General features: G+C 69.0%; 56 protein-coding genes (2 of these 56 cut by a window edge). 38 read left to right on the top strand and 18 right to left on the bottom strand.

Annotation, left to right across the window (positions count from 1 at the left end):
- The 9 genes from SK571_RS32915 to SK571_RS32875 form a co-directional block, all read left to right on the top strand.
- Positions 1–594: the 3' end of an AMP-binding protein gene (locus tag SK571_RS32915; RefSeq protein WP_319987990.1), read on the top strand. It extends 834 nt beyond the left edge of the window; the window shows 594 of its 1428 coding nt (coding positions 835–1428); its start codon lies beyond the left edge, outside the window; its stop codon occupies positions 592–594.
- The gene (locus SK571_RS32910; protein ID WP_319987989.1) at positions 591–1316 is read left to right on the top strand and encodes an SDR family NAD(P)-dependent oxidoreductase; all 726 of its coding nucleotides are present in this window, start codon (positions 591–593) and stop codon (positions 1314–1316) included. Before SK571_RS32915 ends, SK571_RS32910 begins: the two co-directional genes overlap by 4 nt.
- Positions 1317–1412: 96 nt before the next feature.
- Positions 1413–2921 (top strand): HAL/PAL/TAL family ammonia-lyase, encoded by a 1509-nt coding sequence (locus SK571_RS32905; RefSeq protein WP_319987988.1) that lies wholly within the window; start codon positions 1413–1415, stop codon positions 2919–2921.
- The gene (locus SK571_RS32900) at positions 2921–3679 is read left to right on the top strand and encodes an L-tyrosine 3-hydroxylase (protein ID WP_319987987.1); all 759 of its coding nucleotides are present in this window, start codon (positions 2921–2923) and stop codon (positions 3677–3679) included. The genes SK571_RS32905 and SK571_RS32900 overlap by 1 nt, the downstream gene beginning before the upstream one ends.
- Before the next feature lie 13 nt (positions 3680–3692).
- A complete protein-coding gene (locus SK571_RS32895; RefSeq protein WP_319987986.1) occupies positions 3693–4349 on the top strand; it encodes an O-methyltransferase in 657 nt (218 codons plus the stop codon).
- Positions 4350–4486: 137 nt separating this feature from the next.
- Positions 4487–5437, top strand: a complete 951-nt coding sequence (locus tag SK571_RS32890; RefSeq protein ID WP_319987985.1) for an LLM class F420-dependent oxidoreductase — start codon at positions 4487–4489, stop codon at positions 5435–5437.
- Between the two features lie 3 nt (positions 5438–5440).
- Positions 5441–6010 (top strand): TetR/AcrR family transcriptional regulator, encoded by a 570-nt coding sequence (locus tag SK571_RS32885; protein WP_319987984.1) that lies wholly within the window; start codon positions 5441–5443, stop codon positions 6008–6010.
- 41 nt (positions 6011–6051) lie between these two features.
- Entirely contained in the window at positions 6052–7329 is a 1278-nt protein-coding gene (locus SK571_RS32880; protein ID WP_319987983.1) for a nucleotide disphospho-sugar-binding domain-containing protein, read from the top strand.
- A gap of 102 nt (positions 7330–7431) precedes the next feature.
- Positions 7432–7950 (top strand): hypothetical protein, encoded by a 519-nt coding sequence (locus SK571_RS32875; protein ID WP_319987982.1) that lies wholly within the window; start codon positions 7432–7434, stop codon positions 7948–7950.
- Here the strand turns inward: SK571_RS32875 and SK571_RS32870 are convergent.
- On the bottom strand, positions 7937–8386 hold the full coding sequence (locus SK571_RS32870) for a peroxiredoxin (protein WP_319987981.1): 450 nt from the start codon (positions 8384–8386) through the stop codon (positions 7937–7939). The genes SK571_RS32875 and SK571_RS32870 overlap by 14 nt on opposite strands.
- A gap of 31 nt (positions 8387–8417) precedes the next feature.
- On the opposite strand from SK571_RS32870, the gene SK571_RS32865 reads away from it, so the two are divergent.
- The 7 genes from SK571_RS32865 to treZ all read left to right on the top strand — a co-directional run bounded on the left by SK571_RS32865 (position 8418) and on the right by treZ (position 18534).
- On the top strand, positions 8418–9329 hold the full coding sequence (locus SK571_RS32865) for a LacI family DNA-binding transcriptional regulator (protein WP_319988009.1): 912 nt from the start codon (positions 8418–8420) through the stop codon (positions 9327–9329).
- 14 nt (positions 9330–9343) lie between these two features.
- Positions 9344–9769 (top strand): RidA family protein, encoded by a 426-nt coding sequence (locus SK571_RS32860; RefSeq protein WP_319987980.1) that lies wholly within the window; start codon positions 9344–9346, stop codon positions 9767–9769.
- Between the two features lie 105 nt (positions 9770–9874).
- The gene (locus SK571_RS32855; protein ID WP_319987979.1) at positions 9875–11689 is read left to right on the top strand and encodes a 4-alpha-glucanotransferase; all 1815 of its coding nucleotides are present in this window, start codon (positions 9875–9877) and stop codon (positions 11687–11689) included.
- Between the two features lie 94 nt (positions 11690–11783).
- Positions 11784–12086 (top strand): hypothetical protein, encoded by a 303-nt coding sequence (locus SK571_RS32850; RefSeq protein WP_319987978.1) that lies wholly within the window; start codon positions 11784–11786, stop codon positions 12084–12086.
- Positions 12087–12671: 585 nt separating this feature from the next.
- Positions 12672–14777 (top strand): glycogen debranching protein GlgX, encoded by a 2106-nt coding sequence (glgX, locus tag SK571_RS32845; RefSeq protein WP_319987977.1) that lies wholly within the window; start codon positions 12672–12674, stop codon positions 14775–14777.
- Positions 14777–16855: a malto-oligosyltrehalose synthase gene (treY, locus tag SK571_RS32840; RefSeq protein WP_319987976.1), complete on the top strand. Its 2079-nt coding sequence runs from the start codon at positions 14777–14779 to the stop codon at positions 16853–16855. Before glgX ends, treY begins: the two co-directional genes overlap by 1 nt.
- A complete protein-coding gene (gene treZ / locus SK571_RS32835; RefSeq protein WP_319987975.1) occupies positions 16852–18534 on the top strand; it encodes a malto-oligosyltrehalose trehalohydrolase in 1683 nt (560 codons plus the stop codon). Before treY ends, treZ begins: the two co-directional genes overlap by 4 nt.
- On the opposite strand, the gene SK571_RS32830 is transcribed toward treZ, so the two are convergent.
- Positions 18453–18797, bottom strand: coding sequence for an ANTAR domain-containing protein (locus SK571_RS32830; protein WP_245983899.1), 345 nt, complete (start codon positions 18795–18797; stop codon positions 18453–18455). The genes treZ and SK571_RS32830 overlap by 82 nt on opposite strands.
- A gap of 186 nt (positions 18798–18983) precedes the next feature.
- Between SK571_RS32830 and SK571_RS32825 the strand changes: the two genes are divergently transcribed.
- From SK571_RS32825 to SK571_RS32810, 4 genes are all read left to right on the top strand, one after another.
- Complete coding sequence (locus SK571_RS32825; protein WP_090065142.1) at positions 18984–19163, top strand: CsbD family protein; 180 nt, start codon at positions 18984–18986, stop codon at positions 19161–19163.
- The gene (locus tag SK571_RS32820; protein ID WP_319987974.1) at positions 19141–19776 is read left to right on the top strand and encodes a UdgX family uracil-DNA binding protein; all 636 of its coding nucleotides are present in this window, start codon (positions 19141–19143) and stop codon (positions 19774–19776) included. The genes SK571_RS32825 and SK571_RS32820 overlap by 23 nt, the downstream gene beginning before the upstream one ends.
- A gap of 267 nt (positions 19777–20043) precedes the next feature.
- Positions 20044–20301, top strand: coding sequence for a helix-turn-helix domain-containing protein (locus SK571_RS32815; RefSeq protein WP_030479084.1), 258 nt, complete (start codon positions 20044–20046; stop codon positions 20299–20301).
- Between the two features lie 137 nt (positions 20302–20438).
- Positions 20439–20963 carry an NlpC/P60 family protein gene (locus SK571_RS32810; RefSeq protein WP_319987973.1) on the top strand — a complete coding sequence of 175 codons (525 nt, stop codon included), beginning with the start codon at positions 20439–20441 and terminating at the stop codon, positions 20961–20963.
- Between the two features lie 3 nt (positions 20964–20966).
- Here the strand turns inward: SK571_RS32810 and SK571_RS32805 are convergent, their stop codons facing one another.
- The gene (locus SK571_RS32805) at positions 20967–22259 is read right to left on the bottom strand and encodes an amino acid permease (protein WP_319987972.1); all 1293 of its coding nucleotides are present in this window, start codon (positions 22257–22259) and stop codon (positions 20967–20969) included.
- Between the two features lie 146 nt (positions 22260–22405).
- Here SK571_RS32805 and SK571_RS32800 point away from each other — a divergent pair, with 146 nt between their 5' ends.
- The gene (locus tag SK571_RS32800; protein WP_319987971.1) at positions 22406–22909 is read left to right on the top strand and encodes a hypothetical protein; all 504 of its coding nucleotides are present in this window, start codon (positions 22406–22408) and stop codon (positions 22907–22909) included.
- Between the two features lie 451 nt (positions 22910–23360).
- Here the strand turns inward: SK571_RS32800 and SK571_RS32795 are convergent, their stop codons facing one another.
- From SK571_RS32795 to gabT, 3 genes are read right to left on the bottom strand one after another with little or no spacing between them, the layout of a single operon-like run.
- On the bottom strand, positions 23361–24320 hold the full coding sequence (locus tag SK571_RS32795; RefSeq protein WP_319987970.1) for a LacI family DNA-binding transcriptional regulator: 960 nt from the start codon (positions 24318–24320) through the stop codon (positions 23361–23363).
- A gap of 55 nt (positions 24321–24375) precedes the next feature.
- A complete protein-coding gene (locus SK571_RS32790; protein ID WP_406602069.1) occupies positions 24376–25788 on the bottom strand; it encodes an aldehyde dehydrogenase family protein in 1413 nt (470 codons plus the stop codon).
- On the bottom strand, positions 25683–26984 hold the full coding sequence (gene gabT, locus SK571_RS32785; protein WP_319987969.1) for a 4-aminobutyrate--2-oxoglutarate transaminase: 1302 nt from the start codon (positions 26982–26984) through the stop codon (positions 25683–25685). The genes SK571_RS32790 and gabT overlap by 106 nt, the downstream gene beginning before the upstream one ends.
- An 81-nt stretch (positions 26985–27065) precedes the next feature.
- On the opposite strand from gabT, the gene SK571_RS32780 reads away from it, so the two are divergent.
- The gene (locus SK571_RS32780; RefSeq protein WP_319987968.1) at positions 27066–28328 is read left to right on the top strand and encodes a PucR family transcriptional regulator; all 1263 of its coding nucleotides are present in this window, start codon (positions 27066–27068) and stop codon (positions 28326–28328) included.
- Here the strand turns inward: SK571_RS32780 and SK571_RS32775 are convergent.
- Together SK571_RS32775 and SK571_RS32770 are read right to left on the bottom strand one after the other, a co-directional pair.
- Complete coding sequence (locus tag SK571_RS32775) at positions 28302–29102, bottom strand: intradiol ring-cleavage dioxygenase (protein WP_319987967.1); 801 nt, start codon at positions 29100–29102, stop codon at positions 28302–28304. The two genes, SK571_RS32780 and SK571_RS32775, sit on opposite strands and share 27 nt — an antisense overlap.
- A gap of 105 nt (positions 29103–29207) precedes the next feature.
- A complete protein-coding gene (locus SK571_RS32770) occupies positions 29208–30365 on the bottom strand; it encodes an FAD-dependent monooxygenase (RefSeq protein ID WP_319987966.1) in 1158 nt (385 codons plus the stop codon).
- Positions 30366–30474: 109 nt separating this feature from the next.
- Here SK571_RS32770 and SK571_RS32765 point away from each other — a divergent pair, with 109 nt between their 5' ends.
- A complete protein-coding gene (locus SK571_RS32765) occupies positions 30475–30939 on the top strand; it encodes a MarR family winged helix-turn-helix transcriptional regulator (protein WP_319987965.1) in 465 nt (154 codons plus the stop codon).
- A 271-nt stretch (positions 30940–31210) separates the two neighbouring features.
- On the opposite strand, the gene SK571_RS32760 is transcribed toward SK571_RS32765, so the two are convergent.
- The gene (locus SK571_RS32760; RefSeq protein WP_319987964.1) at positions 31211–32608 is read right to left on the bottom strand and encodes a glycoside hydrolase family 28 protein; all 1398 of its coding nucleotides are present in this window, start codon (positions 32606–32608) and stop codon (positions 31211–31213) included.
- A 139-nt stretch (positions 32609–32747) separates the two neighbouring features.
- Between SK571_RS32760 and SK571_RS32755 the strand changes: the two genes are divergently transcribed.
- On the top strand, positions 32748–33719 hold the full coding sequence (locus tag SK571_RS32755) for a helix-turn-helix domain-containing protein (RefSeq protein WP_319987963.1): 972 nt from the start codon (positions 32748–32750) through the stop codon (positions 33717–33719).
- Here the strand turns inward: SK571_RS32755 and SK571_RS32750 are convergent.
- The 4 genes from SK571_RS32750 to SK571_RS32735 all read right to left on the bottom strand — a co-directional run bounded on the left by SK571_RS32750 (position 33704) and on the right by SK571_RS32735 (position 39382).
- On the bottom strand, positions 33704–37447 hold the full coding sequence (locus SK571_RS32750; protein WP_319987962.1) for a S8 family peptidase: 3744 nt from the start codon (positions 37445–37447) through the stop codon (positions 33704–33706). The two genes, SK571_RS32755 and SK571_RS32750, sit on opposite strands and share 16 nt — an antisense overlap.
- Positions 37448–37632: 185 nt before the next feature.
- Complete coding sequence (locus SK571_RS32745; protein ID WP_319987961.1) at positions 37633–38268, bottom strand: lamin tail domain-containing protein; 636 nt, start codon at positions 38266–38268, stop codon at positions 37633–37635.
- Between the two features lie 136 nt (positions 38269–38404).
- Positions 38405–38893 (bottom strand): lamin tail domain-containing protein, encoded by a 489-nt coding sequence (locus tag SK571_RS32740; RefSeq protein ID WP_319987960.1) that lies wholly within the window; start codon positions 38891–38893, stop codon positions 38405–38407.
- Between the two features lie 180 nt (positions 38894–39073).
- Positions 39074–39382, bottom strand: coding sequence for a helix-turn-helix transcriptional regulator (locus SK571_RS32735; protein WP_319987959.1), 309 nt, complete (start codon positions 39380–39382; stop codon positions 39074–39076).
- Between the two features lie 253 nt (positions 39383–39635).
- On the opposite strand from SK571_RS32735, the gene SK571_RS32730 reads away from it, so the two are divergent.
- From SK571_RS32730 to SK571_RS32715, 4 genes are all read left to right on the top strand, one after another.
- A complete protein-coding gene (locus SK571_RS32730) occupies positions 39636–40043 on the top strand; it encodes a nuclear transport factor 2 family protein (RefSeq protein ID WP_319987958.1) in 408 nt (135 codons plus the stop codon).
- Positions 40043–40660 carry a ScbR family autoregulator-binding transcription factor gene (locus tag SK571_RS32725; RefSeq protein ID WP_319987957.1) on the top strand — a complete coding sequence of 206 codons (618 nt, stop codon included), beginning with the start codon at positions 40043–40045 and terminating at the stop codon, positions 40658–40660. Before SK571_RS32730 ends, SK571_RS32725 begins: the two co-directional genes overlap by 1 nt.
- Before the next feature lie 104 nt (positions 40661–40764).
- Entirely contained in the window at positions 40765–40890 is a 126-nt protein-coding gene (locus SK571_RS32720) for a hypothetical protein (protein ID WP_319987956.1), read from the top strand.
- 68 nt (positions 40891–40958) lie between these two features.
- A complete protein-coding gene (locus SK571_RS32715) occupies positions 40959–42242 on the top strand; it encodes a serine/threonine-protein kinase (protein WP_319987955.1) in 1284 nt (427 codons plus the stop codon).
- A gap of 10 nt (positions 42243–42252) precedes the next feature.
- Here SK571_RS32715 and SK571_RS32710 read toward each other — a convergent pair whose 3' ends face one another.
- The 3 genes from SK571_RS32710 to SK571_RS32700 form a co-directional block, all read right to left on the bottom strand.
- Positions 42253–42918 carry an HAD family hydrolase gene (locus tag SK571_RS32710; protein WP_319987954.1) on the bottom strand — a complete coding sequence of 222 codons (666 nt, stop codon included), beginning with the start codon at positions 42916–42918 and terminating at the stop codon, positions 42253–42255.
- 22 nt (positions 42919–42940) lie between these two features.
- Positions 42941–44239: a wax ester/triacylglycerol synthase family O-acyltransferase gene (locus SK571_RS32705; RefSeq protein ID WP_319987953.1), complete on the bottom strand. Its 1299-nt coding sequence runs from the start codon at positions 44237–44239 to the stop codon at positions 42941–42943.
- Between the two features lie 61 nt (positions 44240–44300).
- Positions 44301–45200 (bottom strand): anti-sigma factor RsbA family regulatory protein, encoded by a 900-nt coding sequence (locus SK571_RS32700; RefSeq protein ID WP_319987952.1) that lies wholly within the window; start codon positions 45198–45200, stop codon positions 44301–44303.
- A 182-nt stretch (positions 45201–45382) separates the two neighbouring features.
- Between SK571_RS32700 and SK571_RS32695 the strand changes: the two genes are divergently transcribed.
- The gene (locus SK571_RS32695) at positions 45383–46117 is read left to right on the top strand and encodes an alpha/beta fold hydrolase (RefSeq protein WP_319987951.1); all 735 of its coding nucleotides are present in this window, start codon (positions 45383–45385) and stop codon (positions 46115–46117) included.
- A 327-nt stretch (positions 46118–46444) separates the two neighbouring features.
- Here the strand turns inward: SK571_RS32695 and SK571_RS32690 are convergent, their stop codons facing one another.
- On the bottom strand, positions 46445–46984 hold the full coding sequence (locus SK571_RS32690; protein ID WP_319987950.1) for an MOSC domain-containing protein: 540 nt from the start codon (positions 46982–46984) through the stop codon (positions 46445–46447).
- Positions 46985–47248: 264 nt separating this feature from the next.
- Between SK571_RS32690 and SK571_RS32685 the strand changes: the two genes are divergently transcribed.
- From SK571_RS32685 to SK571_RS32640, 9 genes are all read left to right on the top strand, one after another.
- Positions 47249–48244 (top strand): LacI family DNA-binding transcriptional regulator, encoded by a 996-nt coding sequence (locus tag SK571_RS32685; protein ID WP_090065120.1) that lies wholly within the window; start codon positions 47249–47251, stop codon positions 48242–48244.
- 280 nt (positions 48245–48524) lie between these two features.
- The gene (locus SK571_RS32680; protein ID WP_319987949.1) at positions 48525–50168 is read left to right on the top strand and encodes an ABC transporter substrate-binding protein; all 1644 of its coding nucleotides are present in this window, start codon (positions 48525–48527) and stop codon (positions 50166–50168) included.
- Positions 50169–51074 carry an ABC transporter ATP-binding protein gene (locus tag SK571_RS46465; RefSeq protein ID WP_406602068.1) on the top strand — a complete coding sequence of 302 codons (906 nt, stop codon included), beginning with the start codon at positions 50169–50171 and terminating at the stop codon, positions 51072–51074.
- Entirely contained in the window at positions 51071–52051 is a 981-nt protein-coding gene (locus tag SK571_RS32665) for an ABC transporter permease (protein ID WP_319987948.1), read from the top strand. The genes SK571_RS46465 and SK571_RS32665 overlap by 4 nt, the downstream gene beginning before the upstream one ends.
- Positions 52052–52057: 6 nt before the next feature.
- Positions 52058–52876, top strand: coding sequence for an ABC transporter permease (locus tag SK571_RS32660; protein WP_319987947.1), 819 nt, complete (start codon positions 52058–52060; stop codon positions 52874–52876).
- On the top strand, positions 52873–53829 hold the full coding sequence (locus SK571_RS32655) for an ABC transporter ATP-binding protein (protein ID WP_319987946.1): 957 nt from the start codon (positions 52873–52875) through the stop codon (positions 53827–53829). The genes SK571_RS32660 and SK571_RS32655 overlap by 4 nt, the downstream gene beginning before the upstream one ends.
- Positions 53822–55156, top strand: a complete 1335-nt coding sequence (locus tag SK571_RS32650) for a GH1 family beta-glucosidase (RefSeq protein ID WP_319987945.1) — start codon at positions 53822–53824, stop codon at positions 55154–55156. The genes SK571_RS32655 and SK571_RS32650 overlap by 8 nt, the downstream gene beginning before the upstream one ends.
- A gap of 224 nt (positions 55157–55380) precedes the next feature.
- Positions 55381–56631 (top strand): lysine N(6)-hydroxylase/L-ornithine N(5)-oxygenase family protein, encoded by a 1251-nt coding sequence (locus SK571_RS32645; protein WP_319987944.1) that lies wholly within the window; start codon positions 55381–55383, stop codon positions 56629–56631.
- Positions 56632–56653: 22 nt separating this feature from the next.
- Entirely contained in the window at positions 56654–56851 is a 198-nt protein-coding gene (locus SK571_RS32640; RefSeq protein ID WP_319987943.1) for an MbtH family protein, read from the top strand.
- 79 nt (positions 56852–56930) lie between these two features.
- On the opposite strand, the gene SK571_RS32635 is transcribed toward SK571_RS32640, so the two are convergent.
- A protein-coding gene (locus SK571_RS32635) for an SDR family oxidoreductase (RefSeq protein WP_319987942.1) crosses the window boundary here: on the bottom strand, positions 56931–57064 show its 3' end. The gene runs 574 nt beyond the window's last position; only the last 134 of its 708 coding nucleotides appear in the window; the start codon falls outside the window, past its right edge — the gene reads right to left on this strand; it ends in the stop codon at positions 56931–56933.

Raw genomic sequence — 57064 nt, 5'->3', positions numbered from 1 at the left:
CGCCAGGGTTACGGCCTCACGGAAGCCGGTGGCACACACCAGACATTCGACGGTGACGTGGAATCCGACCCCGCGAGCGTCGGTGTGCTCTGTCCCGGCACGGAAGCGCGGATCGTCGAGCCGGGGACCACGACGGACGCGGCGGAGGGTGAGATGCTCATCCGCGGTCCGCAGGTGATGGACGGCTACCTCGGTGACGAACGGGCCACGCGCGAAGCCTTCGTGGACGGCTGGCTGCGCACCGGTGATCTGGTGCGCGTCCACAACGGCCGGTTCCACGTCGTGGACCGCATCAAGGAAATGATCAAGTACAAGGGTTACCAGGTCGCGCCTGCCGAGTTGGAGGCGGTGCTGGGGCGCCATCCCGCAGTTCAGGACGCGGCGGTGATCGGTGCGCCCGATCGGGTTAACGGCGAGATCCCGAAAGCCTTCGTGGTCACGCAAGGCGACGTCACCGCGGACGAACTGATGGCCTTCGTGGCGGCGGAGGTGGCGCCGTACAAGAAGATCCGCCAGGTTGAGTTCGTGCGAGAGATACCGAGATCCGTGTCAGGCAAGGTCCTTCGCCGTCTGCTGAAGGACGTCTCGCAGTGAAGGTGCTGATCACCGGCGGCGCCAAGGAGCTCGGCAGGGCGTTCAGCGGCGTCCTTGCCGCGCAAGGACATCAGCTCGTCCTCACCGGTCGCGACGAGGAGGCGCTCGCCATCGCCGAGGCCGAGCTGAAGGCCCAGGGCGCCGCCGTCGAGGCGCACGTCGCGGACCTGGGTGATCCGCACGCGACGGCCAAGCTGATCGAGAGCCTCGGCGGGATCGACGTGCTGGTCAACAACGGTGCGCTCGGCGGGCCGGTCGGTCCGACGTGGCAGGTCGACGAGAACGACTGGTGGCACACGTTCGAGGTGAACCTGCGCGGCACCGCGTTCGCCGCGAACGCGGCCATCCGCACGATGACGAGCGGGCGGATCATCAACGTGGTCAGCAACGCCGGTGTGCACCGATGGCCTTACGTCACCGCGTATTCGGTGTCCAAAGCGGCCGTGGTCAAGCTGACCGAGAACCTCGCGGTCGAACTGAAGCACCGGCCGATCGCCGTGCTGAGCTACGACCCCGGCATGGTCGACATCGGCCTGATGCGCCGCGGCGCCGAGATGGACTCCGGCGATCCGCACCAGCGGAAGATCTCGGAGTGGGCGAGGTCTCAGCGCGCTGCGGGCAGGTTCACCCCGGTGGAGCAGTCGGCCGATCTTTTGGCCCGAATCGTGCGCGGAGAGTTCGATCACCTCTCCGGCGGCTTGATCACGCCGAAGGACAGCTGAGAAATTTTCCTCGTTTGATGCGTACATAAGGCCCTTCCTCGCCGACGGGTCAACGGGGATCGTCGCGAGTGGCTCCCCAAGTCCTCAGGAGGCGTCGTGCCTGTCGGAACATCCCCTGCTGCCCTGAATCTGGCCGCGCACCTCGAACCGGCTCACCTCGAACTCGCCCGCGACCCGTTGCACGTCGAACTGCCGGCGGACGTGCGCGACCGGATCGCGCGCTGCCGCGGGTTCGTGCTCGAAGTCAGCGCGTCCGGACGCGCGATCTACGGCGTCACAACGGGTTTCGGCCCGCTCGTCGAGTTCGCGGGCCGTCCGGACAGTGCCGGTCAATGTGACAACACCATCTTCCACCTCATCGTCGGCCACGGTGAACTGCTGCCACCCGCCGTCGCCCGCGCGGCCGTGCTCGCGCGGCTCTTCTCGTTGGCGCAAGGGCGATCCGGAGTGTCCGAGCAGGTCGTGGACTCGCTGACTGCCATGCTGGACACCGAATTCGCCCCAGCCGTACCACGTTTGGGCTCAGTCGGTGCGAGTGGTGATCTCCAGCCACTCGCTTATGTGGCACATGCTTTGCGCGGTAACGGGAACGCCTTCTTCCAAGGGCGACTGATGCCCGCCGTGGAAGCGCTTGCACTGGCCGGACTCGAGAAACTGGTGCTGGACGGGCGTGACGCGCTCGCTCTGGTGAACGGCATTTCGGTGACCGCCGCAGCACTCGGACTCGCTGTCGCGCAGGCGGTTCGCGCGCGGCGGACGGCGGAGTTGTTGTCCGCCTTGATGACCGACGTCCTCGGCTGCGGCACCGAGTTCACGTCGGTTGGACTGCTGGCCGCGTTCGGGCATCCGGACGTCGCTGAATCGGGCGCGTCCATCAGGACCTGGCTCGAAGGCAGCACGCCGTCCGGTGCGCGCCCGTTGCAGGAGCCGTACAGCATCCGGTGCACACCACAGCTGATCGGCGCGGCCGGCACGAGCGTGCGGCACGCCGACGAGGTGGTGCGCCGCGACCTCAACGGCGTGAGCGACAACCCGTTGTTCTTCCCGGAGACCGGGGAGGTCGTGCACGGCGGCAACTTCTTCGGCCAGCCCAGTGCTTTCGCGGCCGACCAGCTCAACGTCGCCCTGGTGCAGCTGGGCAACCTGGCCGAACGTCAGCTCGACCTGATGGTGGATCCCCACCGCAGCAACGGGTTGCCGCCGATGCTCAGCCCGCTGCCCGGTCACCACCACGCGCTGCAGGGAGTCCAGCTCTGCGCGACCGCCACCGTGGCCGCGATGCGCAGGGCCGCCACACCGGCCTCGACGCAGAGCCTGCCGACGAACCTGCACAACCAGGACGTCGTCCCGTTCGGCACTCAGGCCGCGCTGACGGCGCTCGACCAGGCGCGCCTGCTGCGGTATCTGCACGCCGGTCTCGCGATCGCGCTGCGCCAGGCCGTGCACGTCGGCGCACGCCGCCCGCAGGGGGCGCGGCTCGCGGCGGTGTTCGACCGGCTCGCGGACGAGGTGCCACCGATCGCGGAGGACCGGCCACTCGACATCGCGCTGGGCCGGGTGGCGGACGTCCTCGACAGTCTCGTGTCCGAAGTGGAGTGTGCTTGATGAGTGCTCCCGTCTGCCTCCCCCGGTGGGGGCACACCTGGGTGGACCTGCCCGTCCTGCGGCTGCCGATGCCGGACGCGGAACTGATCCCGTGCGCGACCGGCTGCTTCCAGACGCCGATCGCCATCCGCACGCCGGAAGATCCGGTCGAGCGCGCCGTGCACCGGTGGTTTCTCGGCCATCACGGCGCATTTCTGGTCTGGAGGTTTCTTTCGGCTTCACTCGATCGGCTGATACGTGAGCCTGATTCGCGGCTAGTCCGCCTCGCTGCGCTTGGATACGACGCGTACTCGGTGATGCTCGCCTATTCGGGCAGTTGTTCCCGTGAGGTGTACGAGGACGTCATCCGGCCGATGATGGTGACGTTCGACCCGGCGTTCAGCGGGCGATGGGCACGTGACTACGAGCCACTGCCCGGCCTGCTGCGCCGGGCGCGTGCCGCTCTGGGGTCCGTGGCGGCCGAACCGCTCACCTCTGCGAGCAAGGCGAACCTGGTGGCGCACATGGAGGTCATGCGCAGGCTCGTGCCCGGCGGTCCGTCGCTGCTGCGCGAGTCCGGCCGTGCGCGCATGTCCACCACCGACACCGAACGGGCCCGGTTCGACGAGTTCTTCCTCGTCAGCCGGGAGAACGTGTGCGTGAGCCGTTACGACGCGCATCGCGCCGCCGTTTTGTCCGCGATCGGTCATGACCTCGCGAAACACCCGCTGAGCCCCGAGTACGGAGAGACACTCAGGACGTTCGCCACCCGACTATGAGAGAAGGCCGCGCGTGAACGACTTCAAGGCCGTGGTCATGACCCCGCAGATCTACCGCTACGTGCGCGAGCAGGCAGGCCGGCCCAGCGCGGTGCAGGAGAAGCTGATCGCCCGCACGCTGGAGCTCGGCGACTCGGCGGAGATGCAGATCCCGCACGAGCAGGCGGTGCTGCTGTCGCTGCTGGTCAAGATCACCGGCGCGCAGACCGTGGTCGAGGTCGGCACCTACACCGGCTACTCCACGCTGGCGTTCGCGCAGGCACTTCCCCCGTCCGGCAAGGTCATCACCTGCGACGTCTCCGCCGAGTGGACCTCGATCGCGGAGGAGGCGTGGCAGGCGGCGGGCGTGCGCGACCGGATCGACCTGCGGCTCGGCGCGGCGGCCCAGACGCTGGCCGAGCTGCCGGAGGAGCCGGTCATCGACCTGGTGTTCATCGACGCGGACAAGGTCGGGTACGTCCACTACTGGGACCTGCTGGTGCCGCGCGTGCGGCAGGGCGGCCTGCTGCTCGCCGACAACACCCTCTACTACGGCGAGGCGGCCGACGAGCAGCCGGAGGGCAACGCCGCCGCGATCGACGCCTTCAACAGGTTCGTGCTCGCCGACACGCGGGTCGAGTCGGTGCTGGTGCCGATCGCGGACGGGCTGACCATGGCCCGCAAGAGGTGAGGTTGTGGGCATACCGACCGGTCGGTAGGGTGGCGTGAAGTCATTGACATTTTTGAAAGCTTTGGGCTCGTGACGTTGTCGACACGCGAGAAAAGCGCTCGCGTGTCGACAACGTCACGAGCGACATGGAGGCGTTCATGGCTCGTTGGGGAATCACGCTGCCGCTGATCGGTGTGCCGGTGCTGGAGCACCGCGCGCTGGTCTCCGAGCTCGCCGGGCTCGGCTACACGGACGTGTGGTCGGCCGAGACGACCGGCACCGACGCGTTCACGCCGCTCGCCCTGGCCGCGCAGTGGTCCTCCGAGCTGCGCTTCGGCACGGCGATCGCGCCCGTCTACACCCGCGGCCCGGCCACGCTGGCGATGACCGCGGCGACGCTCGCGGAGGTGAGCGGTGGCCGGTTCGTGCTGGGCATCGGCTCGTCGTCGCCCGCCATCGTGCAGCGCTGGAACGCGATCCCGTTCGAGGAGCCGTTCAAGCGCACCCGCGACACGCTGCGCTTCCTGAAGGCCGCGCTGGCGGGCGAGAAGGTCTCCGCCGACTACGACACGTTCTCGGTGAAGGGCTTCAAGCTGGAGCGCCCGCCCGCCGAGAAGGTGCCGATCATGCTCGCGGCGCTGCGCCCGAACATGCTGCGCCTGGCCGGTCGCGAGGCCGACGGCGCGATCACGAACTGGCTCGCCGCCTCCGACGTGCCGCAGGTGCGTTCCGAACTCGGCGACGCCGAGCTCGCGGCACGGATCTTCGTCTGCCCGACCGAGGACGCCGACGCCGCGCGGGCGCTGGGCCGCATGCTGATCAGCACGTACCTGACCGTGCCGGCCTACGCGGCGTTCCACGACTGGCTCGGCCGCGGCGAGGCGTTGCGCCCGATGCACGAGGCGTGGGCGGCGGGCGACCGCAAGGCCGCGTCGAAGGCGATCCCGGACGAGGTCGTGGACGCGCTGGTCGTGCACGGGTCGCTCGGCCACTGCCGTGACCGCGTGGCCGAGTACCAGGCCAACGGGGTCGACACCCCGATCATCGCGCTGCTCCCGACCGGGGGCGACCAGGCCGAGCAGGTACGCGCGCTCGCACCCCAGGGGTAACCCGTGCCCAGCGCGACCGAGCAGAAGATCATCGACGCGGCTGTGCGCCTGTTCGCGTCGCAGGGCTACGACGCGACCTCGGTGCAGGAGATCGTCAAGGCCGCCGAGGTCACCAAGGGAGCGCTGTACCACTACTTCCGCTCGAAGGACGACCTGCTCTTCGAGATCTACCGGCTGCTGATCACGGCCCAGTCCGCCGACATGGACCGGATCATCGGCCTCGGCCTGTCCGCCGCCGAGACGGTGCGCGAGATCCTGGCTTCGCTCGTCATCTCGACGGCCGAACGGGTCGACGAGACGGCGGTGTTCGTCCGGGAGCTGCACCGGCTCGGCGAGGACCGGATGACGGACTTCCGCGCCGAACGCCGCCGCTACCACGAGACGTTCCTCGCGGTCGTGGAGAAGGGGCAGGCGGACGGCGAGTTCAGCTCCGTCGTGCCCGCGGACACCGTCGTGCGGATCGCGCTGGGCGTCGTGAACCAGCTGCCCATGTGGTTCCGGCCGGACGGCCAGAAGACGCCCGCCCAGCTGGCCGGGGAGATCGCCGACTTCGTGCTGGCCGGATTGAGATGACGAATTAGTGCGCGTTAAGCGCGGTCTGGTCGACTACGTCCGTGCTGAACCTGTTGTTCGCGACCATGCCCATCCCCGGCCACGTCGCGCCGTTGCTGCCCATCGCCCGTGCGCTGACCGGGCGGGGCCACCACGTGCGTTGGTGCACCGGCCGTGTGTTCGCGGACAGGATCACCGCCACCGGTGTGGAGTTCGTCGCGATGGACCCGTCGATCGACCACCAGGGCCGCAACGTCGACGAGTTGTTCCCCGAGCGCGCCAGGCTCAAGGGCATCGCCAAACTGCGCTACGACATGACCGCGGTCTTCCTCGACCCGGTCCCCGCGCAGGTCGGTGACCTGCGGCGGGTGCTGGCCGAACGGCCGGCCGACCTCGTGCTGAACGACGCCGCGTACCTCGGCGCGAGCGTGTTCGAACAGCTCGGTGGCCCGCGCGCCGTCAGCGTCGGCGTCACGCCGATGATGCTGCCCGCACCGGACGTGCCGCCGTTCGGGCCCGGCCTGAGGCACCGGACCGGCCCGCTCGCCCGGTTGCGGTACGCGGTCGTGCGCGCGCTGCTGGACAACGTGGTGTTCAAGCCCGTGTACGGGCACCGCGACCGGATCTTCACCGGCCTGGGGCTGCCCAAGGGCGAGCGCGGCCTCGCGACCGTGTCACCGCACCTGCACCTGCAGAACGGCATCGCCGGCCTGGAACACCCGCGCTCGTTCATGCCGCCGCAGGTGCGGTTCGTCGGCGCGCTGGTCGACCCGGCACCGGCGGCCGTGCTGCCGGACTGGTGGGACCGCATGATCACCGCCGGCCGCCCGATCGTGCACGTCACCCAGGGGACGGTCGCGGACATGGACCTGGGCCAGCTCGTGCTGCCCGTCATCCGCGCACTCGCGGACGAGGACGTCACCGTCGTCGCCAGCACCGGCGCGCACGACGTGGGACCGTTGCCCGCCAACGCCTTCACCGCACCGTTCCTGCCCTACGACCGGCTGCTGCCGGAACTGTCCGCCATGGTCACCAACGGCGGCCTGGGCGGAGTGCAACTCGCACTCGCCCAGGGCGTCCCGCTGGTCGTGGCGGGTGCGACGGAGGACAAGCCCGAGGTCGCCGCCCGCGTCGAACGGTCCGGCGCCGGGCTGAACCTGCGCACGTCGACGCCGTCGGAGAAGGCGATCAAGGCCGCGGTGCGCGAGGTGCTGCACGGCGGGACGTTCCGGCTGCGGGCGCGCGAGCTCGCGGCGGAGTACCGGCTGCACGACGCCGGCTCGCTCAGCGCCGACCACGTCGAACGGCTCGCCCGGACCAGCCCGGTGCGGACCGCCTGATCCCCGATCATCCCGGCAGGGATCCTCTTCGTGCCGCTCCGCGTCCCAGCTCCCGGGTAACGGCGGGAGTCGCGAGATCGACTCCCACAGCAGGGGGTCTTCATGTCGCATCTGCCGCAGCACCAGCCACCGGAGTACGGCGTCGCGCCGCCGTTGCACGACGAGGTGCGCAGGACGCGGAAGGGCCCGTGGATCTTCCTGCTGGTCATCGCGCTGCTGGCTGTGGGCGGCGTGATGTACGGGCCTCGCGCGGTGGACGCGGTGCGCGACGCCGTTCAGCGGGCTGAACCGGAGCCAGGGCCGCCACCGCCGGTGCTGCTGCCGGAACCGCCTGCGGCACCGGCGAAGCGGGTCGTCGTGTTCGAGGTGACCGGCACCGGCAAGGCGTTCAACGTCACCGCGACCGTCGGTGCGTCCATCCACAACGAGGCGAGCGTGACGTTGCCGTGGACGCGCACCGTCGAGGTGCCCGCCGATCCCGCGTCCGAGTCCGTGATGCTCGTGGTGGTGGCGGGCCCGGACGGTGCCGAGGTGCACGGCAAGTACACGATCGACGGTGCGACTGTCCGCGAGGGCAAGGCTTCCGGGCCCTACGGCGTGCTGACGATCACCGACTCCTGAGTGCCGCCAGCGCCTTGTCCGCGTGCGCGTTCATGGAGAACTCGCTCTTGATCACCGCGATGATCTCGCGGTCGGTGCCGATGACGAACGTGTGCCGCTTGACCGGGATCGGCCCGAACCGGCGCCGCACGTCGTACTGCTCCGCGACGTCGCCGCCGGTGTCGGAGAGCAGCGGGTAGTCGAAGTCGTTCAGCTCGGCGAACTGCTTCTGCTTCGCCACGTCGTCCATCGAGATCCCGACGCGCTGGGCGCCTGCCTCCTCGAACTCCTTCGCGAGGTCGCGGAAGTGGCAGCTCTGCGCGGTGCACCCGGACGTCATGGCGCCGGGGTAGAAGAACAGCACGACCGGGCCGGCCTCGAGCAGCGCCGACAGCTTGCGGTCGGTGCCGTCCTGGTCGGGCAGTGTGAAGTCGGGGGCGAGGTCGCCGGGCTTCATGGATCTCCAATACGCTCGGGCCGTGACCAGCATGTCCGACGTGGCCAAGGCCGCAGGGGTGTCCGCTGCGACCGTATCGCGTGCGCTGCGGGGCGAACCGGGCGTGTCCGAGGCGACCAGGCAGCACGTGAGCGAGATCGCGCGGCGCATGAAGTACGCGATCGCGCGGGACGCCTCCTCTTTGGCCGGTGGCCGCCGGTACGCGATCGCGGTGCTGACGTCCGAGGTCAGCCCGGTGCTGGCGGGCGCGGAGGGCGCGTTGCGGCAGGCCGGGTACGACGTGCTGCTCTACGTGCTGGGTGACGCGGACGCGCGTGCGAAGTTCTTCGGTGAGCTGCCGCTGGGGCGTCGTGTGGACGGTGTGCTGCTGCTGTCGATGTCGCTGTCCCCGGTGGAGCAGGTGGCGCTGGAGTCGCTGGAGGTCCCGCACGTCACGGTCGACGACACCGACCTCCGGCACGCGCTGCGGACCGCCGTGTCCCACCTGCAGGGACTGGGGCACCGCGACGTGGCCCTGGTGCTGGCCGACGGCGTCGACGAGTCGTACGACGAGATCCTGGTCGCCGCCGGGCTCACCGTGCGTCCCGAGTGGACGGTCTGGTGCTCGCCGACGGTCGACGGCGGCGAGCAGGTGGTCGACGTGCTGCTCGACGGCGAACGGCTGCCGACGGCGGTGATCAGCTCGAACGGCGCCGCGGCGGTGGGGATCTTCCTGCGGATGCAGCGCGACGGGCGCGCGGTGCCGGACGAGGTGTCCATCGTGTCGCTGGACGGGCAGGAACTCACCCGCGTCGTCGGGCTGACCGCCGTCGAGGGGGCGGCGAAGGCGCAGGGGGAGCGGGCCGTCGCCGACCTGTTCACGCTGATCAGGGGCGGGGAGATCGAACCGGCGGAGCACCAGGTGCGGCTGGTCGTGCGCAACTCCAGCGGGCCCGTCGCCTGAGTAGGGTGGCGGCCATGCCCGCCGAAGAACGCCTGACCGAGCTCGCCGCGCTGCCGACCACCCCCGGCTACGCCCACGCCGTGACGGTCACCGGGAAGCTCGCGTTCATCTCCGGTCAGGTGGCGGTCGACGCGGCCGGGTGCGTGGTCGGGGTCGACGACCTGGCGGCGCAGACGCGGCAGGCGCTGAGCAATCTTCATCACGTCATCCGGAGGTTTGGCGCCGACTGGTCGGATGTCGTGAAGTTCACCTGGTTCGTGCTGGACGCGTCAGAGGTGCAGACGATTCGCGACGTGCGTGACGAAATCCTGCGTCCCGCGCTGGGCGAGGTGCACAACCCGGCCAGCACGTTGGTTCAGGTGGCGGCGTTGTTCGGACCCGATTTCCTGGTCGAGGTCGAGGCCGTCGTCGCCATTCCGGATGAAGCATCGGATGTCTAAGTAAAAGCACCTCTGCGTGTGCGTCCCGACCGGCCTGCACCCATCGGGTGACCAGGGACCATTTGCTCTGGTAATGCGGACCGAGCTGTGACATAGCTTGTAGGTGTGGAGCAGTTGCTGACGCGGCTGGCGGACGCTTGGGGCGTAGCCACTCGGTACGAAAACGCGGACCAGCAAGAGGTCTCGGTCGATCGTGACGTCGTGGTGAAGATCCTCGCCCGGTTCGGAGTCGACGCGTCCACTGAGGACTCGGTCGTCCGCGAGCTCGCCGAGGTCGAGCGGCGCAGGGCCGAGCAGAAGCTCCCTCCCACGATCGTCATCCGCGAGTACGAGACGTACGACCTCCGGGGTCCCGCGACCATCGAGCTCGAGGACGGTACCTCGTTCGCCGTCGAACGGCACGTGCCCGACTCGGTGCCGCTCGGCTGGCACCGCGTGGTGACCGAGGACCAGACCGTCACGCTCGCCGTCGCGCCCAGGACGCTGCCGGAGGTGCCCCGCACCTGGGGCTGGATGCTGCAGCTCTACGCGGCGCGCTCGAAGGAGTCGTGGGGGATGGGCGACTTCGCCGACCTCGCCACGATCGCCCGCAGGTCGTCCCTCGAACTCGACGCCGGCGTCGTGCTGGTGAACCCGGTGCAGGCCCCGAGCCCGACGCACCCCGTCGAGCGCTCGCCGTACTCGCCGACGACCCGCCGGTTCGCGAACCCGCTGTACCTGCGCGTCACCGACACGGCCGAGTTCCTGCAGGCCTGCCCGCGCACCCGGCAGCTCATCCGCGACCTCAAGCCCGCGAACGAGGACCTGATCGACTACGACGCCGTGTGGGAGGCGAAGAAGCAGGCACTGGAACTGCTCTTCCCCGGCGGCGAGGTCGAGATGGACGCCGAGCTGGAGAAGTTCGCGACCTACTGCGCGCTCGCCGAGACCCACGGCAAGGACTGGCGCGAATGGCCGGAGGACCGCGCCGACCCGCCGGCCGAACGGGTCGGGTTCTACGCCTGGCTACAGCACCTCTGCACCCGCCAGCTCCAGGACGTCCGGCTCGCCGCGCACGAGGCCGGCATGGCCGTCGGCGTCATCCACGACCTGCCGGTGGGCGTCGACCCCGGTGGCGCGGACACGTTCGCCGATCCCGACGCGTTCGCCATCGACGTCACGGTGGGCGCGCCGCCCGACGCGTTCAGCGCGGACGGCCAGGGCTGGGGCCTGCCGCCGTGGCGCCCGGACAGGCTCGCCGAGACCGGCTACCGGCCGTTCCGGCAGGTGCTGCGCAGCGTCCTGCAGCACGCGGACGGCATCCGCATCGACCACGTCGCCGGCCTGTGGCGGCTCTGGTGGATCCCGCCGGGCGAGCCGCCGTCGCGCGGCACGTACGTCCACTACGACGCGGACGCCATGCTCGGCGTGCTCGCGCTGGAGGCGTACCGGGCGGGCGCGGTCGTGGTCGGCGAGGACCTCGGCACGGTCGAGCCGATCGTCACGAAGACGTTGCAGGAGAACGGCATGCTGACCAGCGCCGTCCTCTACTTCCAGCGCGACTACTACGCGGAGGGCCACCCGCTGATCCCGCCGTCGCAGTGGAACCCGAACCAGATGGCCAGCATCTCGACGCACGACCTGCCGACCGCGGCGACGTTCTTCGCCGGACCGGACGGCCCCGACTTCGACGAGCTGATGCGCCAGGAGGGCGTCAAGCCCGCGGACAGGGTCGAGGGCGCCCACGAACTGCTCGCGCAGGCACCCTGCGCGTTGGTCCTGACTTCACCTCAGGACGCTCTGCGGGAAACCCGGCAGCCGAACGTGCCGGGCACGATCGACGAGCACCCGAACTGGAGAATTCCCCTGCCGGTGGAGCTGGACGAGTTCTTCCCCCGCGTCCGCGAGATCACCCGGCCGCTCCGCAGCCGCGGAAGATGAAACTTTTGCGTAACGGCAGGTCATGGACCTGAGGAGTACTGTAAGGCCGTCACCGGACGGCGGAAGACGAACGTTCTTGGAGGTGGCGTACCAAATGAGCTCAGCCGTGGGCACGCGGACATCGACCGGCGTGCTTGAACTGGCCGTCGAGCAGGTCCTCGCTTCGGTGAGGCCCACTGCGCTCGGCGACCCGGTCGTCGGGGCACGGCGCGCGGAGGAATCCCTGCGTGACGCGCTGCGGGACGCAGGTCCCGTGGACGACAACACCGCCCTGCAGTACGCGCTGGCGTGCGCGGAGGCCGCGTGTGAACACCTGAAGTACGTGGAGATCCAGGAAGCCCGCACGTTGCTGACCGCCGCCCGCGGCCAGTTGGTGCTGGCGCACGAAGGAGTGTGACTGCGTCCGGTAGTCGCCGACGGGTGACGATCACACGATCGAATCAAGCCGCTCCCACTCTCGTGAGAACCTTGCTGCAGCGGGCCCGAAATCGTCAGTGCCCGCTCGTAGGGTTCAGGTGTGATCGTTCACCAGGCCTACCGGTCCGCAACAGACCCGGCACAGGCGCGGGCACTGCCCGCGCACCGTGGTGCCGCGAGGTCCGCGCGTGCTTCGGCGCACGCGCCGCGTCGCAGATCCCGCGCAGTCCCCATCGCGGAGTTCCGGCGGCGACAGGAGTACAAAACGTCCCGGCGGGGTAGTTGTCTGGTCGTGGCAGACCGCTCGTTCCCGTCGTCCCAGGCCCGCTCGGATCGTGGTGCGGTGAAAGCCGAGCTGACGCGCCTCGAACCCAGGCGGGCGGACCGGACGTGGCGCCGACCGGAAGACCCGCTTCCCGTGGGCTGGTGGCCTTGAGACGTCGACCCCCACCGGGTGACCGGTTCCGACGAAAACCCGACCTGCCGTGCGACAACGACGTGATGCCACGGCGTTGCCGCACGGATATGGTCTGTCAGCAGCTAGTTTCTTGTGACGAGGAGCATTGTGCGACCCTGGCCCGGTAGGCCCTACCCGCTCGGCGCCGGCTACGACGGCGTGGGCACCAATTTCGCCCTGTTCTCCGAAGTCGCGGAGTACGTCGAGCTCTGCCTCTTCGACGAGGACGGCACGGAGACACGCGTGAGGCTGCCGGAGGTGGACGGTTTCGTCCACCACGGCTACCTGCTCGGCGTAGGCCCGGGACAACGCTACGGATACCGCGTGCACGGCCCGTACGACCCGGCCCGAGGCCTGCGGTGCAATCCCAACAAGCTGCTGATCGACCCGTACGCCAAGGCCATCTCCAACGGCCTGTCGTGGGACGAGGCGCTGTACGGCTACAAGTTCGGCTCGCCGGACGAGCGCAACGACGACGATTCCGCGCCCTACGTCTCGAAGTCCGTGGTGGTGAACCCGTTCTTCGACTGGACGAACGACAGGCTGCCGAAGACGCCGTACAACGAGAGCGTCATCTACGAGACGCACGTCCGCGGTCTCACCATCGACCACCCGGAGATCCCGCCGCGCCTGCGGGGCACGTACGCGGGTCTCGCGCATCCGGTGATGATCGACCACCTCGTCAAGATGGGCATCACCGCGGTCGAGCTGATGCCGGTGCACCAGTTCATCAGCGACCACACGCTGGCGGAGCGCAGGCTCAGCAACTACTGGGGCTACAACACGATCGGGTTCTTCGCGCCGCACGACGGCTACGCGGCGTTGCCGCTCAACCAGGTGCAGGAGTTCAAGGGCATGGTCAGGGCCCTGCACCAGGCGGGCATCGAGGTCATCCTCGACGTCGTCTACAACCACACGGCGGAGGGCAACCACCTCGGGCCCACGCTGTCGATGCGCGGTATCGACAACGAGTCGTACTACCGGCTCGAGGACGACGACCCGCAGTACTACACGGACTACACGGGCACCGGCAACTCGCTGAACGTGCGGACGCCGCACACGCTGCAGCTCATCATGGACTCGCTGCGGTACTGGGTCACCGAGATGCACGTCGACGGTTTCCGGTTCGACCTCGCGGCGACGCTGGCGCGCGAGTTCTACGACGTGGACCGGCTGGCGACGTTCTTCGAGGTCGTGCAGCAGGACCCGGTGGTGTCGCAGGTCAAGCTGATCGCCGAGCCGTGGGACGTCGGGCCCGGTGGCTACCAGGTCGGCAACTTCCCTCCACTGTGGACGGAGTGGAACGGCAAGTACCGCGACACGGTCCGCGACTTCTGGCGCGGTGAGCCCGCGACGCTCGGCGAGTTCGCGTCGCGCATCACCGGCAGTAGTGACCTCTACCAGGACGACGGCCGCCGGCCGTACGCGTCGATCAACTTCGTGACGGCGCACGACGGCTTCACGCTGAACGACCTGGTGTCGTACAACGAGAAGCACAACGAGGCCAACGGCGAGGACAACCAGGACGGCGAGAGCCACAACCGGTCCTGGAACTGCGGTGTCGAGGGGCCGACGGACGACGAGGAGATCCTCGCGCTGCGGCGGCGGCAGCGGCGCAACCTGATGGCGACGATGCTGCTGTCGCAGGGCGTGCCGATGATCGTGAACGGTGACGAGTTCGGCCGCACGCAGAACGGCAACAACAACGCCTACTGCCAGGACAACGAAGTCTCGTGGGTCGACTGGTCGCTGCTGGAGGCCAACGCCGAGCTGGCCGAGTTCACCGCGGCGCTCGCCGCGTTCCGCAAGGCCCACCCGGTGTTCCGGCGTCGCCGGTTCTTCGCCGGCCGGCCGATCCGCAAGGGCGAGGAGCTGCGCGACATCGCGTGGTTCACGCCGGCGGGCGAGGAGATGACCGAGCAGAACTGGGAGGACGACTTCGGCAGGTGCATCGTGGTCTTCCTCAACGGCGAGGGCATTCCCGACCTCGACTCGCGCGGTATGCGGGTGGTCGACGACTCGTTCCTGATGGCGTTCAACGCGCACCACGAGGACATCCAGATCACGTTGCCCGACACCGAGTACGGTCCTGAGTGGAGGGTCGTCGTGAACACCACGACCGGGGAGGTCGGCGGCAACGAGAAGCCGATCGCCGCGTCCGGGCAGCTGTCGCTCACCGCGCGGTCGCTCGTCGTGCTGCAGCGGGTGGGCTGATGGGCGCGCCGTCCTCGACCTACCGCGTCCAGTTCACCCCGTCGTTCACCTTCGCTGACGCCGCCGGCATCGCGGACTACCTGGCGCGTCTGGGAGTCGGCGCCCTGTACGGGTCGCCCATGCTCGACGCGCGGGAGGGCTCGACGCACGGCTACGACGTCACCGATCCGACTCTCGCGCGACCCGAGCTGGGTGGTGACGCCGGGCGGGTCGCGCTCCAGGACCGGCTGAAGGCGCTGGACCTCGGCCTGGTGGTCGACATCGTGCCGAACCACATGGTCGTGCCGAACCCGTGGTGGGAGGACGTGCTCGAGCACGGCCAGGCCTCGAAGTACGCGCGGTACTTCGACATCGACTGGTCGTCGGGCAAGGTGCTGCTGCCCGTGCTGGGCGAGGACGCTCCCGACGAGGTCCACGAGCACTACCTGAAGGCGAACTGGCGGCGCGGGAACACCGAGCTGAACTACCGCAGGTTCTTCGACATCACCGAGCTCGCGGCGGTGCGGGTCGAGGATCCCGAGGTGTTCGAGGCGACGCACCGGGCGGTGCTCTCGTGGGGTGTCACGGGGTTGCGCATCGACCACCCGGACGGGCTCGCCGATCCCGGCGGCTACTTCCGGCGGCTGCGCGAGCACTTCGACGGCTGGCTGGTCGTGGAGAAGATCCTCGGGCCGGACGAGTCGCTGCCGCAGAGCTGGCCGGTCGACGGCACCACGGGCTACGACGCGTTGCGCGAGATCTGCGGCGTGTTCATCGCACCCACGGACGCCTACGACGGTGACTTCCACGCGGTCGAGCACGCCTCGCGGCAGCAGGTAGCGGACTCGATCCTGGTGGCGGAGGTGCGCCGGATCGCGCGCCTCGTCGAGGGGGTGGAGTTCGAGGAGGCGTGCCGGGCCGTCGCCGAGGTGATGGTCAACTTCCCGGTGTACCGGTCGTACCTCCCGGAAGGCCTGGGGTACTGGGAGACCGCGGTCAGGCTGAGCAGGTCGCCCGCCGTGCGGGCGTTGGACGAGCAGGTCCGCGCCGATCCGCACGGCGAGTTGGCGACCAGGATCCAGCAGACGTCCGGCATGGTCGTCGCGAAGGGCACCGAGGACACCGCGTTCTACCGGTACACGAACTTCGTGGCGCTCAACGAGGTCGGTGGCTCGCCGGACAGGTTCGGCCTGCCCGTCGGCGAGTTCCACCAGCGCGCGGCCCGGCGTGAGGCCGCGGAGCCGAACGCGATGACCGCGCTGTCGACGCACGACACGAAGCGTTCGGAGGACGTGCGGGCGAGGCTCGCGGTGCTGGCGGAGATCCCGGACGCCTACCTGGCGTTCGAGGCCGCGATGACCGAGAAGCACGGCATCTCCGAACCGACGCTGAACCGCCTGGCGTGGCAGTCGGTCGTCGGCGCGTGGCCGCTCACCGAGGACCGGCTGGGCCAGTACCTGGAGAAGGCGTCGCGCGAGGCGAAGATCAGGACCTCGTGGGTCGACCGGAACGCCGAGTTCGACGCCGAGGTGGCCGCGTGGCCGGCGAAGGCGCTGAACGAGCCCGAGGTCGCCGCGTTCGCCGAACGGATCAAGGCGCCCGGCTGGTCGAACTCGCTGGGGCAGAAGCTGGTCCAGCTCACCGCGCCGGGCGTGCCGGACGTGTACCAGGGCACCGAGCTGTGGGACTTCTCACTGGTCGACCCGGACAACCGCCGGCCAGTCGACTACGACGTGCGCCGGGACCTGTTGGCGCGCATCGAATCCGGCTGGCTGCCGGAGGTCGACGACTCGGGCGCGGCCAAGCTCCTCGTGGTGCAGAAGGCCTTGCACGTGCGCAAGCGCGGCCTGCACGGCTACCGGCCGCTGCACGCCGAGGGCCCGGCCGCCGAGCACGTGCTGGCGTTCGAACGGTCCGGGGTGATCACGGTCGCGACGCGGCTGCCCGTCGGTCTGGAGCAGAAGGGCTGGCAGGACACGGTTCTGCCGCTGCCGGGTGCGAAGTGGACGGACGTCCTCACCGGGCGTCCGGCGACGGAGGACCTGGCGTCGTTGCTCGACACCTATCCGGTAGCGCTGCTGGTGCAGGGGGATCAGTGAGCTTCTCCGTCTGGGCGCCGACGCCCGAGTCGGTGCACGTGCGCGTCGACGGCTTCGACCACGAGATGAAGCGCGACGGCGACTGGTGGCATTCCGACGTGGAATCCCCGGCCGGTGCGGACTACGCCTTCGTCATCGAGGGTCACGCGTACCCGGACCCGCTGTCGCTGTGGCAGCCGGGCGGGGTGCACGAGGCCTCTCGGGTGTACTCCCACGAGTTCGAGTGGACCGACAGCGCGTGGACCGGCCGGGCGCTGCCGGGTGGCGTGATCTACGAGCTGCACATCGGCACGTTCACGCCGGAGGGCACGTTCGATGCCGCGATCGGCAAGCTCGACCACCTGGTGGACCTCGGCATCTCGTTCGTCGAGGTCATGCCGGTCAACAGCTTCGACGGCGTCGAGGGCTGGGGTTACGACGGAGTGCTGTGGGGTGCGGTCCACCAGCCCTACGGCGGGCCGGACGGGTTCAAGCGGTTCGTGGACGCGTGCCACGCGCGTGGCCTGGCCGTGCTGCTGGACGTCGTCTACAACCACCTCGGGCCGTCCGGCGCGTACCTCGACAAGTTCGGGCCGTACTTCGCCGGGCGCAACGACTGGGGCCCGGGCCTGAACCTGGACGGGCCGGGCTCCGACGAGGTGCGCCGGTACGTCATCGACAACGCGCTGCAGTGGCTGCGGGACTTCCACGTCGACGGGTTGCGGCTCGACGCGGTGCACGCGCTGGCGGACCAGCGGGCGACCCACGTCCTCGAGGAGATGGCCGTCGAGGTGGACGCGCTGTCGGCGTCCGTCGGCCGTCCGCTCACGTTGATCGCCGAGTCCGACCTGAACGACGCGAGGCTGGTGACGGCGCGCGAAGCCGGCGGCCACGGCCTGCACGCGCAGTGGTCGGACGATCTGCACCACTGCCTGCACGTCGCGCTGACCGGCGAGACCTTCGGTTACTACGAGGACTTCGCGGCGCCCGGAGCGTTGAAGAACACGCTGGAGAAGGTGTTCTTCCACGCCGGCACCTGGTCGTCGTTCCGTGAGAAGCACCACGGCAAGCCGGTCGACACCGCGCTGATCCCCGGTTACCGGTTCCTCGCGTACACGCAGAACCACGACCAGGTCGGCAACCGCGCCACCGGTGACCGGTTGCCCGCGTCGGTGTCGACGGGGAAGTTGTTGTGTGCGGCGGCAATCGTGCTGACCTCGCCGTACACGCCCATGATCTTCATGGGGGAGGAGTGGGCGGCGTCCACTCCGTGGCAGTTCTTCGCGTCGTTCCCGGACCCGCAGCTCGCGGAGGCCGTCCGGACCGGCCGGCGGCGTGAGTTCTCACGGCACGGCTGGGGCGAATCCGACGTTCCGGACCCGATGTCGCCTCAGACGGTCGAGAATTCGCGCCTGCGCTGGGACGAGGCACGGGAAGGTGACCACGCGAAGGTCCTGGAGACCTACAAGGCCCTGATCGCGTTGCGCCGCTCCCGCCCGGAGCTGGCCGACCCGCGACTGGACAGGTTCGTCGTGAAGCAGGACGGGGAGTGCTTCGTGTTGCACCGCGGAGCGATCCGCGTGGTCGTGAACCTCGGCACGACCCCCGTCCCGCTGCCTCACGGAGAAGTGCTGCTCGCCTCCTCGGCGAACCCGTCGTCGCTCCCGCCGGACTCGTTCGCGGTCGTCGCGTCGACGTGATCCCACAGCATCTGGTCGGCCAGGTCGACGGGCCGTCCCAGGTAGGCGTGCACGAACGCCGTGACCAGCCGGTCCGCGGCGACGTGCAGCTTGATGTTGTGGTGCTGGGAGATGTGCACCAGCAGCTGGAAAGCCTGCTGGGGTGTGCAGGGTTTGCGTGCGGCGATCAGGCCTGTGGCCTGCCCGATGACAGTCCGGGACACCAGAGCTTTGCGCAGCCCTGCCACCTCGGCCTCGAGGGCGGTGATTCTCGCGGACGACACCGCCGGCTCCTTTCGCGTCGTCATGTCACAGCGGCATGCCGGTGTGACGACGGTGCTCTGGAGCTGCATTGCGAAGGGCGGGCACACCCAGGGCAAGCCGTCACATCGGCTTGCGGCTGGGTTCTCAACCGCGAGTGATCACCTTATCAACTGTTTCGGACGGTGCTCGCCGGGTAACCGAGTTGCATGGGTGCCGATGAGAAGTTCGAGAACAAGGCCGAAGAACTCAAGGGTCGCGCGAAGGAAGCCGTCGGCGACGCCACCGACAACGAGCAGTGGCAGGCCGAGGGCCGCGCGGAGCGCGCCAAGGCCGACATCAAGCAGGCCGGCGAGAAGGTCAAGGATGCCTTCCGCTCGGACAAGTAAGAGTCCTGGCAAAGCCGCAGACGGCGCCCAGTACGTCCCTGACGGGGCGGACTGGGCGGCTTTGCGTTCGGCGTCAGAGGGGTGCCGCGGCTGCGAGCTCTACCGCGACGCGACGCAGACCGTGTTCGGCGAGGGGCCGGTACCGGCCCGCCTGATGGTGGTCGGGGAGTGCCCGGGCGATCGCGAGGACACCGAGGGGCACGTGTTCGTCGGGCCGGCCGGGCGGTTGCTGAACAAGGCGTTCGACGCCGCCGGCATAGATCGTTCGAAGGCGTACCTGACGAACGCGGTGAAGCACTTCCGGTTCATCGAGCGCGGGAAGCGCCGGATCCACCAGCAGCCCCGGCGGAGCGAGGTCGTGGCCTGCTTCCCCTGGTTGCGCGAGGAGATCCGGGTGGTGAAGCCCCGGCTCGTGATCGTGCTGGGGGCCGTGGCGGCCAAGGCGGTGCTGGGGCCGTCGTTCAAGCTGACCGAGCACCGCGGTGAGGTGCTGGACCACGACGGGCTGAAGGTCGGGGTGACGGTGCACCCGTCGTCGGTGGTGCGTGCGGAGAACTTCACCGAGGCGTTCGACGCGTTCGTCGCGGACCTGAAGGCCGTGCGGGAGTCCTGAAACGGGACAACCCCCGGACGACTCCTGCGCGAGCAGGCCGAGCGGGACCAGCGCTCGAAGTCCGGGGGTCGGGTGGCTGCCTGGGATTACGACTAGGCGTCACCAAAAGGCGGTCCTATCGGACAGCCACCTCACGAGTCCTGTTGCTGTACAACTTCGGACCACCTCCTCTCGTGTGTACAACGAACCTACGTCGGGATCAGCGGACCTTGCAACGGACTTTTCTCACGCCACTTCGCGCGCCTGTTTCGCGTAGAATCCGCACCCATGGTGCGCATCCCACTGACGTCGCTGGAACGGGAGCGCGGCAGGCGGCTCGGTCAGTTGCTGCGGGACGCCCGCGGCGAGGAGAGCATGGTCGAGATCGCGGCCCGCGCCGGACTGTCCGCCGAGACCGTGCGCAAGATCGAGACCGGACGTGCCCCCACGCCGTCGTTCTTCACCATCGCAGCCCTCGCCGGTGCGCTCGGGATCTCGCTCGATTCCATCAACGAACTGCTGACCCCGCAGAGCCGATCGGCCTGATCGCCGCTAATTCGCTCGGTCGAGTTACCACTGAAGTTTGAATTCACCGGCAGTTCCACAGGCCGCCTTGACGTCCCATCGCGCCCCGTGTTCGGGTGGAGCCACGAGATTCGCTCCTCTCGATGCGGGGGGAAACGGTGAAATTCGTTTCAGCTGTGATCGCCGCGTTCTTCGCGTTCGTTCTCGTCGGCACGCCCGCCACGTACGCGGCACCGGAAGCGCAGATCAGCAGGGGTGACGTGCTCAAGCGGGCGGCGACGTGGCTGACCGCGAACAACGGCAAGCAGGTGCCGTACAGCATGTCCCAGTACTGGAAGGACGGCTATCGGCAAGATTGTTCGGGTTTTGTCTCGATGGCCGCGAATCTGGGGAACACCGATCCCAAGGGCGGCCCGAACACCGTCGCTCTCGCCACCGGCAAGTACACGACGCCGATCAAGATCGCCGATCTCGAACCCGGTGATCTGTTCATCGACCCGGTCGACGAACCCGGCGACGACTTCCGCCATGTCGTGATCTTCGAGAAGTGGACGAAGGCCGACAAGTCGCAGTACATGGCCTACGAGCAGCGCGGCGGCCACGGCACCGACCACCGCGTGCTCACGTACGGCCTGCAGAACACCAAGTACAAGCCCTACCGGTTGAAGAACGTCACGGGCTGAGCGTCAGGCCCGGTCGTGGTGGCGCAGGCGCAAGGCCGACCTGCTGAGCGCCACCGCCGCGACGACGGCGACGAGCACGCCCGTGGACAGGATCTGCCCGCGGGCCTGCTCGTCGCTCAGCATCAGCACGATGATGCCCACGATCGCGGCCAGCGCCAGCCAGGAGAGGTACGGATAGCCCCACATGGGGACCGCGGGGTTCTCCATCGTGCGGCGCAGCCGGATCTGCGAGATCGCGATGAACGCCCAGACGACCAGCAGCGCCGAGCCCACCGCGTTGAGCAGCAGCAGGAACACCGTGTCCGGCCACAGGTAGTTCAGGAGCACGGAGAAGAACCCGAACGCCGTGGAGGCGAGCACCGCGTTGCGCGGCACGCCGTTCTTCTTGGTCAGCAAGGCTTTCGGAGCTTCGCCGCGTTCGGCCAGCGAGCTCAGCATGCGCGCGGCGCCGTAGAGCGTGGCGTTGATGGCGCTCAGCAGGGCCACGAAGATGACGACGTTCATGATCTGCCCGGCCGCCGGGATCCCGATCCGGTTCAGCACCGCGACGTACGGGCTGGCGCCGACCTCGGAGTCGTTCCACGGCAGGAGCGTCACGACGACGGCCATCGAGCCGAGGTAGAACACGAGCAGCCGGGTCATGGACGTCCGGACAGCCTTCTTGACGGCGTGCTGGGGGTTCTCGGCGTCGGCGGCGGCGATCGTGACGACCTCCAGCCCGCCGAACGCGAACACCACCGCCATGAACCCGGCGATGACGCCGCCCCAGCCGTGGGGGAGGAAGTCGCTGAGGTTCTGCGTGCCGGGTGAGTCGACGCCGGGAAGCAGGCCCGCGATGGCCGCCGTTCCCAGCGCGAGGAAGAGGACGATCGCGGCGACCTTGAGGCCGGCGAACCAGAACTCGAACTCGCCGAAGTTGCGGACGCCCACGAGGTTCACCGCGGTGAGCGCGCTCATGAAGATCAGCACCCACACCCACTGCGGCACCGCGGGGACCCAGCCGGACGCGATCTTGGCCGCGCCGGTCGCCTCGACCGCGAGCACGACACCGACCGCCGCCCAGTAGGTCCAGCCGACCGTGAAACCGGCCCACGGCCCGATCGCCTTTTCGGCGTGCACGGAGAACGCGCCGCCGCTCGGGTGCTCGGCCGCCATTTCCGCGAGCATGCGCAGGACGAGCAACGCCAGAATTCCGGCGAGTGCGAACGAGATGAGCACGGCCGGTCCGGCGAGCGCGATGCCGGCGCCCGTCCCGACGAAGAGGCCCGCTCCGATCACGCCTCCCAGCGCGATCATGGTGACATGCCGTTCCCGCAGGTGAGTCACGCTCTCCAGCCCCGTTCGAGTGTGCCGATGGCGGGCCGATAGTGAGTTCATGGCGGCGGAGAGTCAAATCGTGTGATTGCAGTTACACCGACTTGAACCAAGTGAGGGTGAGATCGATGAACTCGCCTAAGGGAGTACTACCGTCCGGAGTTCTGCCGCAGCTCGACACGTTCGCCGGTGCGCTCGAGCGGTGCTCGGACTGGGGGTGGCTGGTGCTGCGGTCGGAGAACCGGCTGCTGCTGACCACCGATCACGCGGTGTCCGCCGTGGAGATGGCGGCGGGCATCGGCGGGGAGGTGCAGCACTACCTGTCCGTGCGGATGCTGGGCGGGCCGGTGGTGGTGCTGCCTTCGGTCGCGGGCGCTCCCGGGCGATGGCTCGTCCTCGCCGAGTCCGCCGACGAGGCGTCGCAGGTGAACCTGATCCGGTTGCGGGCGCGCGGTGCGCTGACGCACCGGCTGGGGACCCTCGTGCCGTTGCCGCCGTCGCGGATCGACGGGGGCGGGGTGCGGTGGCTCGGTGAGGTGCCGGTCGCGAAGCCGTTCCTGCCGCCGTTCTCGGCCGTGGTGGCGGCGCTCAGGGCGGTCACGGAGACGGGTCGCGCCGACTCTTTGACGTAGTCGTAACGGCGCGATTCGCCATACCGGTCTTCCAGGACTTTCACGATCACTGAATCGATTTCAGTTCACGTCCGAAACGCTTTGTTACGGCCAGATGATCGGCCCATTCTTGCGCCGTTCTTGACGCTTCGGAATCGAGATAGAGCCGTCACCGCGACTCCTCTGGGTTATCGGCGGCTACCCCGGTTGCGATGTAAATTCACTCCACAGGACGCGTCTGAGGCTCTACGGTTTATGGGGTCAGACACCAACGGAAGGAGCTGGCCATGGACGGCTACGAAATTCTCGCCGACGAGGACGGGCACGTTCGCGGTTACGACTAGACATCACTCATCGGCTGCGTGAGGGAGTCACCCCGAAGCGACTCCCTCGGCCCGAGTGGGCCGGCGCGGCCGGTTGTTCGATCGCCGCGAGGAATGCGTCCAGGCCTTCCCGGTTCTCGCACCGGGTGTCACGCCCCCGGACGCCTGGTCGTGCTCGCGCGGACCACGAGCGTCGTCGGGAGTTCCCGGTGCTCGGCCGGTCCGCCGTCGAGCAGGGAGGCCAGGAGGTCGACGGCGACCTCGCCCGCGGCCTCGGTCGGCATGTGGACCGTCGTCAGCGCGGGAGAGCACATCGTCGCGTAGAGGATGTCGTCGAACCCCGTCACGCTGATCTGTTCCGGCACCTTCACGTCGTGTGCGGCGAGGTAGGCGAGCGCACCCAGTGCGATCAGGTCGTTGTAGCAGATCAACGCCGTCGCGCCGGTGCCGAGCGCCTGCTCGGCGGCCGCGTAGCCGCCGTTGAAGTTCGGTTCGAACGAGCCGAGCAGCCGGGCGCGGCCGGCGAGGCCCTGGATCCTGCGGCCGTTCGACCACGCCGCGGCGGGGCCGCCCAGGTAGGTGTAGTCCTCGTGGCCCAGCGACTCCAGGTGCGCGACCACCTGGTCCATGCCGGACGCGCTGTCCATCAGCACCGACGAGACGCCCGGCACGATGCGGTTGATCAGCACCAGCGGGGTCATCGCCGCCAGTTCGACGATCGTGTCGTCGGACAGCAGCGACGCGCACAGCACCACGCCGTCGACCTGCGCCGCCATCGTCCGCACGAGCTCGGCCTCGGTGTCCGGGTCCTCCCTGCTGTCGCAGAAGAACACCGAGGTGCCCGCCTCGCCCGCCTTCGTCTGCACGCCCCGCAGGACCGAGGGGAAGAACGGGTTGAGGAGGTCGGGCACCACGATGCCGAGGTTCCCGGTGCGGCCCGTGATCAGGCTTCGCGCCGCCCGGTTCGGCTGGTAGCCGAGCCCGGCGACCACGTCCAGGACCCGTTGCCGGGTGGCCTCCTTGACGAGACCCGGCGCGCTCAGCGCGCGCGAGACGGTCGAAACGGAGACCTGAGCCTGGAGTGCGACATCCCTGATCGTGACGGCCACCGGCAGATCATCGCAGTCAAGGTCAAGAACGACCCATTCGTCGGACGTCTGCCGGTCACAGCTCCAGCCCGGTCAGGACCAGGACGCGCTGGTCGGTGAGGTCGTCCATGGCCGCGCGCAGGCCCTCCCGGCCGATGCCGGACTCCTTCACGCCGCCGTACGGCATTTGGTCCGCACGGTAGCTCGGCACGTCGCCGACGATCACGCCACCGACCTGGAGCCGTTGCGCGGCACGGAAAGCCAGCCGCACGTCCGTGGTGAACAGACCCGCCTGCAGGCCGTACCGGGACGCGTTGACGCGGTCGAACGCCTCCTCGACGCTGTCCACCCGCGTGAGCGTCACGACCGGGCCGAACACCTCCTCGGCGTTGACCTTCGAGTCCTCCGGCACGTCGGTCAGCACGGTGGGCGCGTACGTGCGGCCGTCGCGGGTTCCGCCCGTCAGCACCGTGGCACCGGCTTCGCGCACCCACGACTCGACGCGGTCGGCCGCGGCGTCGTTGATCAACGGACCGACGTCGCCCGCCAAGTCGAGCTTGTTCACGTGTTGCACAACGGCTTCCGAGACCGCGTCGTACACGTCGGTGTGCACGTAGACGCGCTGCACCGAGATGCACGACTGACCGGCCTGGTACATCGCGAACGTGGCGATGCGCTGCGCCGCGAACTCGACGTCCTGCCAGTCGGGGGCGACGATCGCGGCCGCGTTGCCGCCCAGTTCCAGCGTGACGTGCTTGCGCGGTACGCGTTCCTTGATGCCCCAGCCCACTGGGCCGGACCCGGTGAACGAGACCACCGGCAGGCGCGGGTCCTCGACCAGTGCGGCCGTGTCCTCATTGGACAGGTGCAGGATCGCGAAGGCGCCGCCGGGCAGGTCGGTCTCGGCCAGCAGTTCGCCGAGCAGGAACGCGACCTTCGGCGTGGCGGGCGCGGGCTTCAGCACGATCGGCGCGCCGACGGCCAGTGCGGGCGCCACCTTGTGCGCCACCAGGTTCAGCGGGAAGTTGAACGGCGCGATGCCCAGCACCGGACCGCGCGGCACCCGGCGCACCAGCGCGAGGCGGCCCTCCGCGGCCGGGTCGGTGTCGAGGCGCTGCAGCTCACCGGAGAACCGGCGGGCCTCCTCCGCTGCCCAGCGGAACGTGGAGATCGCACGCGTCACCTCGACGCGCGCCCACTTCAGCGGCTTGCCCGAGTCGTCGTTGATGGCCTGCGCGAACTCCTCGGCGCGCTCGGCCAGACGCCGCGACACGTGGTCCAAGGCGGACGCGCGGCGGTGCGCGGGCAGCGCGGCCAGTTCGGGAGCGACCGCGTGCGCCTTGGCGACGGCGTTCTCCACGTCTTCGGGGGTGTGGAAGGGAATCATGCGAGCAGAGCTCCTTCGAGCACGTCGAGTCCTTCGGCGAGCAGGTCGTCCGGGATGACCAGCGGGGGCAGCAGGCGGATCACGTTGCCGTAAGTGCCGCACGTCAGCACCACGACACCCTGTTCGTGGCACGCTTTCGCGACGCGCGCGGCGACGTCCGGCGTGCGTTCGGTGAACTCGATGGCGAGCATCGCGCCACGGCCGCGGATGTCCGCGATGATGTCGGTCTTCTCCGCGATCGCCCTGAGCCGGCCCAGCACCGTCTCCTCGATGCGGCGGGCGGCGGCGTTGAGGTCGCGCTCGCGCATCGTGCGGATGGCGCCCAGGGCCGCCGCGCACGCCACCGGGTTGCCGCCGTAGGTGCCGCCGAGGCCACCGACGTGCACGGCGTCCATGATCTCGGCGCGACCGGTGACGGCGGCGAGTGGCAGCCCGCCCGCGATGCCCTTGGCCGTGGTGATCAGGTCCGGCACCACGCCCTCGTGGTCGAGCGCGAACCACGAACCGGTGCGGCAGAAGCCGGTCTGGATCTCGTCGGCGACGAACAGCACGCCGTGGTCCCGGCACCACTGCGCGATGGCCGGCAGGAAGCCCTCGGCGGGTTCGATGAACCCGCCCTCGCCCTGGATCGGCTCGATCACGACGGCGGCGGTGTTGTCCGCGCCGACCTGCTTCTCGATGGCGGCGATCGCCTCGGCAGCCGCCTCGGGACCGGTCAGGCCGTCGTGCAGCGGGTAGGACCCCGGCACGCGGTAGATCTCGGGCGCGAAGGGGCCGAACCTGTGCTTGTACGGCATGTTCCTGGCGGTCAGCGCCATGGTGAGGTTCGTGCGGCCGTGGTAGCCGTGGTCGAACACCACGACGGCCTGCCTGCCGGTGACGTGCCGGGCGATCTTGACCGCGTTCTCGACGGCCTCGGCGCCGGAGTTGAACAGCACCGACCGCTTCTCGTGGTCGCCGGGCGTCAGGTCGTTCAGCTGCTCGCAGACCTCGAGGTAGCTCTCGTAGGGCGTGATCATGAAGCAGGTGTGGCTGAACCTGTCGATCTGCGCGTGCACGGCCTCGGCGACGGCGGGCGCGGGGTTGCCGGCGTTCGTCACGGCGATGCCGGAACCGAGGTCGATCAGCTGGTTGCCGTCGACGTCGACCAGCAGGCCGTCGTCGGCGGAGTCGATGTAGGCGGGCAGCGTCGAGCCGACCCCGGCGGCGACGGCGCCCCTGCGCCGCGCCTGGAGCTCCAGGGACTTGGGACCGGGGATCGCGGTCACCAGCCGATTCTTGGGCAGCAGTCGGGTCATGTGCTCAGCATGGCCCTGGTCAGCGGCCTGCGCAGTGTCTGAAATGGCGCTCTTTGGCGCTGGAACTGTACAAATTGGCACATGCCCATCACGGTGCGGGAGTTGGCGGGGAAGCTGGCGTTGCCGGTGCTGGCCGGGGACGTGTCGAAGCCGGTCGGGTGGGTGCACGGCACGGAGCTCGCGGACCCCACCCCGTTCCTGGAGGGTGGCGAGCTGCTGCTCACGACAGGCCTCAACGCCCTGCGGGACGGCTACGTCGAACGGCTTGTGCGGGCGGGCGTCGTCGGGCTCGGCTTCGGCACCGGCCTGGGGCACGACGTCGTGCCGCCCGCACTGGTGCAAGCGGCGGCGGAGGCGGGACTGGGACTGGTCGAGGTGCCGCGCGAGGTGCCGTTCATCGCGATCAGCAAGGCCGTGTCGAAGGCGCTCGCCGCCGACGAGTACGCGGCGCTGACCAGGACCAGCGAAGCCCAGCGCGCGCTCACCAGAGCCGCTGTCCGGACCGGCGTCGGGGGAGTGGTGCGCAGGCTCGGCCAGTGGATCGACGGCTGGGCCGTGCTCCTCGACGCGGCCGGCCGGCCCGTGCACGCCCACAACCCCCGCCTCGTCCCGGACCTGACCGCCGAGCTCGCCCGGCTGAAGACCGCGGGCGGCCTGGCCAGCGCCGCGTTCGAGCTCGACGGCGTGCACGTGTTCCTCCAGGTCCTCGGCAGCCGCGCCCGAGGCGTTCTGGCGGTCGGCACCACCAGGCCGGAACCGGGGATCGTCAACACGGCCGCGTCGCTGCTCGTCCTCGCGCTCGCCCAGCACGACTCCGTCGACGCGGCCAGGAGAGAGCTCCGCGCCGGCCAGTTCCGGATGCTGCTGGCCGGGCTCGCGGTCGACGGACTGCCCGGCCGGTTCCGGGTGTTCCTCGCCGCCGAACCCCCGGACGACGACGTGTTCTGGGCCGAGCACGACGGCGACGTCGTCGTGCTCACCGACGAGTTCGACGGTGTCGCATCGTCCGAAGTGGACCAGAACGACGTCGCGCGGGGATACCGCGAGGCCCGCCAGGCACGTCAGGCCGGCGTCCGCACGTTCGAGGAGCTCGCCGGGCACCTGCCGCTGCCGGACGGGTTCGCGGACGCGTTGCTGAAGCCGCTCGACGCGGAAACCCGTGCGACGCTTCGAGTGTGGCTGGCGCACCACGGCGCGTGGGACCCGGCGGCGACGGAGTTGGGCGTGCACCGGCACACGTTGCGCAACCGGGTGCGCAAGGCCGAGCAGGCGCTGAACCGCTCGCTCGACTCGCCCGGCCTGCGCGCGGAACTGTGGCTAGCCCTCCACCGCGAAGGTCAGTGAGGCGGTGTAACCGGACTGGACGTCACCCGACATCGTCGCCATCTGGTGGTCGACGCCGTCGCGGAACACCATGTCCTGCTTCAACGAGGTCCGCGACATGTTCTGCACGCTCTGCGTGTACCCGGCCGTGCCGTAGACCTCCTTGCACGTCGTCTCGGGCAACGCGAGCTGCGAGGTCGTGATCTTGTTGCCGGCCTTGGTCGCCTCGGCGAGGCTCGGGTAGACCTCGAAGTGGATGTGCGGCCAGCGCCCCGCGTACGCGCCGGGGAAGACGCTGACGAACGTCAGCTTGCCGCTCGCGTCGGCCTCCTGGACCCCGCGCAGGAAGTTCTCGTTCTTCACGCGGTCCGAGTACATCGAGTAGTCACCGTTGATGTCGCAGTGCCACAGGTAGACCGCGGCGCCCGCGAACGGCTTGCCGTCGTCGTTCTGGACCGTCAGGTCGATGGTCAGCCGCACGCCCTCGGCCGTGCGGCTCGACGAACCGAAGCTGGAACGGATGTCCGAACGCACGATTCCGCTCTGCGTCAACGCGTTCGGGCCGTTGGAGCCGTCGCCGGGGTACGGGCCTGCGGTCTCCTCGGGGATGGTGTCGAGAGGCGTGCCGTCGGCTGTGGTGGACGAGCCGGCGGTGGTCGAGGTCGCGGTGGTGGTGGTCGACGGGGCGCAGGCCACGAGCGTGAGGCCTGCGCCGCCGAGCAGCGACAACGCTCGCCGGCGCCCGATGAGCGTGGCGAGGTCGAACTGGAGGCCGCGGTCGTGGTTGTCCGTCATGCGACCCAGATTGCGGCCGAATCCTGTGAGCCGCCTGTGGGTGAGCTGTCTGTGTCTTATGGCCGCTGCTCCGCAGACGGCGGTGAGTTCGTCGGGGAGTCGAACTCACGCACGCAGTTCGAAGTCCGGGAGGGTCAGCGCGGAGTGTTCGGGGCGCGCGGCCTCGGCGGGCATCGTCTCGCGCGAACGCAGGGCGGCGTTGCGCGCGGCCAGTGCCTCGGCGGTGCCGGGGAACAGTTCCGCGTTGCCGACGTCGACCAGGTTCTGGTTCGCCTCGACGAACGGCCGGATCGTGCGCTCGTACGCCTCGAAGTCGTTCATGTTGCCCGCCAGCACGTAGGCGCCGACCAGCGCGAGGCTCGACCCCTGCCCGGTGAGGAACGACGGGGCGTGCGCGGCGTCCCCGGCCAGTGCGACGCGGCCGGACGACCAGCGCGGCATCCGGATCTGGCTGACCGTGTCGAAGAACAGGTCGTCGGCCTCGTGCATCGCCTTCACCAGCCCCGGCACCTCCCAGCCGTCACCGGCGAACACCTCCGCCACGAGGTCGCGCTGGGCCTGCGGGTCGCGGAACGCGCCGAACGGCGCCTCGGCGCGCGCGAAGCTCAGGAAGCCGTGCAAGGTCTCGTTCGCCCCGACGGCGTACAGCGCGGCGGCGCGGCCGGGTTCGTTCCACATCAGGGCCTCCTGCGTGAGGCCGAGGTGGTTGGGGAGCGTGAAGCCCGCGAAGCAGTAGCCGAGGTAGCGGTGGAACCGCTCCTCGGGCCCGAACGTCAGCTCGCGCACCGCCGAGTGCAGTCCGTCGGCGCCGATCACGTGGTCGTAGGTGCGTGCGAGGCCACTGCGGAACGTCACGTCCACGCCGCCGGAGTGCTCGTTCATGGCGACGATGGTGTTGTCGAAGAGGAACTCCACGTCGTCGCGCACGACGTCGTGGAGGATCTCGGCGAGGTCGCCGCGCCGGACCTCCAGGTCGCTGCCGTCGCCACCGGTGAGCGACTCCGGCCGGACCGACGCGACCTGGGTGCCGCGGGCGTCGAGGAACGTGATCCGGCGGGTGTCGACGTGGGCCTCGCGCAGCCGGGGGAGCAGGCCCATCCGCTCGACGACTCCCAGCGCGGTGCCGCGGATGTCGATGGGGTAGCCGCCGCCGCGCAGGGTGTGGGACTTCTCCACGACGGTGACGTCGAAGCCGCGCCGCCGCAGCCAGAACGCGAGCGCGGGGCCGGCGATGCTGGCGCCGGAGATCAGGACCGAACTCATGGTGTCTCCAGATAACTGACTTAGGTATCCTTTTTCGGATCAGGATGATCGCTACCGTGATGCGCGACTGAGGCAAGCATATACCTAAGTTAGGTAAGTAATGTGTGAGATGAGCGGTCTGGACCCCGCGGCGATGCTGCCGCAACTGATGCAACTGGGCACCGTGCTCAACCGCAGCCAGCTGGTCGAGCGGGCGATGGAGCACGTCGGCCTCCAGATCGACCGCCCGGGCCTGACCGTGCTCATCACCCTGCGGATGGCCGACCGGCCGTTGCGGGTGGGGGAGATCGCCGCGCGGATGCAGGTCGTCGGCCCGCACGTCACGAGGCACCTGCACGACCTGGAGCGCGCCGATCTGGTCCGTCGCGTCACCGATCCCGACGACCAGCGCGCACGTCTGGTCGAGCTCACGGAGAAGGGGGCCGCGGCGGCCGGGCGGTACCTGGAGGCCGTTCTCGGCTGGTTCGCCGATGCCGTCGCCGACTGGTCCGAGGAGGACAAGGCGGCGTTCGGCCGGTTGCTCAGCCGGTTCGTGGACGACCTCCAGGCGCACCTAGTAGAGCGTCGCGGCTAAGTTGTGCTCCGTTGAGCAGGGCAGAGGGCTGGGCGGTGTGGTCGCTCGTTACCGAAAGCCGCGGATGGTCGCGCTCTCATGCGCATTTGCCGCCGAGTTGGCGGTAGAAAACTGCCGGCGCAATCGTTTGCTGATCACCTCAAGTACCGCCAACCGTGCAGGTGACAGCTATGAGAGCGCGATCTTCATGATCGAAGCCCGGCCACCTGCCGGCGCCCCTCCCACTCGTCACTAATCCAAGAGATAGCTGCGACACACTACTAGTCCGGGACTAGACCTTCTTGCCGTTGATCCTGACGTTGGTGAACGTGGTGCCGTCCGCGTTCCTGATGCCCGGCTTCGCTGTGGTCACGTTCGTGAAGGTGCTGTTGGAGATCGCGACGTTCCGGATGTGCGACTCGCTCAGGCCGTCCAGCGAGACCGCGGTCTTCCTGACCCCGTCGACGGTGAAGCCGTCGGCGGTGATGTTCTGCACCCTGGGGTTCACGATCGGGCCGAAGCCGGGGCCGGTGAGGCTGTAGTTCAGCGTCACCATGATCGCCTCGCGGTCGACGTCGGTGGCCTTGATGCGGCGGGCGTGGATGTTCTCGACGGTGCCGCCGCGCCGCTTGTTCGTCTTGATGTACAGCACGTGGAAGGGCTTGTAGCTGGAGCCCTTCTTCACCGTGCAGTCCTGGAAGAAGACGTTGCGCACGCCGCCGGACATCTCGCTGCCGACCGTCAGCGCGCCCCAGCGGCCCTCGAACGAGCAGTTCTCGATGACGATGTTCTCGCTCGCCACGCCGACCCGCCGTCCGTCGGCGTCGCGGCCGGCCTTGATCGCGATGCCGTCGTCGCCGCAGTCGAACCGGCAGCCGGTGATGTGCACGTACTGGGACGCCTCGGGATCGCAGCCGTCGACCATGGCGCCGCGGCTGTGGACGAAGATGTCGCGGACCGTCACGTTGGTGCACAGCACGGGATGCACGTTCCACATCGCGGAGTTGCGCAGCCGGACGCCTTGCACGAGGACGTTCCGGCACTCGTAGAGCGTGATCATGTTCGGCTTGAGGTAGTGGCCCATGCCGAACCTCCGCTCGGCCACCGGCCTGTTGTCGACGGCGAGCTTCTGCAACTCCTCCCAGTCGGGCTGGCGCTTGGCGTCGTAGTCGAACCACGGGCCGGACGGGCCCTGGCCGTCGATGAGACCGGGACCGGTGATCGCGATGTTCTCGGCCTTGCGGGCGTAGATGAACGAGGAGAAGTTCATACACTCGATGCCCTGCCACCGGGTGTGGACCATCGGGAAGTCCCCGGGATCGGTGGAGAACCTGATGGTGGCGCCCTCCGAGACGACGAGGTTCACGTTGCTGAGCAAGGTGATCGCGCCGGTCAGGAAGACGCCTTCGGGCACGACGACGTGGCCGCCGCCCGCCGCGGTGCAGGCTTCGACGGCCTTCCTGAACGCCTCGGTGTTCTTGGTCTTGCCGTCACCCTTGGCGCCGTACGCGGTGACGTCGAACCTGGCGCTGGGGAACGTCGGCGGCACGATCTTCGCGAGGATCGCGGGCACCTGGTCCCACGGCGACGCGGCCGCGGTGGCCGGCGCCGGCAGGAACGAGCCGGGCAGCAACGTGACACCAGCGGTGGTGCCGGCGACTTTGAGGAAGTCGCGGCGATTGGTCTCCATCGGCCGTCCTTTCGCACGCATCCGTTGACAACAGCGAGCGGCGGCGGCGATGAGAAGGCGGTGTAAACGTTTTCAACCGATGTCTACACCTGATCGTGGCCCCGCGTCAACGCGTGCCCGAAGTCGGCATACTGCTCGCGTGCTCGGATTGCGTCCGGTCGAATTCGCGGTGTACGAGGCACTCGTGGACTCCTACCAGCTCGGTGTGGCCGAACTCTGCCTCGTCACGGATCTGGCCGAGCCGGACGTCCGCCCCGTGCTGAGGTCGTTGACGGAGCTGGGGTTCGTCCACCAGGTCAACGGGCTGCACACGGCCGTGGCCCCGGACGTCGCGCTCGCCATGCACTTCCTGCGCCGGGAGGACGACCTGCGGCGTGACCGGTTGCTGGCCGGCGAGCTGCAGGTCCGGTACGAACGCGCGGCCGGCGTGCGCGCGCCCGCCGATCTCGTCGAGGTCGTGCACGGGATCGAGGCGATCTCGCGACGCGTCGACCAGGTCATGCGCACCGCCCGGCGGGAGGTCTGCTTCGTGGACAAGCCGCCCTACGCCAAGGCGCCCACGTCCTTGCACCCGGTGGAGGAGGAGCTGCTGAACCGCGGCGTCCGGTTCCGCGGGATCTACGAGCGCCAGGCGTTGGAGCTGCACGACCTGCGCGCCGACCTGGAGATGGGGCTGTCGCTGGGGGAGGAGGCGCGGGTGGTCGCCGTCGCGCCGACGAAGATGATCCTGGCGGACGCCCATCTGGGGCTCATCCCGCTGCACAGCACCGAGACGACGCTGGAGAGCGCGGTGATCGTGCACCGGTCGGCGTTGCTCGACTCGCTCGGGGCGCTGTTCGCCAGGCTGTGGGAGGACGCGGTGCCGTTGTCGTTGCCGGGGCAGCCCGCGAGCACCGAGATCTCGATCGAGGACGCGCGCCTGCTCGCGTTGCTGGCCACCGGGCTGCCGGATCGCAGCATCGCGAAGCAGCTCGGGCTGAGTTATCGGACCTTTCAGCGGCGGCTGCACCGGCTGATGGACGAGCTGGGCGCGCAGACCCGGTTCCAGGCGGGTCTGCGCGCCGCAGCACGGGGTGCTACCTCTCTGCTGCCACCTCAGCTACCGGAGTGAGTGCGGAACGCCTTCTGCATGGTCTGCACGACCGTGTTCCCCGCCCCGTCCCTGGCCTCCGTGCGCAGCCACACGTCGCCGGCGGGCTTGTCGATCGTGACCTGCCAACGGTCTCCGCCAGGCTGGATCGCCGCCTGACTCCACGTCCTGCCGTCGTCCGACGACCACTGCACCTTCACGAGGGTGATGGGTGCGCTGTTGGACGCGTGCACGTGGTAGGTGAACGGCTTGCCCGCCGGCGCGGAGTTCGTGAGGTCGAGCGGCAGGTCGTGCCGGAGCCGGATGAGCGGCTGGAACTGGCAGGCCGGTTGGCCCGCGTGACACGCGTATCCGGGGGGAGGAGGGTTCTGCGAGCGGTGGGACTGGAAGGTCCACGTGGTCTCGGTGCGCGGGGCGAGGGTGAACAGCACCGGGTTGACCGCGCCCGCGACAGCTCCCGGGGCGTGCGTCTCGACCGTTTCGAGGCGGTAGGCCGCCTTCTCCGGTGCCATCGTGAAGGTGGGGTAGAAGGCCAGTGGCTCCTGGGTGGCCGGGATCTCCGCGTCGCCCCGGAACAGCCGGACCTTGGTGGTCGTGAAGAACTTGCTGTTCTGGAAGGGGTTCGTGTAGTGACCGGGGTTGCCGTCGGTCCACTGCAGGGCGGGGACGAACGTGTCGCCCGTCCGGCAGTTCGAGCAGAGTTGCCGCCACGCGCCGTTCGCGGCGGGGTAGCGGGCGGGGTGGTCGGACTGCAGCGCGATCGCGGTGCTGTGCATCGGTCCCGCGAACCACCGTTCCGGCGCGGGGGCGGCACCCTCGCGGAACACGTTCTCCTGGAACATGGTCATGGCCGCGCGCTGGCCCTTGGCATCGGTTCCGCTCAACGTCACGTGCCGCTTCCAGACGATCCGCTCGTCTCCCGGCCCGATGTACTCCGTCCACGCGGCCGGCGGGGTGAACGTGGTGCCGCGCAGGACCTGCGTCTGCCACAGGCCGGTCGGGAACGGGTACCACGTCTTCTGCAAGGTCAGACCCGGCTTGTCGGCGTGGTAGGCGGTCTGCCGCTTGACGAGCTTGGCGAGGTCCACCGTCCGGCGGTGGTCGGCCGGGATTCCGTTGGCGTCCAGGAAGCTCAGGTTGAACACCGACTCCGGGCCGGGTTTGACGGTCAGCCTCAAGGACGTCTGCTTCGCGAGGAACTCGCCGTCCGCGTTGCTCACGCTCAGCGCCGGGAGCGAGGCGCTGGAGAGCCCGGTGAGCGCGAGCGCACCCGGAGCGTCCACATAGGACAAGATCGCCTTCTTGCCGGCCTGGGCCGCGGCCGTGGCGGCGGCGTTGGCAGCCTTGACCATGGTGGCGGGTGTGTCCGGCTTGATCTTCACCAGTGCCGTGTCCCCGCCGAGGGTCAGGTCGCGCTCACCGGACCACTTCGCGGACAGCACGCCCACGTCGCCGTCCGTCGCGAGCGTCCGGCCTCCCGAGGACGCGGTGACCGTCGCGGTCTGCAGGGTCACGTTGTCCTGCAACGAGATCGCGCCCTTCTTCGCCGCCGCGGAAGGCGTCGCGCGGATCTCCCACGGTGCGCTGCCGAGCGCGGCGGCCATCTCGGTGATCAGCTGCAGCCTGTCTCCTTCCGCCGGTAGGACGCGGCGCACGGTGACGGTGCGGTCGCGCTGCTCGGCCGGACCTGGTGGCACGACCTCGATGGGCACGGTCTTCTGCGCGTCGAGTGAGACGCTGGCGGCCCCGCTGACCGTCAGCTCCGGTGCGGCGAGCGCGGACCAGCGCCGCACCCCCGCCGTGTTCTCGGTCGCCCAGGTCACCGCCGAATAGCGGCCGCTCGGCACGTTCGTGACGCCTTCACCGTTCACGACGTCGAAGTAGTAGCTCAGGGTCTCGTCGAACGGGTCGTTGACGTCGTCGCCACCGTTGGTGTCGTCGATCAGCTGGCCCATCGCCGGTGCGGGCGGTTTGCCGGCACCGTCGCGGACCTGCACGGACACCGGGAACGTCTGGGGTGCCTCGTAGACGCTGACCGGGGTGCGCAACGTCGTGCCGGCTCCGGTGGCCGTGACCACGCCGCCGTACACGCCGGCCGGGCCGACCTCCGGGTCGAGGGTGAGGGTGGCCGACGCCTTGGCGTGGGCGGGAACGGTCAACCGGGTGGTGCCGAGGGTGAACCCGGTCGTCGACTTCCCGTCCCAGCCCTTGATCGTCGCGCTGAGGTCGAGGGTGAGCGAGGTGTCGGAGGTGTTGACGTACTGGAGTTCCCTGGTGAGCACTCCACCCGTACCGCGTTCGTGACGGCCGTAGCTCGCCGACGCGGTGGCCGTGGTCTTCTGCGTGATGGCCCTCGCGACGTCGAGACGGCCGGCGCCCTGCTCGTACCAGGACATGCCGGCATCGGTGGCGCTGGTGACGAGTGCGTTCTTCACCGTCTGCGCGTCCCAGCCGGGGTGCTGCTGCGTGAGCAGAGCCGCGGCGCCCGCGACGTGCGGCGTGGCCATCGACGTTCCCGAGGCGGCCGTGTGGTGGTCGTCGACCGGGGCACCCATCGAGGTGCCCGCGGCACGGGCGGCCACGACGCCGACGCCGGGTGCGGTGATCTCCGGCTTCACGTGGGCGTCACCGATGCGCGGTCCGGTGCTGCTGAACGGCGCCGGCTTGTTCTGCCGGTCGACCGCGCCGACGGTGAGAGCGGAGGCCGCGGCACCGGGTGAGGTGACCGAGCGGCCGGCCGGGCCGTTGTTCCCCGCCGCCACCACGAACAGCGCGCCCGTCTCCGCGGAGAGCCTGTCGACCAGCGTGCTCATCTCGTCACTGCCGTCCGTGACGTCAGCGCCGAGGCTGAGGTTGACGATCCTCGCCCCGGAGCGGGCCGCCCACTCGATACCGGCGAGCACCTGCGAGGTGTCCGCCTCGCCGGCGCCGTTGAACACCTTGGCGATCACGAGCGCCGCGCCGGGGGCCACGCCCTTGTACCTGCCGGCGGAACCCCGGCCGGTGCCCGCGATGGTCGAGGCCACGTGCGTGCCGTGGCCGTGCCGGTCGACGACGTCCGGTTCGTCGGAGAAGTTCTCCGACGCGGTGATCTTGCCTGCGACGTCGGGGTGGTTCGCGTCGATGCCGGTGTCGACGACGGCGACCGTGACACCGGTGCCGTCCAGGCCGGCCTTCCACGCCTCCGGGGCACCGATCTGCTTCGTGGTCTGGTCGAGCGCGACGCGGACCGGGCGGTCGTACTTCAGCCGCACGCCGGACTTCGCGCTCATGTCCAGGGAACGCCAGAACTCCCGCGCCTGGGACTTCTCGACCCGGATGCCCGAGGCGTCGAGACTGCTGATCCGGGTGTGGGCACTGGCGGAGAAGCCACCGGTCATCAGCACCGGAACCGTGGTCGTGCGGTCATCGGACTGGCCGGTGCGCACGAGATCCGTGACGTTGAAGAGAGTGCGCTCGACCGTTCCGGACGTGACGGCGCTCATCGCGTCCGAGGGGTAGACGTGCAGACCTTTAGCCGTCGTCATCGTGTGGAAGATCGGCTGCTCGCCATCCCTTGGCGCGGCGTGGATCTGGGCGAACTGCCGCCCGTCCGAACGTTCGGTGTAGTCGACGACGTCACCGGTGATGAGCGTGATCCGGTGTGAGGCCTCGGATGTCTGCGTCTGCGGCGGTGGTGACGCGGCGGACGCGGTTGGTGCGACGAGCGTTGCGGCAGCTACGGCAAGTGCCAGAACTTGTCGAATCACGGCGCCCTCCCTCGGTGATCAGGTCACAGCAGGATGAGGGGCCGCAAATCGTTGGGAAACAGTAAAAAGCGGCGGTTAGTCGCCGTTGGCGACTTCGCGCCACACACGAGCGTGCCCGGACCACCGAGGGGAGGTGGTCCGGGCACTTCGATCGGTGCACCCGCTTGACGGTCAGATCAAGTTGATCAGAAGGTGCGTTCCTGCAGCGAGAAGTCCCGCTGGTTGTTGTTGGTGTCCTGGTTCAGCAGGTTGCGCGTGTTGGAACCGTTGAGCTGCGCGGTCCGCTGGTTCTCGGGCTGGGCGTGCACGCCTTCCTTGGCTGCGTTCACCGGCGACGAGAATGCGACACCGTCGATCTTGAAGGCAGTCGGGGCCAGGCTGCCGAAGATCGCCACGCCACCGAGGGACGGGATGCCCTCGACGCCGGTGAATCGCACCGGAAGAACGTTCGGCGTGGACGTGGTGCCGGAGAACTCCGCGCCCGTCAGCACGAGCGTGCTGCCGACGTTGTTCGCCGGCGCCAGCGTGAGCGGCTCGCCGAGCGGGTCGACCAGCGGGATCGTCTGGATGACCTCGTTGCGCTGGTTGTAGATCCGGATGACCCAGTTGCTCAGGTCGACCTGCTCGCTCGTGGTGTTGATGAGCTCGATCGCCTCGTCGAGCGAGCCGTTCGGTCCCATGGTGGAGACTTCGTTGATCAGCACTGCCGGCAGCTGCATGACCTCGGGAGACTCGGGCTCCTCGGCGGCCGTTGCCAGTCCGGCGAACGCGATGGTGCTCGCGATTGCCAGGGCGGCAGCTCCGCTCAGCAGTCGACGCATTGTCCTGTCCCTTCGGGAAAGTGAATTCGGGATATTCCTCGTAGCGGCCAGGTTGTCCGGGGGAACAACCTGTCTTGCCGCTGGGACTGACTTTGCTCGCATTCGTTCGGCCTCGAAAGGGGCCATTGCCGAATGATCAGGGATTGCTTTCTCCGGGAGAAGGAATTCGGCAGCTGAAGTCGTCCGAGTTGTGATCCGTGTCGCGCGAGGAGCCGTCGCGGCCGAGCGATGAATCTGCGCAAGGTGTCGCGGGTCCGGCTTCCCGGCATGGCGAGGAGGAGCTGAGGCCGACGCTGTCGGTGTGTGCGCCGTGCCGGTTTCGGGCGATTACGCCACTTCCGTCCACGGTCTCCACGATCAGGCCGTTCGGCACTGTTCCGCTGAACGCGGCACCGACTATGACGAAGTATTCGCCCGGAGCCAGGGGTGTGCCTGGTGAGATGGTGGCGAGGATTTCGGAGGTGCCGCCGGTGCAGGTCTGGACGGTCCACCCTCCGATGTCTGCGGTGGTGGAGGCCGTGTTGCGCAGTTCGACGAATCCGGCGGGGCCCAGTGCGATCTCGTTGACCTTGACCGGGGAAACGCCCGGTGTGCCGCCGATCGTGCTACCGGCGAGTAGAAGCAACGTCGCGACGGAGTGTCCGAAGGCTGTCACGTGACGCAGTTTGGCCCCCTGTGCGCGGACGCACAGGGGGCCAAAGGCCCTTCCTGCCTGGGGCTTGTGATAGGGCGGTGCCCCGCGGCGGCCGCTGCGGGCACCGCCCTCCCGCGGGCGGGCAGACCCCTGCCGTCTGCCCGCGCACCGCTAGTAGGAGTGGTCTTCCTCCTTGGCCCTGCGGCATTCCCGCTCGATCACGGCAGCCCGGTCGAGGGCCGCGTGCGGCACGTCGAGGGCCTCGCTGATCCAGGCACGCCAGTAAGGGCCGGGAATGCGTTTGCCGCGTTCCCATCTCGACACTTCTTCACGGGTGACGCTGTCGTTTTGTGAGATCTCGCACAACAGGTCCGCGAGTTCGCGCTGGGTGAGCCCTTGTTCTCGCCGTGCCTGTGGAATCAAGGCGGTAATCGGCGGGGTGTCCTGGTGCTCGTGGGCTTGAGTGGCTGCCTTGAGCACGGTTCTGCTCCGTTTCCGTGAGTTGACGGGTGCGCCATCAACCATGCCTCAAAGTCCAGCAGTTCGTGCGGTGCATTGCGGTGATACCGACGGTCGTTGAAACTTCAGGTACCAACGGAATCGTCCGATCGGATGTTTGGGTGAAACAGAGCTGGTCCAATGGGGTGTGCGCACTCGCATTTCGAGCGTCTCGCTAGTGTGACTGCACCGAGTTCATTGCCGCAGCAATGACCGGGATGAGAAGGTGGGTGAAATGTACTCGACGGTCGAAGCGGTGCAGGTCTTCCTGGCACGACTCGCCGCACAGGACGCACCTGGCATCGCGCGGTTGTGCGCACCGACCGTCGAATGGGAGGCGCCCGACCCGAACGGCGTCCGCTGGGCACTCGGCAGGCGCACCCGCCGTGAGGTCGAGTCCCAGTTCCTGACCTTGTTCGCCACGTTCGACCTGGAGCAGCTCTCGGTGCGCCAGGTGATCGTCGACGGAGGAGACGCCGCCGTGATCGGCTCGGCGCGCTGGCGGGTACGTGCCAGCGGCAAACCGGTGGAAGTGCGCTTCGCCTCGGTGCTTTCGGTGCACCTGGGGGAGATCGAGCAGTACCGGCAGATGCCGGACACCTTCGCCACAGCCGTCGCGACCGGCGTCGCACGGATCAAGTGATGAGTTCCAAACGCGAGAAATCGGCGCACACGCGCGCGAAACTGCTGCGAGCCGCGGCGGAGGTGTTCGACCGCGAAGGGTTCTCCAGGTCGAGCCTCACGGCCGTGTGCGCGCGAGCGGATGTTTCCAAAGGTGCGCTGTATTGCCACTTTCGTTCCAAGGAAGCCCTTGGCGTCGCCATCATCGAGGAGCAGTCCCTGCTGTGGCACCGGCTGCGAGACGAGGTGCTCGCGGTCGAGTCGTCACCGGTGCAGGCGCTGATCGTGATGTCTTTCGAGTTCGTCGGCCGGCTCGAGACGGATCTCACCGTGCGGGTGAGCGCGAAGCTGTTGCGGGAAGCGGTGTTCTTCGACGTCGCCGCGGCCGCGCAGGTGATCGGCTGGGTCACGGTGGTCCGGGACCTGCTGTCGCTGGCGTCCGAACGCGGCGAGCTGTTGCCGGAGGTGAACGTGCGGCACGCGGCCGAGCAGATCGTGGCCGAGTTGCTCGGGTTGCAGTTCGTGGCACAGGCGTTGACGGGCGGCACCGACCTCCGCGTCCGGCTGAGCCGGGTCTGGCAGGCCACCTCCGGCTGCCTCGTGACCGATGCCGCACGGGAGAGGCTGCGGTTCGAGTGACGGTCGGCTCGACCCGATGGACGGGCGAAGTTCGAGCGGATCCTCGGCTGCGTTAACAAGCTGAACCTCCGCAACGACAAGGTGCTCGGCGGAAGGGTTCGACGGTGCCGCGAACCGATGACCTGTGGACGTCGTTGGGCTCGGTAGTGCTGGTGACGACCGGCCTGTGCCGGCTGGAACACGACGTGGCGGTGGGCCGGGAGATCGAATCCGGGCTGATCGTAGTTTGATCTTCAGGTACGGCGGGTACCGGAATTCCAGGTGACCCGTTAGGTTGCTGTGAGGCGAGCGGAGGCCCATGAGCGCACCTTGGGACGGCGATCTGACCGGGGCGGTGATCGACAACCGTTTCGTCGTCGGCACGCTCCTCGGGTCCGGCGGCATGGCGGAGGTCTACCGCGCGTACGACCGATCGACGACGTCCTCGGTGGCGATCAAGATCTTCTCGGGTCCCGGCCTGCCCGACGACGAACTGCGTCTGCAGCGCGAGGCCTCGATGCTGGTCTCGCTGGACTGCCCCGGCATCATCCCGGTCTACGCCTCCGGGACGGTGTCGCGCCGCCCGTACTTCGTGATGCGCGAGATCACCGGCGGCACGCTGCGCCAGCGCATGCGTGAACCGCTGCCGCCCCGGTTCGTGGCGCGGATCGGCAGCCAGATCGCCGCGGTGCTGGACCACGTGCACGACCTGGGCGTCGTGCACCGCGACATCAAGCCGTCCAACATCCTGCTCGACGACACCGAGAAGCAGGCATACCTGGCGGACTTCGGCCTCGCGCTGGTGGCGGAGGTGACGCGGGTGACGACGTCCGGCGTGCTGGTCGGCACCGCCGGCTACCTGTCGCCGGAGCAGGTGCGCGGCGCCGAGGTCGGCCCGCCTGCCGACGTCTACTCGCTGGGCCTCGTGCTGCTGGAGTGCCTGACCGGGCGGACCGAGTACCCCGGCGGCGACGCCGAGGCTGCGCTCGCCCGCCTCGCCCGGTCGCCGCGGATCCCCGTGGACCTGCCGCTGGCGTGGGTGTCGTTGCTGTCCGCGATGACGGACATGGACCCGGCGCGCCGGCCGTCCGCCGCTCAGTGTTCCCGGTCGTTGCAGGCCGCCTTCGAGGCCAGCCGCGGGCTGCCGGCGTTGCTTCCGGACGCGGCCGTCGCACCGGACGAACCTCCGGCCGTACCCGAGCCCCGGTCCCGGCGGGGCAAGCGCGTGGCGATCGCGGCCGCGGCCGTCGCCGTCACCGCGGTGGCCGTCGTGGTGGCGAACTTCGGCGGTGGCGGGAACGAGGCGCCGGCGGCGGACAGGCCGGTGGTGCCGGACGCGCACACCCAGGTCGTCACCGTGACGCCGTCGACCGTGACCGTGGTGCAGACGCCGGACGGGTCGGGCGTGCCAGGTGTCTCGGACGCGCCGGGCGTGCCCGGAGCGCCGCAGCCTGGTGCCGGTGGGGTCGTGTCGTCGTCGACTCCGGTCGTGGAGACCACCGGGGACGAGCCGGCCGGGGAGACGAGCAGGCCCAGCAAGGAGAAGAGGGACCGCGGCAAGCCCTCGAGCAATCCGGCTCCGTCGGCCGTTCCTCAGCCGTAGAACCGGACGTTCAGGCTTTCGGTTCTTCCACCACTGCGAACGGCAGGTCGGCCAGCTCCGTTCGCAGCGTGTCCAGGTCCGGGTAGACCGCCGAGGCTCCGCTGTCGACCAGTTCGTCCTCCCCGAACCCGCCGGTCAGCAGCCCGATCGACGGCAACCCGACCCGTGCGGCCGCCTCGCAGTCCCACACCGAGTCGCCCACCACGACCGCGCGCTCACCCTCGACCTTGCGCAGGGCCACCTCGATCAGGTCCGGCGCCGGCTTGCTGTCCTCGACGTCGTCCGAGGTCGTCCAGGCGACGTCGCCGGGGTCGAGCAGCTTCAGGTAGTGCTCGACGTGCTTGCTCTTGCCCGAGCTCGCGAGGACCACGGCCAGTCCGAGGTCGGTCGCCGCGCGGACCAGGCGGTGCGCGCCCTCCAGCGGCTGGATCTCGTCCAGCATCTCGTCGAAGTACCGCTCCCAGGCCTGGCGCACCTCGTCGCCGTGGTCCTGTTCGACCTTGTCGCCCGCCACGGCGGCCACCAGCCTGTCGCCGCCCATGCCGATCGCACGGTGCACGCGCCATCCGGGCACGGTGACGTCGACGGTGCGGAAGGCGCGCAGCCACGCCACCGTGTGGTGGTAGTTGGTGTCGACCAGGGTTCCGTCCACGTCGAGGACCACGGTGTTGCTCATGAAAACAGGTTTGCCCGCGTCTCTACCTCGGCAAACCCACCAGTTCCCTGCTCTCCTGCAACGAGGAGAGCTCGCGTCGCAGCACGCTGTCGAGCCAGTGCGCGTCCGACATCCACGACTGGTTGGTGTTCAGACAGACGTGGACCGACGACTTGTAGACCGACAGCGCGATGCCGACGGCGTGGCCGGGTGCGACGGGCGCGACCGGGTACATCTCGCACAGCGCGGCGCCGTCCAGCGAGAGCGGGACGGACGGCAGCGGCACCGAGGTGACCAGCGTGTCGAACAGCAGGGGAGCGCAGCGCCCCATGACCGGCGCGGCCAGGCGGTGCACCAGCGGCGGCACCTTGTCGGCGAGCAGCGGCAGCGCCCCGGCACCCCGGTCCGGGCCCGCCGCCTTCGCGGCCTCCATCTGCGAGCGGATGTTCCGCAGCCGTCGCACCGGGTCCGTCTCGCCGACCGGCAGCGCGACCAGGAAACCGGAGATCTGGTTGCCCGAGGCGCCGTCGCCGGAGCGTGAGCGCTGGTTAACCGGGATCAGGGCGCGCACGACCGAGTCGGGACCGGCGCTGCCGTGCGCGGAAAGCCAGTGGCGCAACGCACCTGTGACGAGGGCGAGCAACACGTCGTTCACCGTGCCGCCGTGTGCGCGGCGGATCCGGTGCACGTCCGCGAGATCCAGGCGCGACATCACCACGCGGCGTGGCCGGGTGGACGCGGTGAGCACCGGCGAGTTCAGCGTCGGCGGGCGGGTGTTCATCAGCACGCTCGACGCGATGTCGATCGTGTCCTTGATCCCGCGCAGCGACGGCAGGGACGGGAGGATCGACTTCGCCACCGGCTCCGCGGCGTCCGGAATGGACAGCCGTGACGGGTCGAAGAGCTGAATTCCCAGGCCGACGGCCTTCATGCCGTCGCACAGCGAGTGGTGCAGCTTCGCGACGACGGCGAACCGGCCGCCCGCGAGGCCGGTGATGACGTGCAGCTCCCACGGCGGGCGCGCGAGGTCGAGCGGCTGCGCCATGAGGTGCGAGACCAGGGTGGCGAACCGGTCACGGCCGCGCGCGTGGTGTGTGAAGACGTGGTCCTCAGGCGCGAAACCGGGGTCCTCCACCCAGCGCGCGCCACCGAGCAACGAGGTGCGTGCGCGCTGGCGCAGGCGCGGAATCTCTTGCGCCCGTTCGCAGAGCACGGCGGCGATGCGGGCCGGATGCACCGGAGTGGACGGTGCGAAGGTCGCGACCGCGCCGAGGTGCAAAGGATTGGTGTCGCCCTCCATCGCGAGGAAAGCGATGTCGAGGGGGGAGAGGTGGTCTGTCATATCTGTGCAAGGAAAACAGGTCATCGTGTCGTGCGCATTGCGATGAGATGGCGGTGACTCCCTACCGCCCCAAGTACACTCGAACGGTGGTACCACTGTGACTCGTGTGGGTGCGAACCAGGTCACACAACAGGTTCACCATCACGATCCCGAAGCCGGACAGGCCGGTGAACGACGGCGGGAAGCCGGAGCCCGAGTCGCTCACCTCGCACACGACGGTGCCGTCCTCGCGCCACAGCCGCAGCACCCCGCGGCCCGACGCGTGCAGGATGCTGTTCGTCGCCAGTTCGTTCACCGCGAGCACCAGGTCCTCGACCTGCTCGCGGCGCAGCCAGTGCGCGAACGCCGACACGATCTTGCGCACGTGCGCGAGCGTGCCGACGGAGAACGGGTGCTCCTCGGCGTCCGCGGGCGGAGGCGGCAACGGCACGTTGTAGATGTCGGCCAGCGCGGTGGTGGGGTCCGTGTACCACCTGCTCGCCACGCGCCGCCCGTCCTCGATCACCACGGGATGGGTGCGCCGCGCGTCCGCCAGCACGTGACCGGGCAGGGCCGTCGCGTCGTACGGGCACAGGATGGCGCCCGGCCGTCCCTCGAACGCCGTGTTGATCAACGCCTCGTGCTGCACGCACGCCGGGTACTCCAGGTCGGTGCGGCCGGGCCAGATCGGCTGGCCGACCACGCGGAACCGCAGTTGCGTGCTCGCGCTGAACGCCATCAGCACACCGGGGATGATCCGGCCGGGGTTGCGACCGGCCTCGGTCATGTCGATGAAGTGGACCTGCTCCGCCACGTCGCCGAGCCGTTCGCGCAGCGGGGCGATGCTCACCTCGGGCACCGCCACCAGCACCGGCTCGTCCCGATCGACACCTTCCGCGACGAATCTCGCCGTACCGGCGAGGAAGGTGTCCTCGTCCCGGTAGAACAGGGCTTCGTGTGCGAACGGGGCAACGGAGTTCATCGGCTTCCCGGTGAGGTCGGTGGCTGCGGCAGTCCCCCATTCTGCTCCCCGTGACAGTGTTTCGGCGGGGGCCAGGCCGGTGGTTGTCGGTGAGCGGGGATCCGCAGGTTGGATTCGCCGTGCGAGTGGGGAACACCCCAGGCAGACTCCCGGTTGTCGGGGCACAGCGAGGAGGTGACGCCGTGCTGCACCACACGTTGACCGGCCCGCGAGACGCGCCGGTGCTGGTGCTCGGCAACGCGCTCGGCACGACGACTGAACTGTGGCGCGAGTTCTCGCTGCCGTTCCGCCTGCTGCGCTTCGACCACCGCGGCCACGGCGGCAGCGCGCCCGTCGAAGGCCCGTGCACGATCGAAGACCTGGCGCACGACGTCGTGGAACTGCTGGACCACTTGGGACTGCGCCAGGTGTACTACTGCGGCGTGTCCCTCGGCGGCATGGTCGGCATGTGGCTGGCCGCGCACACCGACCGGATCTCCCGGCTGGCGCTCGTGTGCACCACCGCGTGGGTGCCGGACAAGGCCAGGTTGGACGAACGGATCGCGCTGCTGCGCTCGCACGGGATGGAGTCCGTCGCGGACTCGGTCGTCTCCCGGTGGTTCACGCCGACGTGCGCGCCGGCCGTCGTCGCGCGCTTCCGCGCCGAGTTGCTGAAGGTCGACCTGCCGACCTACCTCGCCTGTGTCGAGGCCGTCCGGGTGATGGACCTGCGGCCGGATCTGGCGAAGATCGACGTGCCCACCGTGGTGATCGCGGCGGCGCAGGACCACGCGACGCCGACGGAACTCGTCCGGCACATCGCGGACGACCTGCCGGATTCGGAGCTCTACGTGGTGGGGGATGCGGCGCACCTGGCGGTCGTCGAGGCGCTTCGGACGATCTCGGTGATCCTCGACGACCACTTCGGCAACGGGTAGCCGGGCGTGGGGCGTGTGCGGTACGGGGTGAGCGCCTGCGGTCGCGTTCCAGCGGGGTTGGCGGCTGCCGGGCCTTCGGTCGCCTTGCGAGGGTGGGCGCGCAGGTCGTAACGGAACTGCGCGGGGTTGAGCGGCCCGGAACCGCTATCCGGCCCTGAAGGTTCACACGGCTCGCTCCACATTGCCACGCCAGGACTCGTACGTGGTCGCCTTGCGTTGGCGGGCGCCCGATGGCACCGCGAGGGTCCAGTTGCGGTGGTTGGCGCCGACCGCACCGGAGAAGTCGCCTCGCCTCGTACGGCTCGCCGGCCCGTCCTCGGCGCGGGGCTAGACCTTCTCCAGAGGCCGGTGCGGCTCCGCGGGCAGCTCCACGCGGATCTCGTCGCCGGGCCGGACCACGCCACCCACCAGCACGACCGACATGATCCCCGCGCGCCGGACGAGCTCGCCGTCCGGGCCCTTGCCCACGACCTCCTTGAGCAGGCCCTTCGAGAAGGCGTCGATCTGCAGGCACGGGTTGCGCAGGCCGGTCACCTCGACCACGGCATCGGGACCGAGGTGCAGCACCGTGCCGGTGGGCAGGCCGAGCAGGTCGATGCCGCGTGTCGTGATGTTCTCGCCGATCTCGCCGGGGGCCACGGGGAAGCCCTTGTCGCGCAGTTCGTCGAAGAGCTCGGCGTGCATCAGGTGCACCTGGCGGAGGTTCGGCTGCGTCGGGTCCTGTGCGACCCGTGATCGGTGCTTGACCGTGACGCCCTGGTGGACGTCGCCCTCGACACCGAGTCCGGCGAGCAAAGTGATGCTCTCGCGCACGGGCTTGGTGAACGTGTACTCCTCGTTGCGGCTGACCGCTGTCACAACCCCCATGGCCTTGATTGTGCACGATCAGTTGAGACGCAACGGATACTCCGTTCGGCGCAAGCCACCGACCAGGCGCGAATCGATCAAGGTGATGCTGTTCGGGTTCGCCGACAGTGTTCTACCTGCGTCGATGTACCGGGCTGTGGAAACGCTCTCACGAACTTCCGGCAAGGCTCTTGACTAATCCTCACGTCAGGCTGTTGACTCCGTCACACCTCGTCGGAACCGGTACCGAAACCGGTTTCAGGAGGCGGCGGAAGGAAGTTCGGCATGCGTGTCACGATCGCAGAGGTCGCCCAACGCGCCCAGGTGTCCAAAGCGACCGTGTCACGTGTGCTGAACGGCAAGCCGGACGTGGACGCCTCCACCGCGCAGCGCGTTCGCAAGGTCATCGACGAGATCGGGTACGTGCCCAGCGCCCGCGCCGTCGGCCTTGCGCGGGGTCGCACCCGCACCGTCGCGATGCTCGCGCCGTCGCTCACCTGGCCGTGGATGGGTGAGGTGCTGCAGGGCATCGTCGACACGCTCGAAGCCGACGGGTACGGGTTGCTGCTGTACACGCTGAACCGCGGCCCCGAGTCGCTGAACCAGTTCGCGAACCACGTGTCCGCCAACGCTTTCGACGGCCTGCTGGTCGTCGAGCCCCCAGATGCCCTGCACTACATCTCCACGCTCTACCGGGCGGGCCTGCCGGTCGTCATGATCGACGATCGCGGCTCGCACCCGGAGTTCCCTTCGGTGACGACGACGAACCGGCAGGGAGGCGCGGATGTCGCGAGGCATCTCGTCGCGGCGGGTCGCCGCAGGTTCGCCGTCGTCACCGGACCTCCGCACTTCGGGTGCACTCAGGCGAGGCTGGACGGGTTCCGGCTCGCTTTGGCGGAAGCGGGCCTGACGCTGCACCCGGACCTCGTCGTCGACGGCGACTTCACCACGGAAGGTGGTGAGGTCGCCGTGGACAAGCTCGTCGCGAGTGGCATCCCGTTCGACGCCGTGTTCGCGCAGAACGACCTTTCGGCGGTCGGAGTGCTGCGGGCGCTGCGGGAATCCGGCAGGACCGTCCCCGACGACGTGTCGGTGGTCGGCTTCGACGACGTCCCGGTCGCGGGACACACCGAACCTCGGCTGACGACGATCCGCCAGCCGGCACAGGAGATGGGTGCCGCCGCCGCGCGGATGCTGCTCTCCACGCTCGAGGGACAGCCGATGCCCGACCACCCGCTGGTGCTGCCGACCTCGTTGATCGTGCGCGAATCCGCGCCCTGACCCACTCGCTCCACCACAACTGAACGGACCCGCCAGGCCACCCAGGGCCTACTTCACAGGCCTGTGCTCGCGATAGCCGAGCCTGAGGCGGCCCCTGGAGGCACGGGCGGACGACCCACATACAACACCGGTATGCGGCTCGACCGCCCGCGCCACCAGGAACCACCTCAGGCGCGACTCTCACAAACACAAACCTGTGAAGCAGACCCTTGCAGCCTGGCGAGTTCGCCGTACGTATGAGAGAGCGCTCTCATACATCGTCGTATCGGGAGATTCCCCCATGCGCAGAACAGTCATCGTCGCGTTGGCACTGGCGCTCGCGGCGACCGGTTGCTCCTCTGGTGGTGCTACCAAGGCTGCCGGAGTGCTGACCGTGGGCATGCCCAACGGGCCCCTGACCGAGAACCACAACCCGTTCCTGCCCACGTCCGCGGCGGGTTCGCTCGGCTACCGGTACCAGATCTACGAGCCGCTCGCGTTCGTGAACAACACGCGCCCGGCCCAGGACCCGGTGCCGTGGCTCGCTACCAAGTGGGACTGGACGCCCGACTACAAGAAGGTCACCTTCACGATCCGGGAGAACGTGAAGTGGTCCGACGGCAAGCCGCTCACGGCCGCTGACGTCGCCTTCTCGTACGAGATCCTCAAGAAGTGGCCGGCGCTCAACAACCGCGACTCGCTCAAGGTCGAGACCGCGACGGCGACGCCGGACAACAAGGTCGAGGTGTCGTTCGCGAGCCCGCAGTTCGTGAACCGCAACAAGGTCATCAGCGCGATGGTGGTTCCGCAGCACATCTGGAGCACCGTCCCGGACCCGACGACCTACACGAACCCGAAGCCCGTCGGCACCGGTCCGTACGAGCTGAAGTCGTTCACCTCGCAGACCGTCACGATCGCGCGGCGTGCCGAGTACTGGCAGGAACTGCCCAAGGTCCCGGAGATCCAGTACACCTCGTACAACGACAACACGGCGCAGACCACCGCGCTGGCATCGGGCGCGAGCCAGTGGTCGTACGTCTTCATCCCCGACTACCAGAAGCTGTACGTCGACAAGGACCCGGCGCACCACAAGCTCTGGTTCCCGGCCGGTCTCGGCATCCACGGCCTCTGGCTGAACACGACGATCGCGCCGTTCGACAACGCCGCGCTGCGCTCGGCGATGAGCGACGTGATCGACCGCGAGGCGATCTTCGTCAAGGGTGAGGCCCGCCTGTTCCCGAAGCTCGAGTCGAAGACCGGGATGCCGCTGCCCGCCGGTGACTCCTTCCTCGCGCCGGAGTACGAGGACGCGAAGTTCAAGATCGACGTCGACGGGGCCAAGCAGAAGCTCTCGGCCGCCGGCTTCAAGCTCGAGGGCGACGTGCTCAAGGCACCCGACGGCAAGCCGGTCACCATCGAGCTCACGAACCCGTCCGGCTGGTCGGACTACCTGACGGTCCTCGACATCATCAAGGGCGACCTGAAGAAGATCGGCATCGAGGCGACCGTCCGCACGCAGACTGCGGACGCGTGGACGACCGACTTCGCGAACGGCGCGTTCCAGGGCTCGCTGCGCTGGACCAACACCGGCGCGACGCCGTACGAGATGTACCAGAACATCATGGACGCCGCGGAGATCAAGCCGATCGGGCAGACCGCCGCGGTGAACTTCGGCCGCTACAACAACCCCGAGGCGACCGCGGCGCTGGCCGAGTACGCGAACGCGGCGGACGACGCGGCGCGGGCCAAGGCCCTCGCGGTGCTGCAGAAGATCATGGTCGAGCAGGTCCCCATGATCCCGACCTCCGCCGGTCCGATCGGTGCGGAGTACAGCACGAAGAACTGGGTCGGCTGGCCCACCGAGGAGGACCCGTACGGTCCGCCGCAGGCCACCCTGCCCAACGCCCTGCAGATCGTCATGAAGCTGAAGCCCGCGGGGTCTTAGATGAACGAAGTCGCGCTTGAAGCGAAAGGTCTGGTCAAGACCTACAAGCGCGTGCGCGCGGTGCAGGACGTCTCCATCGTCCTGCGCCGTGGGCGCGTGACCGCCCTCGTCGGCGAATCCGGATCAGGCAAGTCGACGGTGGCGAAGCTGCTCGCGCGGCTCGTGGAACCCACCTCCGGCGAGATCCTGCTGGACGGCGAGAAGGTGCGAAGGGTTCGGGAGTACCGGCGCAAGGTCCAGATGGTGTTCCAGGACCCCTTCGCGTCCCTCAACCCCGTCCACACGATCCGCTACCACCTGACCCGGCCGCTGAAGATCCACAAGCGGCAGGAGACGGTGGAGGAGCTGCTGCAGCGCGTGAACCTCCCGGCGGACTTCGCCTCGCGGTACCCGCACGAGCTGTCGGGCGGTCAGCGGCAGCGCGTCGCGATCGCACGGGCGCTCGCCGCGGACCCCGAGGTGCTGCTCGCCGACGAGCCGGTGTCCATGCTGGACGTCTCCATCCGGCTCGGCGTGCTGAACCTGTTGCTGGACCTCAAGGAACGGCTGAAGCTCGCGGTCCTCTACATCACCCACGACATCGCGTCGGCGCGCTACTTCGCGGACGAGACGTTCGTGATGTACGGCGGGCAGATCGTCGAGGGCGGCGACAGCGAGTCCGTGACGCAGCGGCCGGCCCACCCGTACACGCAGCTGCTGATCGAGTCCGCGCCTGACCCGGAACGGTCGGTGCTCGCGCTGGACGCGCCGCTGGAGGAGGTCGCGCAGATCTCCACCGGCTGCCAGTTCGCCGCGCGCTGCCCGAAGGTGCAGGAGCGTTGCTGGACCCAGGCACCACCCCGCACCGAGGTCGACTCCTACGGGCACTGGGCGGCCTGCTGGTTGTACGCGGAGGCGGCGGCATGACCTTCCTGCTACGCCGTGCGTTGTTCTACTTGGTCACCCTGTGGGCGGCGATCACGGCGAACTTCCTGCTGCCGCGCTTTCTTCCCGGCGACCCGGTGCAGGCGATGATCACCAAGCTCGGCGGCCGGCTGAACAGCGACGCGATGGCGTCGCTGTACGTCCTCTTCGGGCTGGACAAGAACAAGTCGATCTGGGAGCAGTACGTCGACTACTGGGCCTCCCTGGTGCGGGGCGACCTCGGGCTGTCGTTCACGTTCTTCCCGACGCCCGTCGCCGACGTGCTCTCGCAGTCCATGCCGTGGACGCTCGGGCTGGTCGGCGTCACCACGGTCATCGCGTTCCTGCTGGGCACCCTGCTGGGTGTCTACGCGGGGTGGAAGCGCGGTTCGTGGATGGACAACCTCATCCCGATCACGACGTTCCTGTCGTCCATCCCGTACTTCTGGCTCGGGCTGATCGCGATCTCGTTGTTCTCCGTGACGTGGCCGCTGTTCCCGGCGTCCGGCGGCTACGCGCCGGGCCTCGTGCCGGAGTTCTCCGGCGAGTTCTTCGGCAGCGTCCTGGAGCACGCCGTGCTGCCCGGCGTCACGATCATCGTGAGCTCGGTGGCCGGCTGGATCCTCGGCATGCGCAACATGATGGTGACCGTGACGGCGGAGGACTACGTGCTCGTCGCGCGGGCGAAGGGCCTCACGCAGAAGCGGATCATGTTCGCCTACGCCGCGCGCAACGCCGTGCTGCCGTCGATCTCCGGTTTCGCGCTGTCGCTGGGTTTCATCGTCGGCGGCGCCCTGCTGGTCGAGATGGTGTTCTCCTACCCGGGCCTCGGCTACGTGCTGTTCCAGGGCATCGGTGCGAAGGACTACCCGTTGATGCAGGGCGTGTTCCTGGTGATCACATTGGCGGTGCTGGTGGCGAACCTGCTCGCGGACATCGGCTACCTGCTGCTGGACCCGCGCACGCGGCGGGAGGGCTGATCTCCGATGAACTTCAAGACCAAGCTGGGCCTCGGCATTCTGGCCTTCTTCGCGCTGATCGCGGTGATCGGCGAGTGGATCGCGCCGTACGACCCGTCCGCGATGAGCGACGACGCGCTGTCGCCGCCCTCGGGCGCGCACTGGTTCGGCACGACCATGACCGGGCAGGACATCTTCTCCCAGGTGCTCGTGGGCACCAGGGGAGTGATGGTCGTCGGGCTGGTGTGCGGTGTGCTCGCGACCTTCCTGTCGATCCTGGTCGGGGTGACCGCGGGGTTCCTCGGCGGCGCGGCCGACGAGGCGTTGTCCATGCTGTCCAACATCTTCCTGGTGATCCCGGCGCTGCCGCTGATCATCATCGTCGCCTCGATGCTGCCGTCGGCGGACACGGTCCTGATCGCCGCGGTGATCAGCCTGACCGCGTGGGCGTGGGGCGCGCGGATCCTGCGCGCGCAGACGATGTCGTTGCGGCGACGGGACTTCGTGGAGGCCGCGCGGGCGTCCGGTGAACGGACCTGGCGCATCATCGTGTTCGAGGTGCTGCCGAACCTGCTCGCCGTGATCGGGTCCGGCTTCGTCGGCACGGTGATCTTCGCGGTCATGCTGCAGATCACCCTGTCGTTCGTCGGCGTGATCTCGCTGTCGACCTGGAACTGGGGCACGATCCTGTTCTGGGCGCAGAGCAACCAGGCACTCGGCCTGGGCGCGTGGTGGTGGTTCGTCCCCGCCGGCCTGTGCATCGCCCTGCTCGGCACGGCCCTGGCTCTGATCAACTTCGGGATCGACGAGTACGCGAATCCCCGCCTGCGGAAGGTGCGCGCATGAGCCCGGTGCTGGAGATCCGCGATCTCTCGGTCGACTACGGCAACCTGAGGGCCGTGCACAACGTCTCGCTGACGTTGAACGCGGGCGAGGTGCTCGGCCTGGCGGGGGAGAGCGGCAGCGGCAAGTCCACTCTGGCCTATGCCGCGACCCGGCTGCTGCAGGCGCCGGGCAAGGTGCCGTCCGGCGAGGTGCTGTTCAAGGGCCAGGACCTGCTGTCGCTGACCGACAAGCAGCTGCAGGTGCTGCGGTGGAACGAGATCGCGATCGTGTTCCAGGGCGCGATGAACGCCCTGAACCCGGTGATCTCGGTCGGCACGCAGATCGACGACGTGCTGCGCACGCACCGGCCGCAGATGAAGCGCCCGCAGCGGACCGCGCGCGGCCGTGAACTGCTGTCGCTGGTGGGCATCCCGACCGACCGGCTGTCGTCGTACCCGCACCAGCTCTCCGGCGGCATGCGGCAGCGCGTGATGATCGCGATGGCGCTCGCGCTGGAACCCGAGATCGTCATCATGGACGAACCGACCACCGCGCTGGACGTGGTGGTGCAGCGGCAGATCCTCGGGCAGATGATGAGGCTGCGCGAGACGCTCGGCTTCTCGGTCGTCTTCATCACCCACGACATCTCGCTGCTGGTCGAGTTCTCCGACCGCATCGCGATCATGTACGGCGGGCGGGTGGTCGAGGAGGCGCCGGCGAGCGAGATCTACCGCGCCGCCAAGCACCCGTACAGCCAGGGCCTGCTGGGGTCGTTCCCGGCGTTGCGCGGACCGCGTCGTGAGCTGAAGGGCATTCCGGGGTCACCTCCGGACCTGCGCTCGATGCCGTCGGGTTGTCCGTTCCACCCGCGGTGCCCGTCCGCGATGGACGTGTGCGGCGAGCGGATGCCGTCGCTGGAGTCCGTCGAGGAGAGCCGCCGCGTGGCGTGCTGGCTGGAGGACGTGCGTGTCTGACGTCATTGCGGGCCTGCCTAGTGACTTCTTCTGGGGCGTCGCCACTTCGGCGTACCAGATCGAGGGCGCGTACGACGAGGACGGCAGAACACTGTCCATCTGGGACACGTTCTCCCGTCGTCCGGGCGCCGTCGAGAACGGTGAGACCGGCGACGTGGCCTGCGATCACTACCACCGGATGCCCTCCGACGTGGCGATGATCGCGCGCCTGGGCGTCGACAAGTACCGCTTCTCCGTGTCGTGGCCGCGCATCCAGCCCTGCGGCCGCGGCCCGGTGAACCCCAAGGGCATCGACTTCTACTCGCGGCTCGTCGACGAGCTGCTGGACAAGGGCGTCGACCCGTGGCTGACGCTCTACCACTGGGACCTGCCGCAGGAGCTGGAGGACGCGGGTGGCTGGCCGCACCGCGACACCGCCTACCGGTTCGCCGAGTTCGCGGGCCTGGTGCACGACGCGCTGGGCGACCGCGTGCCGACGTGGACGACGCTGAACGAGCCCTGGTGCTCCGCGATGCTCGGCTACGACGTCGGCCGGCACGCGCCGGGCCGCACGAACTTCGCCGAGGCCATGCGCGCCACCCACCACCTGCTGCTGGCGCACGGCCTGGCTGCGCAGGAACTCCGGACGCGCGGCGTGACGTCGCTGGGCATCACGCTGAACATGGGCACCCACAGCCCGGCGTCCGACGACCCGCGCGACGTGGACGCCGCCCGTCGCGCCGACGGCCTGGGCACCCGGATCTACCTGGATCCGCTGGTGCACGGGCGTTATCCGGAGGACGTGCTGGCCGACATCGCCGCGCGCGGTGCCGCGATCCCGGTCCACCCCGGCGACATGGAGATCATCTCGACGCCGCTGGACGTCTTCGGCGTCAACTACTACACCTCGCACGTCCACAAGGCGACCGGCGACCCGGCCGTGTCCGAGGTCGTGCCGCAGGGCCGTCCGGTCACGGCGATGGGCTGGGAGATCGTGCCGGAGGGCTTCACGTCCCTGCTGGTCCGGCTGCACCAGGACTACGGCGTGCCGATGGTGATCACCGAGAACGGCGCGGCCTTCGACGACCTCGACGTCGTGGACGGCCACGTCGCCGACACGGACCGGGTCGAGTACCTGAAGTCGCACATCGAGGCCGTGGCCGCCGCCGTCCAGGCCGGTGCGGACGTGCGCGGCTACCTCGCGTGGTCGCTGATGGACAACTTCGAGTGGGGCTACGGCTACGGCAAGCGCTTCGGCATCGTCCGCGTCGACTACGAGACGCAGGAGCGGACCCTGAAGCAGAGCGCGCGGTGGTTCCGCGACCTGATCACGCGATCTCGCGCGTAACACCTGGTCCGGCCCAGTCTCCGGCCCGGTCGTCGTGGAATCTCTGCGCCCCCACGGCGGCCGGGCCGGTTCCACTTCCGCGGCTCGATCCCGGTGGAGCCGCACTCGCGTACGACCGTTCTCCCGGTCCAGCGGCGTAGATCACGCCCAAATGCACTAGCTAAGGCATACCTTAGTTAAGTTAGGGTTACTTTACGCCCTGTGAGTGCCAGGAGAGGATCGCGATGGAACCGGTGTTAGACCTGGCCGGAATAGGCTTCGGGCCGTCCAACCTCGCTCTCGCGATCGCCGTGGAGGAACACGAGCTGCCCGTCAGGGCTCGTTTCTTCGAGAGGCAGCCCCGCTTCGGCTGGCACCGGGGGATGTTGCTGGAGGACGCCACCATGCAGGTGTCGTTCCTCAAGGATCTTGTCACGCTGCGCAACCCCACCAGCAGTTTCAGCTTCCTGTGCTACCTGCGCGACCGCGGGCGGTTGATCGACTTCGTCAACCACAAGAACCTCTTCCCGCTGCGCAAGGAGTTCCACGACTACTTCGAGTGGGCAGCGGAACGGGTCGGGCACCACGTGTCGTACGGCGCGGAGGTCTCCGGGGTCCGGGCGGTCGACGACGGCTTCGAGTTCACCGCCGGCGAGCAGCAGGTCAGGACGCGCAACCTGGTGCTGGCGACCGGCCTCGAGGCGAACCTGCCGGACGGCATCGAGACGAGCGACCGGATCTGGCACAACAAGGACCTGCTGACGCGCGTCGACACCCTCCAGGACCCGCGCCAGGTCGTCGTGGTCGGCGCCGGGCAGAGCGCCGCCGAGGCCGTGGCCTTCTTCCACGACCGCTTCCCGCAGGCCGAGGTGCACGGCGTCTTCGCGCGCTACGGCTACAGCCCCGCCGACGACAGCTCGTTCGCGAACCGGATCTTCGACCCCGCCGCCGTGGACGACTTCTACGCCGCGCCGGAGGAGGTCAAGCGCAAGCTCATGGGCTACCACGCCAACACGAACTACGGCGTGGTCGACGGCGACCTGATCGAGGAGCTCTACCGGCGGGTGTACCGCGAGAAGGTCGTCGGCAGGCAGAGGTTGTTGCTGCACAACACCTCCAAGCTCACCGACGTGACGACCGACGGCAAGTGCGTGGTCGAGTCGCTCGCCGACGGCAGCCAGCTGCCGATCGACGCCGACGTCATCGTCTACGCCACGGGCTACCGGCCCGCGAACCCGGTCAGGCTGCTCGGCGACCTCGCCGGCCACTGCGAACGCGACGAGAGCGGCCGGCTGAAGGTGACCCGCGACTACCGCGTCGTCACGGACAACGGCCTGCGCGGCGGCATCTACCTCCAGGGCGGCACCGAACACACGCACGGCATCACGTCGTCGCTGCTGTCGAACACGGCCGTGCGCGTCGGCGAGATCCTCGACTCGGTGCTGCGGCGGGTGCAGCAGCACCACACCGAACCGAAGCTCCAAGCAGTCAAGTAGTTCCATGAGGAAGGACCCCGTCATGACCAACCCGTTCGAGGACCCGCAGGGCCGTTTCTTCGTGCTGGTCAACGAAGAGCAGCAGCACTCGCTGTGGCCGACCTTCGCGGACGTGCCCGCCGGGTGGACCAAGGTCTACGGCGAGGAGAGCCGTGAAGCCTGCCTGGCCTACGTCGAGGAGAACTGGACGGACCTGCGTCCAGCCTCGATCCGTGTTTGATTGCCGCTGTGTTTGTTTGCCGCTGCTCCGCACGCGGCGGTGAGTTCGTCGGGAAGTCGGCCGGACGACCGACGCGAACTCACGAGAGCTGGTCGCTCAGGTAGTCCTCGAATTTGCGCACGCCTACCGCGCGGCCGGGAGTCAGGTTCCCGCCCGCGCGGTAGGCGCGGTAGGTCGCCCCAGGCACCTTCAAAGGCACCAGCGTGCGTTGCT

Source organism: Lentzea kristufekii, assembly GCF_033949925.1.
Classification (GTDB): Bacteria; Actinomycetota; Actinomycetes; order Mycobacteriales; family Pseudonocardiaceae; genus Lentzea; species Lentzea kristufekii.
This window is presented reverse-complemented; position numbering and strand designations above follow the sequence as displayed.

Bases quoted from the DNA above. Each gene is read 5' to 3' on its own strand.
- SK571_RS32900 (WP_319987987.1), top strand. From the start codon at position 2,921: ATGAGTGCTCCCGTCTGCCTCCCCCGGTGGGGGCACACCTGGGTGGAC.
- SK571_RS32890 (WP_319987985.1), top strand. From the start codon at position 4,487: ATGGCTCGTTGGGGAATCACGCTGCCGCTGATCGGTGTGCCGGTGCTG.
- SK571_RS32875 (WP_319987982.1), top strand. From the start codon at position 7,432: ATGTCGCATCTGCCGCAGCACCAGCCACCGGAGTACGGCGTCGCGCCG.
- SK571_RS32870 (WP_319987981.1), bottom strand. From the start codon at position 8,386: ATGAAGCCCGGCGACCTCGCCCCCGACTTCACACTGCCCGACCAGGAC.
- SK571_RS32865 (WP_319988009.1), top strand. From the start codon at position 8,418: ATGTCCGACGTGGCCAAGGCCGCAGGGGTGTCCGCTGCGACCGTATCG.
- SK571_RS32860 (WP_319987980.1), top strand. From the start codon at position 9,344: ATGCCCGCCGAAGAACGCCTGACCGAGCTCGCCGCGCTGCCGACCACC.
- SK571_RS32850 (WP_319987978.1), top strand. From the start codon at position 11,784: ATGAGCTCAGCCGTGGGCACGCGGACATCGACCGGCGTGCTTGAACTG.
- treY (WP_319987976.1), top strand. From the start codon at position 14,777: ATGGGCGCGCCGTCCTCGACCTACCGCGTCCAGTTCACCCCGTCGTTC.
- SK571_RS32825 (WP_090065142.1), top strand. From the start codon at position 18,984: ATGGGTGCCGATGAGAAGTTCGAGAACAAGGCCGAAGAACTCAAGGGT.
- SK571_RS32820 (WP_319987974.1), top strand. From the start codon at position 19,141: ATGCCTTCCGCTCGGACAAGTAAGAGTCCTGGCAAAGCCGCAGACGGC.
- SK571_RS32815 (WP_030479084.1), top strand. From the start codon at position 20,044: ATGGTGCGCATCCCACTGACGTCGCTGGAACGGGAGCGCGGCAGGCGG.
- SK571_RS32805 (WP_319987972.1), bottom strand. From the start codon at position 22,259: ATGATCGCGCTGGGAGGCGTGATCGGAGCGGGCCTCTTCGTCGGGACG.
- SK571_RS32800 (WP_319987971.1), top strand. From the start codon at position 22,406: ATGAACTCGCCTAAGGGAGTACTACCGTCCGGAGTTCTGCCGCAGCTC.
- gabT (WP_319987969.1), bottom strand. From the start codon at position 26,984: ATGACCCGACTGCTGCCCAAGAATCGGCTGGTGACCGCGATCCCCGGT.
- SK571_RS32780 (WP_319987968.1), top strand. From the start codon at position 27,066: ATGCCCATCACGGTGCGGGAGTTGGCGGGGAAGCTGGCGTTGCCGGTG.
- SK571_RS32775 (WP_319987967.1), bottom strand. From the start codon at position 29,102: ATGACGGACAACCACGACCGCGGCCTCCAGTTCGACCTCGCCACGCTC.
- SK571_RS32770 (WP_319987966.1), bottom strand. From the start codon at position 30,365: ATGAGTTCGGTCCTGATCTCCGGCGCCAGCATCGCCGGCCCCGCGCTC.
- SK571_RS32765 (WP_319987965.1), top strand. From the start codon at position 30,475: ATGAGCGGTCTGGACCCCGCGGCGATGCTGCCGCAACTGATGCAACTG.
- SK571_RS32760 (WP_319987964.1), bottom strand. From the start codon at position 32,608: ATGGAGACCAATCGCCGCGACTTCCTCAAAGTCGCCGGCACCACCGCT.
- SK571_RS32745 (WP_319987961.1), bottom strand. From the start codon at position 38,268: ATGCGTCGACTGCTGAGCGGAGCTGCCGCCCTGGCAATCGCGAGCACC.
- SK571_RS32730 (WP_319987958.1), top strand. From the start codon at position 39,636: ATGTACTCGACGGTCGAAGCGGTGCAGGTCTTCCTGGCACGACTCGCC.
- SK571_RS32725 (WP_319987957.1), top strand. From the start codon at position 40,043: ATGAGTTCCAAACGCGAGAAATCGGCGCACACGCGCGCGAAACTGCTG.
- SK571_RS32715 (WP_319987955.1), top strand. From the start codon at position 40,959: ATGAGCGCACCTTGGGACGGCGATCTGACCGGGGCGGTGATCGACAAC.
- SK571_RS32710 (WP_319987954.1), bottom strand. From the start codon at position 42,918: ATGAGCAACACCGTGGTCCTCGACGTGGACGGAACCCTGGTCGACACC.
- SK571_RS32705 (WP_319987953.1), bottom strand. From the start codon at position 44,239: ATGACAGACCACCTCTCCCCCCTCGACATCGCTTTCCTCGCGATGGAG.
- SK571_RS32700 (WP_319987952.1), bottom strand. From the start codon at position 45,200: ATGAACTCCGTTGCCCCGTTCGCACACGAAGCCCTGTTCTACCGGGAC.
- SK571_RS32690 (WP_319987950.1), bottom strand. From the start codon at position 46,984: ATGGGGGTTGTGACAGCGGTCAGCCGCAACGAGGAGTACACGTTCACC.
- SK571_RS32685 (WP_090065120.1), top strand. From the start codon at position 47,249: ATGCGTGTCACGATCGCAGAGGTCGCCCAACGCGCCCAGGTGTCCAAA.
- SK571_RS32680 (WP_319987949.1), top strand. From the start codon at position 48,525: ATGCGCAGAACAGTCATCGTCGCGTTGGCACTGGCGCTCGCGGCGACC.
- SK571_RS46465 (WP_406602068.1), top strand. From the start codon at position 50,169: ATGAACGAAGTCGCGCTTGAAGCGAAAGGTCTGGTCAAGACCTACAAG.
- SK571_RS32665 (WP_319987948.1), top strand. From the start codon at position 51,071: ATGACCTTCCTGCTACGCCGTGCGTTGTTCTACTTGGTCACCCTGTGG.
- SK571_RS32660 (WP_319987947.1), top strand. From the start codon at position 52,058: ATGAACTTCAAGACCAAGCTGGGCCTCGGCATTCTGGCCTTCTTCGCG.
- SK571_RS32655 (WP_319987946.1), top strand. From the start codon at position 52,873: ATGAGCCCGGTGCTGGAGATCCGCGATCTCTCGGTCGACTACGGCAAC.
- SK571_RS32645 (WP_319987944.1), top strand. From the start codon at position 55,381: ATGGAACCGGTGTTAGACCTGGCCGGAATAGGCTTCGGGCCGTCCAAC.
- SK571_RS32640 (WP_319987943.1), top strand. From the start codon at position 56,654: ATGACCAACCCGTTCGAGGACCCGCAGGGCCGTTTCTTCGTGCTGGTC.